This is a genomic window from Parcubacteria group bacterium, assembly GCA_016186325.1.
Taxonomy (GTDB): domain Bacteria; phylum Patescibacteriota; class Minisyncoccia; order UBA10092; family UBA10092; genus JACPHB01.
In genome coordinates this window covers 1-57,671 of the sequence record JACPLW010000006.1, presented here as the reverse complement: position 1 = coordinate 57,671, position 57,671 = coordinate 1, and the positions used below count along the sequence as shown (strand labels likewise).

49 protein-coding genes are annotated in these 57,671 nt (G+C 40.9%); 6 read left to right on the top strand and 43 right to left on the bottom strand.

The genetic code is table 11. The annotated features are described in order from the left end of the window. Positions 1-119: 119 nt before the first annotated feature. Genes HYW79_02455 through HYW79_02440 form a run of 4 tightly spaced genes read right to left on the bottom strand, consistent with a single transcriptional unit; the run spans position 120 to position 4,359 of the window. Positions 120-881: an SDR family oxidoreductase gene (locus HYW79_02455; GenBank protein ID MBI2635383.1), complete on the bottom strand. Its 762-nt coding sequence runs from the start codon at positions 879-881 to the stop codon at positions 120-122. Positions 882-924: 43 nt separating this feature from the next. Then, positions 925-1,500, bottom strand: a complete 576-nt coding sequence (locus HYW79_02450) for an HAD hydrolase family protein (GenBank protein MBI2635382.1) — start codon at positions 1,498-1,500, stop codon at positions 925-927. Continuing rightward, positions 1,497-3,479 carry a 1-deoxy-D-xylulose-5-phosphate synthase gene (locus HYW79_02445; GenBank protein ID MBI2635381.1) on the bottom strand — a complete coding sequence of 661 codons (1,983 nt, stop codon included), beginning with the start codon at positions 3,477-3,479 and terminating at the stop codon, positions 1,497-1,499. Before HYW79_02445 ends, HYW79_02450 begins: the two co-directional genes overlap by 4 nt. Then, complete coding sequence (locus HYW79_02440) at positions 3,472-4,359, bottom strand: NAD(P)-dependent oxidoreductase (GenBank protein MBI2635380.1); 888 nt, start codon at positions 4,357-4,359, stop codon at positions 3,472-3,474. The genes HYW79_02445 and HYW79_02440 overlap by 8 nt, the downstream gene beginning before the upstream one ends. 168 nt (positions 4,360-4,527) lie before the next feature. Here HYW79_02440 and HYW79_02435 point away from each other — a divergent pair, with 168 nt between their 5' ends. The 5 genes from HYW79_02435 to HYW79_02415 all read left to right on the top strand — a co-directional run bounded on the left by HYW79_02435 (position 4,528) and on the right by HYW79_02415 (position 10,426). Beyond that, positions 4,528-6,252, top strand: coding sequence for a radical SAM protein (locus HYW79_02435; protein ID MBI2635379.1), 1,725 nt, complete (start codon positions 4,528-4,530; stop codon positions 6,250-6,252). 191 nt (positions 6,253-6,443) lie between these two features. Continuing rightward, positions 6,444-7,310, top strand: a complete 867-nt coding sequence (locus tag HYW79_02430) for a hypothetical protein (protein ID MBI2635378.1) — start codon at positions 6,444-6,446, stop codon at positions 7,308-7,310. A 91-nt stretch (positions 7,311-7,401) separates the two neighbouring features. After that, positions 7,402-7,731 (top strand): hypothetical protein, encoded by a 330-nt coding sequence (locus HYW79_02425; GenBank protein MBI2635377.1) that lies wholly within the window; start codon positions 7,402-7,404, stop codon positions 7,729-7,731. Positions 7,732-8,087: 356 nt separating this feature from the next. Further along, complete coding sequence (locus tag HYW79_02420) at positions 8,088-8,840, top strand: acylneuraminate cytidylyltransferase family protein (GenBank protein MBI2635376.1); 753 nt, start codon at positions 8,088-8,090, stop codon at positions 8,838-8,840. A 62-nt stretch (positions 8,841-8,902) separates the two neighbouring features. After that, positions 8,903-10,426: a B12-binding domain-containing radical SAM protein gene (locus HYW79_02415; protein MBI2635375.1), complete on the top strand. Its 1,524-nt coding sequence runs from the start codon at positions 8,903-8,905 to the stop codon at positions 10,424-10,426. A 4-nt stretch (positions 10,427-10,430) separates the two neighbouring features. Here the strand turns inward: HYW79_02415 and HYW79_02410 are convergent, their stop codons facing one another. The 33 genes from HYW79_02410 to HYW79_02250 all read right to left on the bottom strand — a co-directional run bounded on the left by HYW79_02410 (position 10,431) and on the right by HYW79_02250 (position 44,819). Continuing rightward, positions 10,431-11,804, bottom strand: a complete 1,374-nt coding sequence (locus HYW79_02410) for a CDP-glycerol glycerophosphotransferase family protein (protein MBI2635374.1) — start codon at positions 11,802-11,804, stop codon at positions 10,431-10,433. Continuing rightward, positions 11,801-13,036 (bottom strand): glycosyltransferase family 4 protein, encoded by a 1,236-nt coding sequence (locus HYW79_02405; GenBank protein MBI2635373.1) that lies wholly within the window; start codon positions 13,034-13,036, stop codon positions 11,801-11,803. Before HYW79_02405 ends, HYW79_02410 begins: the two co-directional genes overlap by 4 nt. Positions 13,037-13,038: 2 nt before the next feature. After that, positions 13,039-13,776 (bottom strand): polysaccharide deacetylase family protein, encoded by a 738-nt coding sequence (locus HYW79_02400; protein ID MBI2635372.1) that lies wholly within the window; start codon positions 13,774-13,776, stop codon positions 13,039-13,041. Continuing rightward, positions 13,773-15,098, bottom strand: a complete 1,326-nt coding sequence (locus tag HYW79_02395) for a hypothetical protein (protein MBI2635371.1) — start codon at positions 15,096-15,098, stop codon at positions 13,773-13,775. Before HYW79_02395 ends, HYW79_02400 begins: the two co-directional genes overlap by 4 nt. Beyond that, on the bottom strand, positions 15,095-17,305 hold the full coding sequence (aepY, locus tag HYW79_02390; GenBank protein ID MBI2635370.1) for a phosphonopyruvate decarboxylase: 2,211 nt from the start codon (positions 17,303-17,305) through the stop codon (positions 15,095-15,097). The genes HYW79_02395 and aepY overlap by 4 nt, the downstream gene beginning before the upstream one ends. Then, positions 17,302-18,615 (bottom strand): phosphoenolpyruvate mutase, encoded by a 1,314-nt coding sequence (aepX, locus tag HYW79_02385; GenBank protein MBI2635369.1) that lies wholly within the window; start codon positions 18,613-18,615, stop codon positions 17,302-17,304. Before aepX ends, aepY begins: the two co-directional genes overlap by 4 nt. A gap of 140 nt (positions 18,616-18,755) precedes the next feature. After that, positions 18,756-19,289 (bottom strand): NUDIX hydrolase, encoded by a 534-nt coding sequence (locus HYW79_02380; protein MBI2635368.1) that lies wholly within the window; start codon positions 19,287-19,289, stop codon positions 18,756-18,758. Between the two features lie 93 nt (positions 19,290-19,382). After that, positions 19,383-20,039, bottom strand: a complete 657-nt coding sequence (locus HYW79_02375) for a class I SAM-dependent methyltransferase (GenBank protein MBI2635367.1) — start codon at positions 20,037-20,039, stop codon at positions 19,383-19,385. Beyond that, complete coding sequence (locus tag HYW79_02370) at positions 20,036-21,100, bottom strand: glycosyltransferase family 4 protein (GenBank protein MBI2635366.1); 1,065 nt, start codon at positions 21,098-21,100, stop codon at positions 20,036-20,038. The genes HYW79_02375 and HYW79_02370 overlap by 4 nt, the downstream gene beginning before the upstream one ends. Next, positions 21,097-22,104 (bottom strand): GDP-mannose 4,6-dehydratase, encoded by a 1,008-nt coding sequence (gene gmd / locus HYW79_02365; protein ID MBI2635365.1) that lies wholly within the window; start codon positions 22,102-22,104, stop codon positions 21,097-21,099. Before gmd ends, HYW79_02370 begins: the two co-directional genes overlap by 4 nt. Further along, entirely contained in the window at positions 22,085-23,443 is a 1,359-nt protein-coding gene (locus HYW79_02360) for a glycosyltransferase family 39 protein (GenBank protein ID MBI2635364.1), read from the bottom strand. The genes gmd and HYW79_02360 overlap by 20 nt, the downstream gene beginning before the upstream one ends. Further along, the gene (locus tag HYW79_02355) at positions 23,440-25,140 is read right to left on the bottom strand and encodes a hypothetical protein (GenBank protein ID MBI2635363.1); all 1,701 of its coding nucleotides are present in this window, start codon (positions 25,138-25,140) and stop codon (positions 23,440-23,442) included. The genes HYW79_02360 and HYW79_02355 overlap by 4 nt, the downstream gene beginning before the upstream one ends. Further along, positions 25,116-25,817 carry a polyprenol monophosphomannose synthase gene (locus HYW79_02350; protein ID MBI2635362.1) on the bottom strand — a complete coding sequence of 234 codons (702 nt, stop codon included), beginning with the start codon at positions 25,815-25,817 and terminating at the stop codon, positions 25,116-25,118. Before HYW79_02350 ends, HYW79_02355 begins: the two co-directional genes overlap by 25 nt. Further along, the gene (locus HYW79_02345) at positions 25,814-26,962 is read right to left on the bottom strand and encodes a glycosyltransferase family 4 protein (protein ID MBI2635361.1); all 1,149 of its coding nucleotides are present in this window, start codon (positions 26,960-26,962) and stop codon (positions 25,814-25,816) included. The genes HYW79_02350 and HYW79_02345 overlap by 4 nt, the downstream gene beginning before the upstream one ends. After that, the gene (locus HYW79_02340) at positions 26,959-27,555 is read right to left on the bottom strand and encodes a class I SAM-dependent methyltransferase (GenBank protein MBI2635360.1); all 597 of its coding nucleotides are present in this window, start codon (positions 27,553-27,555) and stop codon (positions 26,959-26,961) included. The genes HYW79_02345 and HYW79_02340 overlap by 4 nt, the downstream gene beginning before the upstream one ends. Continuing rightward, a complete protein-coding gene (locus tag HYW79_02335) occupies positions 27,552-28,610 on the bottom strand; it encodes a glycosyltransferase family 4 protein (protein ID MBI2635359.1) in 1,059 nt (352 codons plus the stop codon). The genes HYW79_02340 and HYW79_02335 overlap by 4 nt, the downstream gene beginning before the upstream one ends. Then, positions 28,607-30,193 (bottom strand): glycosyltransferase family 39 protein, encoded by a 1,587-nt coding sequence (locus HYW79_02330; protein ID MBI2635358.1) that lies wholly within the window; start codon positions 30,191-30,193, stop codon positions 28,607-28,609. The genes HYW79_02335 and HYW79_02330 overlap by 4 nt, the downstream gene beginning before the upstream one ends. Then, on the bottom strand, positions 30,186-30,581 hold the full coding sequence (locus HYW79_02325; protein MBI2635357.1) for a WxcM-like domain-containing protein: 396 nt from the start codon (positions 30,579-30,581) through the stop codon (positions 30,186-30,188). Before HYW79_02325 ends, HYW79_02330 begins: the two co-directional genes overlap by 8 nt. A 165-nt stretch (positions 30,582-30,746) precedes the next feature. After that, positions 30,747-31,313, bottom strand: coding sequence for a hypothetical protein (locus HYW79_02320; GenBank protein MBI2635356.1), 567 nt, complete (start codon positions 31,311-31,313; stop codon positions 30,747-30,749). Between the two features lie 10 nt (positions 31,314-31,323). Next, positions 31,324-32,241: a dTDP-4-dehydrorhamnose reductase gene (gene rfbD / locus HYW79_02315; protein MBI2635355.1), complete on the bottom strand. Its 918-nt coding sequence runs from the start codon at positions 32,239-32,241 to the stop codon at positions 31,324-31,326. Continuing rightward, positions 32,238-33,281, bottom strand: coding sequence for an SDR family oxidoreductase (locus HYW79_02310; GenBank protein MBI2635354.1), 1,044 nt, complete (start codon positions 33,279-33,281; stop codon positions 32,238-32,240). The genes rfbD and HYW79_02310 overlap by 4 nt, the downstream gene beginning before the upstream one ends. Positions 33,282-33,285: 4 nt before the next feature. After that, positions 33,286-34,341, bottom strand: coding sequence for a dTDP-glucose 4,6-dehydratase (gene rfbB / locus HYW79_02305; GenBank protein ID MBI2635353.1), 1,056 nt, complete (start codon positions 34,339-34,341; stop codon positions 33,286-33,288). 4 nt (positions 34,342-34,345) lie between these two features. Next, positions 34,346-35,587 carry a class I SAM-dependent methyltransferase gene (locus HYW79_02300; protein ID MBI2635352.1) on the bottom strand — a complete coding sequence of 414 codons (1,242 nt, stop codon included), beginning with the start codon at positions 35,585-35,587 and terminating at the stop codon, positions 34,346-34,348. A 20-nt stretch (positions 35,588-35,607) separates the two neighbouring features. Next, positions 35,608-36,531, bottom strand: a complete 924-nt coding sequence (locus HYW79_02295) for a class I SAM-dependent methyltransferase (protein ID MBI2635351.1) — start codon at positions 36,529-36,531, stop codon at positions 35,608-35,610. Continuing rightward, on the bottom strand, positions 36,531-37,301 hold the full coding sequence (locus HYW79_02290) for a glycosyltransferase family 2 protein (protein ID MBI2635350.1): 771 nt from the start codon (positions 37,299-37,301) through the stop codon (positions 36,531-36,533). Before HYW79_02290 ends, HYW79_02295 begins: the two co-directional genes overlap by 1 nt. Continuing rightward, a complete protein-coding gene (locus HYW79_02285; protein MBI2635349.1) occupies positions 37,294-38,466 on the bottom strand; it encodes a hypothetical protein in 1,173 nt (390 codons plus the stop codon). The genes HYW79_02290 and HYW79_02285 overlap by 8 nt, the downstream gene beginning before the upstream one ends. Then, positions 38,459-39,727 (bottom strand): glycosyltransferase family 39 protein, encoded by a 1,269-nt coding sequence (locus HYW79_02280; protein ID MBI2635348.1) that lies wholly within the window; start codon positions 39,725-39,727, stop codon positions 38,459-38,461. Before HYW79_02280 ends, HYW79_02285 begins: the two co-directional genes overlap by 8 nt. Next, positions 39,702-40,868: a glycosyltransferase family 4 protein gene (locus HYW79_02275; GenBank protein ID MBI2635347.1), complete on the bottom strand. Its 1,167-nt coding sequence runs from the start codon at positions 40,866-40,868 to the stop codon at positions 39,702-39,704. The genes HYW79_02280 and HYW79_02275 overlap by 26 nt, the downstream gene beginning before the upstream one ends. 1 nt (position 40,869) lies before the next feature. Next, positions 40,870-41,994, bottom strand: coding sequence for a glycosyltransferase family 4 protein (locus tag HYW79_02270; protein MBI2635346.1), 1,125 nt, complete (start codon positions 41,992-41,994; stop codon positions 40,870-40,872). 100 nt (positions 41,995-42,094) lie between these two features. Then, positions 42,095-42,793: a class I SAM-dependent methyltransferase gene (locus tag HYW79_02265; protein MBI2635345.1), complete on the bottom strand. Its 699-nt coding sequence runs from the start codon at positions 42,791-42,793 to the stop codon at positions 42,095-42,097. Positions 42,794-42,811: 18 nt separating this feature from the next. After that, positions 42,812-43,561 carry a DUF2334 domain-containing protein gene (locus HYW79_02260; protein ID MBI2635344.1) on the bottom strand — a complete coding sequence of 250 codons (750 nt, stop codon included), beginning with the start codon at positions 43,559-43,561 and terminating at the stop codon, positions 42,812-42,814. Position 43,562: 1 nt separating this feature from the next. After that, entirely contained in the window at positions 43,563-43,826 is a 264-nt protein-coding gene (locus HYW79_02255; protein MBI2635343.1) for a GIY-YIG nuclease family protein, read from the bottom strand. Between the two features lie 27 nt (positions 43,827-43,853). Then, positions 43,854-44,819, bottom strand: a complete 966-nt coding sequence (locus HYW79_02250) for a glycosyltransferase family 4 protein (GenBank protein ID MBI2635342.1) — start codon at positions 44,817-44,819, stop codon at positions 43,854-43,856. 66 nt (positions 44,820-44,885) lie between these two features. Here HYW79_02250 and HYW79_02245 point away from each other — a divergent pair, with 66 nt between their 5' ends. Further along, positions 44,886-46,097 carry a glycosyltransferase gene (locus HYW79_02245; GenBank protein ID MBI2635341.1) on the top strand — a complete coding sequence of 404 codons (1,212 nt, stop codon included), beginning with the start codon at positions 44,886-44,888 and terminating at the stop codon, positions 46,095-46,097. On the opposite strand, the gene HYW79_02240 is transcribed toward HYW79_02245, so the two are convergent. The 6 genes from HYW79_02240 to HYW79_02215 form a co-directional block, all read right to left on the bottom strand. Then, complete coding sequence (locus HYW79_02240) at positions 46,094-48,310, bottom strand: O-antigen ligase family protein (protein MBI2635340.1); 2,217 nt, start codon at positions 48,308-48,310, stop codon at positions 46,094-46,096. The two genes, HYW79_02245 and HYW79_02240, sit on opposite strands and share 4 nt — an antisense overlap. 153 nt (positions 48,311-48,463) lie before the next feature. Then, positions 48,464-50,563 carry a hypothetical protein gene (locus HYW79_02235; protein ID MBI2635339.1) on the bottom strand — a complete coding sequence of 700 codons (2,100 nt, stop codon included), beginning with the start codon at positions 50,561-50,563 and terminating at the stop codon, positions 48,464-48,466. A gap of 31 nt (positions 50,564-50,594) precedes the next feature. Next, on the bottom strand, positions 50,595-51,788 hold the full coding sequence (locus HYW79_02230; protein MBI2635338.1) for a peptidoglycan-binding protein: 1,194 nt from the start codon (positions 51,786-51,788) through the stop codon (positions 50,595-50,597). Between the two features lie 895 nt (positions 51,789-52,683). Next, positions 52,684-53,307: a hypothetical protein gene (locus HYW79_02225; protein MBI2635337.1), complete on the bottom strand. Its 624-nt coding sequence runs from the start codon at positions 53,305-53,307 to the stop codon at positions 52,684-52,686. 78 nt (positions 53,308-53,385) lie between these two features. Further along, positions 53,386-57,045: a lamin tail domain-containing protein gene (locus HYW79_02220; GenBank protein ID MBI2635336.1), complete on the bottom strand. Its 3,660-nt coding sequence runs from the start codon at positions 57,043-57,045 to the stop codon at positions 53,386-53,388. 14 nt (positions 57,046-57,059) lie between these two features. Beyond that, positions 57,060-57,617, bottom strand: coding sequence for a hypothetical protein (locus HYW79_02215; GenBank protein ID MBI2635335.1), 558 nt, complete (start codon positions 57,615-57,617; stop codon positions 57,060-57,062). Positions 57,618-57,671: the final 54 nt, after the last annotated feature.

The window sequence follows — 57,671 nt, the reverse complement described above, 5'->3', positions numbered from 1 at the left end:
CTATTAAAAAACTTTCCGAGATTATATCCCATATAACAGCACAAAGTCAAGAAAAGTTTACATATAAAAGTTTAAGATTTTATCAAATCAAAAACCCCGCGACTGCGGGGCTAAAAAATTTACCAAGCGCTTTTTCCGGCATCCATGATAAGCTGGCTACCGGTCATAAAAGACGAAGCATCGGAACAAAGGAATAAAATCGCGCCATTGTATTCGCCAACTCCCGCCATCCGGCCAAGCATATTCAGAGATGAATAACGCTTTCTGAAATCTTCCGGAACTTCCGCTTTCGGCATCCCGCCGGGAGTAAAAGTGTTGACGCGAATGCCATACTTGCCTAGATAAGAGGCCCAAGCGCGGGTCAAACCCAGCACGCCGGACTTTGCAGTAATGTAAGCAATTGATTTGAATTTGCCTTCACCATAAATCCGATTGTCAACGGCGATATTGGCGACTTCAGAAGCGATATTTACAATCACTCCCGAGCCCTGTTTCATCATCTGTTTTGCCGCCGCTTGGGTGCAAATCATCATTCCCGTAAGGTCAGCATCAATCTCTTTCTTCCATAGGTCAATGGGATATTCCTCGTAGGGTGCAAACATTTGCTTCGCCTCATCGCTTCCGACCGCCGGATTCATCGCGGCGTTATTAATCAAAACATCAATTTTGCCGAAGAAATTTGCAGCGGCTTGTGCCGCTTTCTGAACGGCTTTTTCATCAGTGATGTCAACTTCATTGTGAAAAAGGCTTCCGAAATAAGCGCCTGGCTTATCCCATAAAACTACTGTCGCGCCGGCATCATCCAGTGCTTTGGCGAATTGCATTCCGAGAAATCCCGCTCCGCCAGTGATAACTATCACCCTATCTTTAACGGAAAACATTTTATACGCTTCTAAACTCATCTTCAACTCTCCTTTTTGCGCATTAACTGGTAGAAAGAATTGTTGGATCAATCCCACGAGCTTCAAAAATTAAATTAACGAAATCACGCACGGCGCCCGCGCCGCCCGGCCTTTCCGTGATAAATAACGCTATTTCTTTCACAACCTTTTCGGCTTGGGCCGGGGCTACCGGAAACCCGACCCGGCGAAGCAACGGCACATCAACAAGATCGTCCCCCATTGCCGCACATTCTTCAAAAGAAACACCAATACTTACAATAAATTGTTCAGCAGCTTCAATTTTACGCGCACCGCCCATTCCGGTAAAAAACGCGACTTCGGCCCAACCGCCATTCTCCGGTGGCTTTTTAGCCGAAGGCAAATTGTTCCATTTTTCAACAAGCCCAGCGGCGGGCTCAGCGTGAATACCAGTTTCATTGGTAATCACCGCTACCCGTATGCCAACCGCTCGTAGTAAAGAAACTCCTTGTCCATCGTAGTGACTGCGCCATTTGCCTTTATAGGGCGCCCCTTCAAGCACGCTATTGTCCGTAAATACGCCGTCAAAATCAAAAATTACAGCTTTAATTCGTCTCGCTAATTCATATGTGCTTTTCATGCACAGCCTCCATTGTTTATGATGCTTTCTGCAAGTGTCACGCCGTCAAGGCCGTGGAATTTAAGCACCTCATCCGGCCGTCCGCATTCCGGCAAACCGGTTATTCCGAATTTCTTGAATGTTTTTCCTTCCAAAAGTTTATTGGCAACAAATTGGTTTAACAGAAAATCACCTAAGCCGCCGATCGTACTATGGTCTTCCAGCGCGAATATTTCTGCAGTCACGCCTAAAACCTCTCTTAACCATTCAATATCCGCCGAATTCAGCCACGGCATATTAACTACTTTTAATCCGAATCCTTTTTTCGCCAGTATTTCAGAAGCTAAAAGAGCTTCATGAAGCATCACCGGCCCATACGCGAAAATAATCGCGTCATCCCCCTCCGTCAGAACAGCGCCTTTTCCTTTAACGAATACATAATTTTCCGGCAATTGAATTATCCTCGGAGAAGGACCGATGTTAAGCCGCAACATACAACTGCGCTTCGCTACACTCACGCAATAATTTAGGGCTTGATGCATCTCCCAAGAATTACATGGCTGAACAATTGTTATGTCTGGAAGAGCGCCAAAAAGTGAAATGTCCCGCAAACACTGGTGTGATTTTCCCGGTCCGGCTGGAATTAAGCCGGCGTAATGGCAGATATAAATAATTTTAGAACCCTCGCAAGCATTCGTATAAATCTGTTCATTGGCCCGCGACGCCAGAAACGCGCCGAAAGAGTTGACTATCGGAAGTATCCCCTGCCGCGCCAAACCGCCAGCCATGGAAACCATGTCCTGCTCAGCAATTCCGACTTCAATAAATCTTTCAGGAAATCTGTTTTCAAACTCGCGCAACCGGCAATCCGCCGCAAGATCGGCGTCAAGCACCACAAAATCGCCGCGCTTCTTGCCCAATTCAACAAGAGCTTTGCCATAAGCGTTGGCAACAAATTCATCGGCTACCTTAATTTGTTTCTGAATTTCTGCTTGGCTTAATTGTTCGCCGACTAAAGATCCCTTCGTTGCCAATTGCTTATCATCGCAAACTTCTTTAACAACTAACGGCTCAAGCGAGAGTTTAATAAACTGACTGTTAATCTCCCCCAATAGTTCGTTAAGAGCAGCCTCATACGAAACATCGTCCGGCGCGCCGGCGTGCCACTTATACAAGCCTTCTTCTTCTAAAGCACGAGGATGTTCCATAAAAGAAACCCCGCAACCTTTGACTGTATCGGCAATAATTATTTTTGGTTTGCCTGAAATTTTTTTGATATTACCAAAAGTTTTTTCTAGAGCCCAAAAATCATTACCTTTGCAGCGTTCAACGTGCCAGCCGAATGACAAAAATTTTTCTTCAAGATTACCAAGATCGCCAATGTCCTTCACCAATTTGTCACTTTGGACTTTATTATGGTCCATAATCACAATTAGCCGATCTTGGCCGAGATGAGCCGCTCCCCGCAATGCCTCATAGTTTTGGCCTTCCTGAAATTCTCCGTCACCGGTCATAACGAAAACTCGTCCGAACAGACTCAAATGCTTTTTGGCCCATGCCATACCACGACCCTTAGAAATTCCCATCCCAAGCGATCCAGAATTGGCTTCAATGCCTTGATTTATTACATCCGGATGGCCATTAAGACCACCAAGACGCCGCAGTTTTAAGAAAAGATTTTCGGAAATCTCTCCGAGCGAAAAAAGCACCGAATATAAACCGGGCACATCATGGCCTTTAGACGAAAAATAGATGTCTCGATCCGGATTATCGAAGTCAGCTTGATCAATATTCATCTCACGATAGTAGAGCCAAACAACAATATCCATAGCACTAAAGCTTGAACCGAGATGGCCGGAACCGGCACGTTTTACCGTCGAAAGCGTATTTAAGCGGCACATATCGGCAATCACGTAAAGTTTTTCATATAAACCGCCAACCGATTGCCAAACGCGGCTAAACTCTGATTGAGGGATAATTCTGATCACGGCATCAGTCATGCGCGACTCCTTTCGCCAAAATCTCAAGCGCCTTAATGACTGCGGATGAATCCAACCCACCAAAACCATAGGCTTTTGCTATCGCGTAAAGCCATTCGGTATCGGAAAGTACCGGAAGCATTAGCCCGAATTCTTTGGCGGCATTACGCGCCAACATCAAATCTTTTCCCATCATTGCCAGCGCGAAAGCCGGCTCAAAGTTATTTTGTTCAAGTTTGGCGGCCTTAGCTTTCAAAAGAGGGCTTGCCACTCCTCCGTTCAAAAGAGTTTCCAATACTTGTTTTCTGGTCAAACCGAATTTTTCGCCAAGCATGATTGCTTCGCTAAAAACTGCCAGCGACACGCCACAGGTCAGATTATGAACAATTTTAGCGGCTTGGCCCATGCCATTTTCACCCATCCAAACAACTCTTTTGCCAAGAACGTTAAAAATATCAGCATTCAGCTCTAAAATATTTTGGGATCCGCCAACAACAAAAGGCAATTCGCCGGCTTCGGCCGCCGCGGGACCGCCAAGCACCGGCGCGTCCAGCCAATTAAATCCAAAATCTTGGGCCTGCCGAGCTAAATTTTTAGTTGTCTTAACCGAAATCGTGCTGCAGTCAATAAAAACCGTATTAAGCCGAGCGCCGGCAAACGCGCCTGATCCACCTTCCGTAACCGCGCAAAGGGCGGGATCATCGCTTACCATTGTAATAATCACATCAGAATTCTCGGCAAGTTGCCGCGGATTTGCGGCAAACTGCGCTCCGAGACTGATTAATTTATCGGTTTTTTCTATCGTGCGATTATAAACTGTCAAATCGTAACCGGCGGCGATCAACCGCTTTGCCATACGAGAACCCATAATCCCCAAACCAGCGAATCCGATTTTTTTCATTTTTTGTTCCTCCGATTTTTAGTTTTCAAAGGTCAAAGCTGTTTTAGCATTAAATATCTAACACAAAATTTAAATCTTGTCAAAATTAAATTTAAATGTTATTATCCGAACCAATCGGCGTTTAATTATAAACGCGTTTAAAGTTCATTAATAAAACGGAGGAAAACCATGAATAGTATCCACCCCGCGGATGTTGTTAAAGATATTAAACCGGCTGATTTGAGAAATCTTAATGCCGTATTTATTAATATGCCGCTTCGTGAAACGGCGGTGCCAAATAATACTCCCCAGGGCCCCCTTCTTCTCGCGACTAATCTGCGCAAAAACTATGGCATCAACGCCACCGTAATTGATTTAAACGGCTATCGCGTAAAAGACGAACTGGCGCAAAAACGCGGTCTTGTAAACGGCCGCCATCTTACAGAACCGGAAGTGTTTGAGCTTATTAAAAAACACTTTGAAGTCCACGGAGAACCTGACCTTGTCGGCTTTTCAGGAAAAATCACCACTCTGCGCTGGCAGGAAAAAGTCGCAAAAATGATTCGCGAGCTTCTGCCTAATGTCTTTTTGGTTTCTGGAAACGGTCTGGCAACCGAGCTAAAAGCGGGATTATTTAATTATATTCCCGAACTTGACGGCGTTGCCCGTTCCGAAGGCGATGATGTGATTATAAAAATCGCTTACGACGCCAAAATCATCAAAGAAATGGGATTTGCGAATGCCATCAACTCCGGAAAATTGGCGCCTTATTACGTCGGTGAAATTCACGGATGCTACCGCTTTCTTTATGAAGGCGACCGGCCGAGAGATTTGGACGCCATACCCTTTGCCGATTTAGACCTGCTCAAAGAAGATGTTTTCGGATATGAAATGCTTGAATACTATCTTGGCAATGCCATTTGGGGGACTTCGGCCAACAATAGTTCGGCAACATCTTTCGAGATGCGAAGAAGCACTAATTTTGTTTCTTCCCGCGGCTGTCCCTACGCTTGCGCTTTCTGCTTTCGCGGAGCGCAGGGTGAAAGGAATTACGGAATGCGTTCGGCGAAAAACCTCGCCGAGGAATTCAAACTCCATATTGAAAAATACGGCGTGGACTTTATTGGAATGCCCGACGATAATTTTGGAGTTGATTACCATAGAATTGTTGAGCTTGTCCCATATCTTAAACCGCTGGGTGTCCGCTGGGGCACGCACACGCGGCTTGACGAATCAGCCGGCTTGCGGCCGAAAGCCGGAAAGCCGGGCGAATATATTTTCGAAGACCCAAAACGCGTTGACCTGATGGCCGAAGCCGGATGTGTCTACATTGGCTTTGGCGCCGAGAGCGCTTCTCCGTCGGTCCTTAAAGCAATGAATAAGGGCGGCTTTATCCTTAAAAACGGGTTAACGCCAATAAGGGTTGACGGAAAAACCTACGAATTCCCCCGCACCATGATTGAGGGAATCAAAAACTGCGATTTGGCCGGAATCCACGCCAACTGCACCTGGATTATGGCGTATCCGACCGAAACCCTTGAAGACCTTAAAATCAGCGTCGCTTTCATAAAATGGCAGGAAGATTTCTACACTTCCCGCGGCAAACTGCCCGATTCGGTAAACAGGAGAATGTTTACCGCCACCTGGTATCCGGGAACGGAAATGCTTAACCATCCGAAGGTCAAAAAAATGCTTAATGAAGTTTTCGGAATTAACTTTAACCCGGTAACGCGTGAGCCGATTTGCGACGAGAATTTCCATCAGTATGTTTTGGAACTCGATGACGCTACAAAACTGCTTCATAATCCTCAAACTGGTGAGCCGCTTAATTTCGGCGACATGCCAATGGACACATTCCTTAGGGCTCGCGAATGCGTTGATAGCGACGAGACCTTCAAAATTCTGGAAATGTAAAATTTCAATTAACCTCTCAAATCAAATTGGGAGGTTTTAAAAATTACAACATTCCGAGACAATCGTTAGATTTTGCCGTAATTTTTGAATTTACGTGAAAGTAAACCAGCGCTCCACTTGCCAATTTTGACAACCGTAATGAATAATGGTATTATATTTTAAACGATCTTTATAAATAAGGAGGGCCTGGCATGATAAATATTCAATATCCATTGAGTGTTCTTGAGATGGGTTGCGGAGATTATCCATGGTTTGGTTTAGATTTTCTGCTGCTTAACAAGCATGTCAATAGAATTGAAGAAGTCAAGTATAAAAAAAATCTAACAGAATACGAAAGTGATCTGAGTAAATACCAGATAAAAGAAAGCGTCAGAGAAATTGAAAGAATAGAAAGGCTTATGCAAGAATGGAATAATGCCGGTTACAATCTGGCTGATCTAAACAAAAGAATTTCTCGATATGTTTGTGTTGATTATGATTTCCGACTTTGTAGTGGGATAGGGTTTAAGGATCCGAAAGACTTGAGAAATAAAATCAAAAGATTAGAGGATTTAGGACACTTTAATGGTCACTTTGATATCTTGAAATCAAATGGATGTGCTCTGCCTTTTCCAAATGAAACATTCAATATAGTGGCGTTAGCCAACGTGCTAAGTATTCCGCGTTTTAACGAGTGCCATTGCGACAAAGGTACTTGTGAAATGGGTTCTGATAGAAAATGCGTCAGTAACGCTGATTACGAAGGTAGACCGTGCAACTGCACCTTCTATTCACTCGGAATATCTGACGAGGATAAGGTTCAGATTGTTACAGAGGCAATTCGGGTTCTTCGTAAAGACGGCCTTCTTATCAACGGAGATACTTCCACTACCTTCAATGGTGGCGCTGGCTATAATGAGCTGAGAAAGTTGCACAAAAACGGGGTGGTTCAGCTAAAGTTCTTTGATAGCTGGCGACATCGAGCTGTCTTTGAAAAATCAACCGTCCAAGAAGTTAACCAACAGCTTATCTCGCAGTGGAGACCAGAAAAAATGACTTCGGCGTGGATAGATGGTTGATAACATAAAATTTCAAAGCGAAACCCGACAGCAACTTGTCGGGTTTTATAATTGGACTTTTTAATAACTTTATTGTATTTTTTGTAAAGTTATGAATATCATAGCAATAATACCGGCTCGGGGCGGTTCAAAGGGCGTCCCGGGCAAAAACATAAGAAACTTTTGCGGCAAGCCCCTGATTGCCTGGGCAATTGAAACGGCTCTCAAAAGCCGCTTAATTTCGGCGACATGCCAATGGACACATTCCTTAGGGCTCGCGAATGCGTTGACAGCGACGAGACCTTCAAAATTCTGGAAATGTAAAATCTCTTCCCGTTCTCCGAGGGTTAATCTGATATATACGTATATATTGACAGATATCTTATTTTATGGTAGATTTAAATTATCGATTATAGCGCCCGTCATAGCGACGAGTGACTAAACCGAAGCGTTGGGTTTAACAAGGAGGACGAGGACAATGGCTGCTCCTTATTGCACAAATTGCGGGAAAAGAATGATCGTCGTCCCGACTGGGAAGTTTGATTCCCTGACGGGGAAACCAACGAGTATATTTGTTTGTGGTGATGTAAAGAAATGTCATAGTGCGTGTTTTAATAATGGTGGTCATTTTTATAAAGGTTTTTTTACAAGAATATGTCAACGATGTGGTGAACCTGCAAATGATTAGTAAAATTTTGGAAATGTAATAAATTTTTCCAAAAAGCCCCAATGCTTGCATTGGGGCTTTATTATTGCGAACTTGATTTTTTAAGAAATTAACGTATAATATTAAAACATATGAATATCATAGCAATAATACCGGCTCGGGGCGGTTCAAAGGGCGTCCCGGGCAAAAACATAAGAAACTTTTGCGGCAAGCCCCTGATTGCCTGGGCAATTGAAACGGCTCTCAAAAGCCGCTTAATAGACCGGGTAATCGTCACCACCGACGATCCCGAAATAGCCAAGGTAGCAAAAAAATACGGCGCTGAAGCGCCATTTTTGCGCCCAAAAAACTTGGCTCAAAGCACAACACAGATGGAACCTGTTTTAAAACATGCGATAGAATGGCTTAAAAAAAATGAGAATTATAAAACTGATGCTATAGTTTTACTGATGCCGCCCAATCCTCTAAGGAGCGTTAAACAGGTTGATGAAGCGATAGAACTATTTTTGAAAAAAGACCCGGATGTGGTCGTGCCTCTTTGCGAATTGTCAGCCGCCCACCACCATCCTTATTGGATTGTCCGGCCGGTTAAAAAAGGCAAAAGCTACGAATTGCTCAACGCCATAAACCAGAACGTGAAATACGCTCCGGCGCGCCGTCAGCTTCTGCCTAAATATTATGTCAAAAATGACCTGGTGTTCGTTATGAAGCCTAAGATTTTATACGGAAAAAACGCTTGCTACTTCGGCGGTTCAAAACAAGAGCCCTATATCGTGAGCGATTTTTACGACGAAGACATAAACATCCCTTCGGACTGGGAAAAAATGGAAGCAAAATTCCGCCAGCTTAAGCGGAATTTGACTTCACATAAAAAAATTGCTTAAATTATACCGCTAACTTAGCGGCTGGCTCGTTAACAAAACAAACACATACCAAGGAGAGGAAAATGTCTGGATTTCGCGTTTTGATGCTCTATCCAAGCCTACAGACCGAATCAATAGTGTCGCCAACTCTAGCACTTTTTTCCGCGCTACTGAAGCGCGAAGGCTTTACAGTTTCATTATTTGATAGTTCGGGTTATCAAACGGAAACCGATTTAAAGAGTTCCGGAAAAGTTAAAATGGCAAATTTAAATGTCAGGCCGTTTGAGATAGAACCCACTTCAAAGGAAGTTGATGTCTATGAGGCCTTCAGGAAACAGATTGAGTCATTTTGTCCGGATTTGATTTTAGTCACAGCAACCGAGAGCATGTTTCTGACGGCGATTAATCTGCTTAGTTACGTGAACAATTTAAAAGTGCCTGTAATTTTGGGTGGCGTCTTTGCGACTTTCGCCCCCGAAGTGTGCATGAGATATAAAGAAATAGACATTCTTTGTGTCGGCGAAGGTGAATACGCCCTGGTTGACCTATGCCATCGAATGAGCAGAAATAAAGATTACTCCGATGTACCAGGTCTTTGGGTACGAATGAAAGACGGCTCCGTTAGAAAAAATCCAATGGGGTCGATAGTAAATATGGACGCAAATCCTTTGTCGGATTTTTCCATTTTCGAGGAATCCAAATTCCGTCGTCCAATGACCGGAAAAATTTATCGATTATTTCCTATTGAAACACACCGCGGTTGTCCGTACACTTGCCGATTTTGCAACTCTCCGGCACAGAATTCTCTTTTTGAATCCGCAATAGGAGAACCGTTTTTCCGCAAAAAATCTTTAACAGAAGTTAGAAAAGAACTGCTCAATTGCCGCGATGTTTACGGGGCAGAATACTTTTTCTTTTGGGCCGATACTTTTTTCGCATGGTCTGAAAAAGAGTTTGATGAATTTTGCGAGGTGTACCAAGACATTAAAGTACCATTTTGGTGCCAAACCCGACCGGAGACGGTAGTTGAACGGCGCATTAAAAAACTAAAAGAACTGGGCATCAATCAACTGGTGTTCGGCATTGAACACGGCAATGAAAAGTTTCGTAAAGAAGTTATCGATCGTGCTTATACGAATAAAGTACTTACCGAAAAGCTGATAATTCCACATGAATGCGGAGTTCTATTCAGTGTAAATAACATCATAGGTTTTCCCGACGAGACCCGCGATTTGGTCTTTGATACGATTGAGCTTAATCGCCAGGTGTATAGTGATACAATGAGTTGTTCTATTTTTACTCCATACCATGGAACAAATCTTAGAAACATGGCTGTAAAAAAAGGATACATAAGTCCGAATATGATTTGTCCCGGAAATTCCGATGACTCCGTGCTTAATATGCCACCGCCCTATCTTAATAAAGAGCAAATCAGCGCGTTGCGCCGGGTTTTCGCGATGTACGTAAAATTTCCGAAAGAACGCTGGCCAGAAATTGCCAAAGCAGAAGCTCTAACACCCGAAGGCAATGCGATTTGGGAAAATCTTCGCAAAGAGTTTATAGAAACATTCTTTGATAATCCCGATGGAAATATTGAAGATAGTTAAAATATTAAAAAATAAAAGATAGGATAAAATCGGCTATCCTCGCGCCCGATTTGCCGTCTACTTTCCAAAGCTGCTCTCTAGCAGCTTTTTTTCTGCCTTCTTCGCCTAGTCGCGGATTTTTCAAATACTCACCAATCCATAAAATTAAATCTTCAATACTCCCGGCCCTTTTAACTTTACTTGTTTTAAAAAAACTTATCAGGTGATCATAATCATTCATACTTTTAACACTAGACCAGTATGGTTTAGATTTAAAGCCGTCAAAATCAACCGCGATTTGCGGTTTATCAAACACCAAAGAATCCAAACCGATTGAAGTTACGATCCAAACCACCACGTCCGAATAATAAACGGTATCAATTAAATGAATACTGTCTTGCATTGAGAATTCAAGAAATTTTCCGCTACCCTTCATCGTACCGGGCATTTCAACAATAAAATCCGGGTCGTTTTTGAATTTTTCTAATACTTTGTCCGGCCTTGTAGGATGGTTTCTGACAAAAAATTGAACATCCTTTGGTAAAATGCCTCTTTCTTTTGCGGTTTTAAACGCTTCGCAAATAACGATATTGGCATCCGCGGAAATTTCCCGGCTACCGGGAGAAAATAAAATCGTCATTTTATCGGGATCTCCGCCAACTGATTTAAAAAATTCCTCCCGACTTTTAAAAGGCGCCTTAAGATAATCGTCAAACTGGGGAAGGCCGCCGATAAAAATGTTTTCTTCGGGAAAATTATGAATTTTTATCGCTTCTTTTTTTATCACTTCATTATTGACAATCAATCTGTCGGGCAGACACCTCATCAGTCCCTTGCTGATATTATTGTCCCAGGAACGAACCATTCCAACGACAAAAACCTTCCTTATTTTCGCCTCTTTAATCAGCGCCTGATCAAAATCATCGTATACGTCGGTTGAAAAAATAATATCAGGCTTATATTTTTCAAACTGATTTTCATAAAAACTGCCGGGCGAAAAATGCCAATCAAAAAACCTAAAAGTCTTATTTATGACTTTATAGCCTGACAAAAACCATGTCAGAACCATAAAGACATGAAATTTTACAAAATTATAGAAGCTTGGATGGGCGCTTAAATATTCGTGCCTTTTATGTCGAATCCAATGATTATAGATAAAGAAAAAAGCGACTTTTGAAAAAAAATTGTTTGAACTGGAATTTTTAAACGGCATTAAGTCAACGCCTTCAACAATTACATTATCCGAACGATAATTATTTTCAAAAAAATCTTTTAAAATTACTGGTACCAAAAGAATAATTTTTAAATCATTGCGAGCTTTCAAAATCTTAAACACGTCCGTATTCAGGATGTTTTTGGAAATAAAAGGATGAAATGCGGTTATAAAAATCGTCTTCATTTTTTATACCATTCTAAATAGTTATCAATCATTTTTTCTAAACTAAATCTCGTCTTAACTTGTTCATACCCCGCTTGGCCAAACTGTATTGTTTCTTCTTGATTTTGAAGCAAATCAATTATTTTTCCGGCCATCGCTTCAATATTAAACGGATTTACGATATAGCCGGTTTCGCCGTCTATAACCGCTTCCCGGCTTCCGCCAAAACAAGTGGCGATAACCGGTTTTTTGCAAGCCATAGCTTCTAAATTTACGGTCGGAAAAGAATCAAAACAGACGGATGGCGTTGCCACAATATCAGCGGCGCGGTAAACAGCTTTAAGTTCGTCTCCGGAAAGCCAGCCGACAGCAATAATATTTTCGCTAATTTCTAAATCGGCGGCAAAATCCAAGATTTCTTTCGCCTCTCCGTCTGTTTTTCCGACGAGTAAAAGAGCCGCGTTGGGTATTGTTTCAATCACCTTTTTTATCGCCAAGCAAATTTCCCGCCCTCCTTTCAGCCAGCTTAAGCGTCCGCCAAAAAAAATAATCCGTTTTCCCGCTAAGCCATGTTTCTTTTTGAATTCCTCAACACTGCCATCATCTAATCGCCATTCTTCAATTTCAATGCCGTTGTGGACAATAGCGACATTGGATATGCCGTTTTGGACAAGCGTTTCTTTTAAAGCGCTTGAAACGGCGATTATTTTATCAACGTATTTAAGACAATGGCGGATAATTATATTTCTTAAAGGATTATATGTTTTGCCCGCTCTTTTAATTTGTTGCCAAACACTGATTTTATAATTGAACTTTTCGGGACAAGATAAATCATCGGGGTTTATGAATTCCGCCAGTTTCCCGTAATAGAAGGGCATCACGTCATGCGCCGTCAAAAAAACTTTGGCACCTGATTTTTTGGCAAGCTTCAGTGCGTGATATGAAAGATGAACATGGATATTGTTGGCGTGAACAACATCCGGTTTTACTTCTTCAATAATTTTAGCGATGTGTTTTACGGTCTGGGGATTGTATAAGCTGCGATAAGCGCGCCAAAAAAGATTATAATTGGAATAAATAGACCACACTTTAATGCCTTCAACCATTTTTTGGCCCGCAAGCGCTTTGTCTTGGACGGAAGCGATAACGCAAACATCGTGAAGCGCGCGCTTAAAACCCAGCGCCATTGAGCGCGCCATACGGGCCGCTCCTCCGCCATCTTCAAAAGAATCCGATAGAATTAAAATTTTCATAATCAGCCCGATTTTCTCTTTAATAAATCACAGTTGGTCAAATAAATGCAGTTATCTCTATGTGAAATATACTTAAAAAAATTTTCCAATTCGGGCCACATTCCGTATTTTTCTATTTCCCAGGAATGCCCCCAGATGTGGAAAACGCCGCCGTTTTTATAAACGTAATCAAACAGACCTCGCGCCAGCGATTGCCACGAAAACAGTGCTTTTGGCGAAATTCTATATTTAATAATGCCCCCGATATTATCAAAAAATGGCCGCAGGCCGGCACGGATACTGCCGGTATTCGGGCGCAACGGATGCGGATAAACATGAAGGGTCGTTTTCATTTCAAAAGAATCACCGGGCGTTTCAATAGTCCAATCGCGAACCGTCCGCGCGCCGGCAAATCCAAGGGAGCCGACAATCCGCTTAATTTCTTCATTATAATCCCCGAAAGGATAGGCGAACATCTCAACCGGCTTACTGATAATTTTTTCTAAAATTATTTTGGAGTTTTTAATTTCCTCCGTGGCCTCGTCAATTCTGATAACGCTTAAGTGTGGATGATTTACGGTGTGAGCGCCAATTTCATGATTTTTAGAAATTTCTCTGATATCATCATCGCTAAGGCGGTTGTCCTGATTTATTGCAACATAAAAAGTTCCCGCAAGACCGTATTTTGTAAGAAGTTCAGACACCCTTAAATCGAGCTTATGCCCGTCGTCCCAGCTTGTCGTTATAAAAATTTTTTTCATAATTCAGAATTTTTTACCGCCAAACTAACGGCGCGCCAAAACTTGCGTTTCAGCCAAAAAACCGCGAGTTTTTTCTTTAGCTTTTTGTGTTCAAAAGAATTTTGAAAACTGCTGTTTCCAAAATGCCATCCCTTTCCACCGGCGTTCGCGGCTCGTTTGTTATTATAAACTTCCGTAATTTCATTTATCATTTTTACTTTTTCCTGAAAGATTTCAGACCGAAAAACCGGCACTTCTTTTAAGTTGCTAAAAGTGTTCTTCCGAATATTATCGCTTAGCGAGCCATGCTCGGAAATAAGACACGAAAAAAAGGCGGCTAATTCCAGCGGCTGGAAAACAATATAAAAATCAATAGTTCTGGAATAACGGCCGAATCCTATTTTAAATTCTTGGCAAGAATCAATTGATAGTTTCAGGGCTTGCGACGGAGTTTTGATAAAATCGGTAAAAACACGGCTGTCGCCAAAAGAATTATAATAAACATTCTTTGATTTTTTATCCAAAAAAGAGCCGCTCCAAAAATTGGTTTTTCCTATCCCCAAATTCTTAATGTCTTCTAAGTGGGAATATTTGCGAGCCCAATCATTCAAGGAAAAAGCGGCTTCAAAACTAAGAAGTAAGCCGTCGTAAAATAATTTTATCAATCTCCGGGCGGCTTGCCGCTGGTCAATCTTAAACCAGTTGTCTCTTAAGTCCTTAAGATCTTCGGAAAAGGAAGAGCTAATTTTTCTATCGGTAATATTATTTATTTCGCGAACGAGATAAACGCAGGTTTTAATTGTTTCTAAAATATGTCTCGCCGGCAGCTCCTTTTTTGCATAATGGGAAATAGTTGAACTTATTACCGCCAAGTCTTCTTCGACGCGAGCCAAACTTAGAATATCCTTTTCTTCTTTAGAAAAACTTATATTTTCAAAATTTAAATCTCTTTCAATACCATCGGCCTTGTACAATAATCGTTGGCCATTTGGCCATATATTAGTAGTCCAAGGATCAAAATAAAGCATTTTGCGGTAATGTTTTTCCGTAAAAAGCGTGATTTGATGACTCATCAGGTATTTAGTCTTTTGGGAAAGCGCCGGATGTAAAGTAAGGCCCATTTTTTCCGCGTCATCCGAAAAAACCGCCCAAAAATCCATGTCCGATATTCCGGGATATGGAATCCAGCCATATTCAAACAGGGCGACAAGCCCGGGAGTATTGCGGATTTGGTTGATTATTTCAATCCGAGCTTCTTCATAATCCGATTCATTATATTCAATGGGCCAATCGTAAGCGCGCCATCCATCTACTTCTATTGTTTCTTGATTCTTAAAATTCATAGTATTGATAATAGTATTTCTCTAATATTGTTCTCTGTCATTTTTCTTGGATTATTTTTAAGGCGTTCAGCATTTACGCTTTTTACCGCCGAATCAATATCGTTTTGGCGAACACCCAATTTACTAAGCCGAGTTTCAAGGCCGATTTGCTCCATAATATTATTAATTTTCCGCGCCGTCGTGCCGGCATTGGCAACTCCCAAAAGACGCGATAATTCAGCCATTGTCTTGCTATTGATATGGCTATTATAAACAAATATTTTCCCCAGAGTAAGGGCTACGGCATGTCCGTGCGGAATGCCAAATCGAGAAGTAAAAAAGTAAGAAATGGCGTGAGGCGCGGTTGTTTTGGTTATATTAATAGCTTTGCCGGCCAAATGCGAGGCTAACGCCATTGCAGAACGCGACTCAAGATTCGGATTTTTTACGGACTGTACAAGGTTGCCGAGTATCAATCGAATCGCCCTTTCGGCAAGATGTTTGGAAACATCGGTGGCGTTGACGCACCAGTATGATTCTATCGCCTGTGATAAAGCATCCATGCCCGATGCGGCCGCAAGGCGAACCGGCATATTCATGGTTAACAGTGGTTCAATTATCACGGCAGCCGGAAGTATAGATTCATGGGCAATAGAATATTTTTTTCCCTCGGCGTAAACAACGGCAAAATGAGTCGCCTCGCTTCCCGAACCAGCTGTCGTTGGAATGGCTATCAATAATTTTCCATTTTTGGTAATTTTTTTACGGCCGGAAATATAATCGATAGGCAACCCGTCTTGAACTGAAAGAATATTTATAAGCTTGGCCATATCAATGACGCTACCGCCGCCAATCGCCACGACAACATCATATTTTTTCTTCCGAAAAATATTTATCCCGCGCTCCGCGTCTTCTAACTTTGGGCTAGAACTAAAATCGCTGAATTTCGTAATTTCATAAGACAATAACACTTTGTGAAACATTCGTTCCGCTCCCGATGTAATATATGATTTTCCCCCGGTAACCAAAAATACCCGCCTGGCCCCGTTCTTTTCAAAAAACTTTTTTAACCCTTCCGCCGCTAAAAGATTCTGCGAGCCACGACTTACAAAATCCATAAATAAATTTTTATTTTCTTTTTGGTTTAAAGTTGGGCGGCCAAGATTATCCCGCGAACCCGTCTTTACCGCCACTTCAAGTAATGCCGGACCCGGCATTCTTTTAAAATCAGCAATGACATCTCTTAATTTTCCGGCTTCTGAAACTCGAAACACATTTTTATAACCGCAAGCGCGAGCGACTTGAGGAATATCCATTGAAAAAGCGGCGGTTGGCTGGCCGCCCACCGATTCATACGCGTAATTATTTAAAACTATATGCTTAAAATTTTCCGGCGCCGCGTTTCCTATAACTGCGAGCGCGCCCATATGCATAATAAGAGCGCCGTCGCCGTCAAGACAATAAACTTGGCTTTCCGGCTTGGCCAGCGCCATGCCAAGCGCAATCTGGGAAGAATGCCCCATTGACCCGACCGTCAAAAAATCTTTTTGATGGCTCTGGCCGGAATTTTCCCGCACTTCGAAAAGTTCGCGCGAAGTTTTACCCGTCGTAGATATAAAAATTTCATCGCCCCGCAATTCATCAGTAATAATTTCTATAGCCTCTTCCCGCGAAAGCGGCAAATTCAGCGGCTGAACCGGCTTCTTAGGCGCATACGGCGCGAACGTGCCGCTTCTTACAACAAGCGCATATGGAGCGCGAAATTTATTCATATAGACAATAGCTTTCTTCACGGCTTTTCTTGCGTCATCCAAAGAGCTTGGCAATATTTCAAAAGAAATGCCTAACGCCTTTAAAATTTCCGGAGTTATCCGCCCTTGCTTGATGTGCTGCGGTTCATCTTTAACACCGGGTTCGCCTCTCCATCCTATCAGTAAAAGCATGGGGATGCCGTAGACCTCCGGATCGGCAAGCGAAACCAAAGGATTAACGGCATTACCCTGGCCGGAATTCTGCATATAAATAAGGCCGATTTTTTTGGTGGCCAAATGGTATCCGGTTGCTAAAGCGACGGCTCCGCCTTCGTTAGCGGCAATAATGTGAGAATTTGATTTCGCGTTATCCGTGATATAAGCGGAAAAATCTTTTAACAGCGAATCGGGAACTCCCGAAAAAAAACCAATCCCGTTTTTAACCAGCAGGTCATAAAATATTTTTGGCGAAATCATAAATTCAAATCCAGCAGTTCCTTTACGGGCATGCAAAATTCCTCCGATTCCAGACACCTTTTATTTTCCAAAATTGATTTTGCCGTTTTTTCCATAGCCGGATAGGAACTTCTTAAAAGATGATTGGCGTAAATAACCATTTGCACTCCGGCCTTAGTCAATTCTTCTTCAGTAATTGAATTGTAGGTTGTCGGAACGACTATTAACGGAGCCTTATTATCAAATTTTTTATAATTTTCACAAAAAGCCAAAATTTCCGATGGGTCTTTCTCTTTACTGTGAATCATAATGCCGTCGGCTCCGGCGCTTATATACGCCCTAGCTCTTACCAGAGCATCTTTAAGCCCCTTTTTTAATATTAAGCTTTCAATTCTGGCGATTATCATAAAATCATCCGTCACTTGCGCTTTTTTGCCCGCCGATATTTTTTCGCAAAAATTTTCGATACCATCTTGGTCTTGAACAACATCGGTTCCATATAATGAATTGCGTTTTAAACCCGTTTTATCTTCAATAATAATACCGGAGACGCCAAGACGCTCCAGGGTCCTCACCGTGGATTCAAAATGTTCTATTGAGCCGCCATTATCACCATCCATTATGAGTGGCTTGGTAGTGACATCAAAGACCTCGTTTATGGTATTAAGACGGGATGTAAAATCAACTATCCCAGTATCGGGTTTGCCCTTCGCTACGGAATCGGTCAAACTGCTTAACCACATTCCATCAAATTCCTGGGTTTTTCCATCCTTGCTGATCTTTGTTCTTTCCACGATTTTGCCGGTAAGTCCGTTATGGACTTCTAAAATCCTGACTAGCGGCTTGGTATTGAGCGTTCGTCTGATCATTCGCATCCGTTTTTCGGGAGTAGTTCCAACGCGGGTTATTGCCTCTATGAGTTTGGTAGAAGACACGCCGGGGGTATATTTCGGCTCAACAAGTTTGCCTCCCCACTCTTTGAGTGTCTGAATCACCCGCTCTCTCACTTCTTTTTGGACCCCCGTTTTCCAATCATCGCCATGGACTACATAATCGGGCTTAAGTCGGCGTAAATTCGGCACGTAATCAAGAGTTGTTTGTGGTATAACGGCGCTGACACTTTTAACACTTTCTATTACGGTTTTGCGTTGTTCATAAGTTAAAAGCGGAACGCGCTTGTAGCTTGCTATCGCCTCATCGGTCAGAAGGCCAATTACGACTTTTCCAAGTTTTTGAGCTCTGTTGATAATATTAAGATGGCCCGGATGCAAGAGATCGGCAGACATCGCCACATAAGTAATCTTGTTGTTTTTATTTTTCGAATTCTTCATGTTTTTTCTAATCGCCGCCATCTTTATCGTTCATTATGATAGGCGCAAGATACCATTTTTTATAACGAATTGCAATACTAAATTGTTTTATATTTATAAAACCCCTGTGGCAGCGCCATAGGGGTTTTTCATGTTTCTGTTCAAGAAACGTGAATCTTCCCTTCCATAAAATCCTGGCAAACTTTTATTAAAATCGGATAATGAAGGCCCATGAAATTATCGGGTTTTTCCTGCAAATTTTTTAATAACTCTATTGGTCTCCACCAACGATGAGCCGATACTTCACCATCATTATCGAGATGAAATTCAATATCGGGAGAGATAACAACTATAAAGCCCAACCCCATCCAAGGTTGGGGACCCTTGAGTTGTTGTACCAGATAATATGGTTTTAGCCCTAAAATTTTATCTTCCGATCTTGTTGAAAAAAATTCTCCATCGGCGCCGATAACTTTTTCCGGAATTAAATCCGGACAGCCAAGTTCTTCACGACAGCCACGGATTGCCGCCGTGATAATGTCTTCATAGTCATAAACGGTTTCTCCGCAGGTTTCTTGAGTCCCATGATACATGGGATCATAATCTTTATTGATAACCCGACGAGTTTGGGTGTGAACCCACGTAACGCCATCGTTGTCTACCTTAACAACAACAGGAATGGCAACCGACTTCATTTCTTTATCTCCTCCTGTTTTATCCTTTTATTTTGTCAGAGAACCGACGATTAACACGTTAACAGCTTGACATAATAGTTATTATTTGTCAACTTATTTTCCAAATATCGCCCACAGTTCCTTTTCATTTGTTTTGTAAATTTTCAAAGGTTTTAGGCCGTTTTTTATCAGAACATCGCTTAATTCATTTTCCGAAAAAAACACGCCGTAATACCACTTAAATATTCTGAATATGCCTCCGGTAGAAACTCTGCCGCGAAATTGAATTTTGGCTATGCCGCCATTTCTTAGAACTCTTTTTATCTCTTTTAAGTTTTCTTCAACCATCCCGATACTCGGAAAGTGCTGGAAAACAATATATGAAAAAACAAAATCAACGGCATTATTTTGAATCGGCAGTTTGCCGCCGCCGGTAACTAAAAATTCTATATTGTTAAAACTTGTAAGCCTTTGCCGCGCCAAATCAATCATGCGGGGGGAAATATCAACCGCGTACACTTTTTTAAAGTTTTCGGCGATAAATTGGGTCATTCGGCCGTTGCCGCATCCTATTTCAACTGCCAAGGCGCCGCTAAAATTCATTTTTGATTTTAAAATATCGTCACAGATTATAAGTCTTTGAACATCTTCGCGGCCGCTCTTTATATATCCGTCTTCATCATTATTTTTTATGCCGGAATAAATAAAATAGTTGGGCTTAATCCTAGCCAGAATATCCCATTTTATTTTTTGAAAATACTTCGCAATCATAAAATGTTGGAAGCTCGGTTTCTAACATTTCTATCTTCATAAACTCTAAAGTATTGTAAAATAACCTTATCCCAATCATGATCCTTCGCCCAGGAAAACGAATTCAGCGACATTTCTCTGCGCAGTTGTTCGTCTTTTAATATTTTTAATAGCGCTTCGGCTGCCGCCTTGATGTCGTTTTGGGGGACCAAAATTCCGTTAAAATTATTTTTCACGGCATCTTCAATGCCGCTACCTGTCGTTCCGACAACCGATAGTCCCGCCGCCGCCGCTTCGAGAAACACCAGGCCAAATCCCTCAAAATGATGACCTTCGTTGACCGATGTTAAAATAAAAAGCCTCGCCCGCCGGTATAATTCGGAAAGCGCCTCATCGCCCAGTCCACTTAAAAATTCTATATCTCTATCAACTCCAAGTTGCGTAGCTAAATTTTTCAGTTCATCAAAATAATTGGCATCTTTTTGACTGCCTATTATTTTATATTTCAAATCGGGAAATTCTTTTTTCGCCTGCGCGAAAGACGGAATGGAAATATGGTAGCCCTTGCGGTATTTCAAAGCACCGACGCTTAAAATGAATTCATCCCCGGATTCAATCGGTTCTCTATAAAACTTGTCAAAATGAATGCCATGGTTAACGACCTCAATATTTTGAACGTTAACCTTTTTTAAAATCTCTTTTTTAGTATATCGGCTTATGGCAATAATTTTATCGGCTCTTTTATAGGCCCATTTGACGAGTGTCCCGGCAATAAAATTATAAAGCGGCGCGACCGCGTAGGTGCCCTGAACAGTTATAATTAATTTTTTGTTCAGCCCAATATTGGCAACCGCAGCGACAATAGCATACGGATAACCGTCTATCGCATGAATAATGTCGCAATTTTTTAAATGCTTTCTGATTTTTATGGCATCCAAAATTAAGCCGCCAAACCATTTGTTTTTTTGCTCCGAAACAACAACCTCATAGCCGGCATTTTTAACTGCTGAAACTAAATCTCCGGCATATCTTCCTCCACCGTGCTTTGAATCCGCGTTTTCGATTAGATAATAAATCCTCATGACTGTTTGCTCGTATTTTCTAAATCCGCCGACGTCATAATTTCAACTAATTCTTTGAATGTTACTTTGGGTTTCCAGCCGAGAATTTTTCTTGCCTTTGAGGCATCGCCTAAAAGTAGGTTAACTTCGTTCGGCCGATAATAGCGCTTATTAATACCGATGTGTTTCTTCCAATCTTTTATACCGGCGTATTTAAAAGACGTCTCTGCGAGTTCCCCCACCGTATGAGTTTCGCCGGTAGCAATTACAAAATCGTCCGGTTTTTTCTGGCTTAGCATAAGCCACATCGCTTCGCAATACTCTGGAGAGTAGCCCCAATCACGCCTGGCATCTAAATTGCCCAGATATATTTTATCCTGTAGCCCCGCTTTAATTCTGGCGACACCTTTGGTTATTTTTCTGGTTACAAAATTTTCGCCTCGTCTGGGACTTTCATGATTGAACAAAATACCGCAAGCAATAAACATGCCGTAAGCATCTCGATAACGGCAAGCCGTTTCATGAGCAAATACCTTGGCGATACCATACGGGCTTTGGGCATTGAAAGGAGTCAATTCGTTTTGCGGAGTTTCTTTTACCTTTCCAAACATTTCAGAAGACGATGCCTGATAAAATCTGGCCTTCGGACAATAAATTCTCATTGCCTCAAGCAATCGTAAAGTTCCAAGCCCGGTTATACTAGCCGTATATTCGGGAATATCAAAACTAATCTTCACGTGCGATTGGGCGCCGAGATTATAAATTTCATCCGGTTTTACTTTGGCCAAGATACTATTAAGAGAATTAGCGTCGGCTAAATCGCCGTAATGTAAAAATAATTTTGCATTCTTACCCTCTCGATACTTAGAAAGATGATCAATCCTTTGGGTATTAAAAGTACTCGCACGGCGAACCAAGCCGTGAATCTCATATTCTTTTTTAAGCAAAAACTCGGTCAAATACGAGCCGTCTTGTCCGGTAATACCGGTTATAAAAGCAATTTTTTTACGTTTGTCTTTTGGCATATTTATTAAAAAAATGTAGCAATCCAGCGACTGCTAAAATAACATAAAACGGATAAATCGGCAGGGCGTAACGGTTGAGGCCTAAGGACACGCTATATATAATATTAAAATAAATGATTATTAAAACAAGCCAGCTAATTTTTTTCCAGTCGCAGAGATTTTTTATTATTGACGTTATTACAAAAAAGAAAAATAAAAACCACAACAGGCGCGGAGTCAAAACGATGGTCAGCTTAAGATAATTAGGAATTTCCGGGTGGCGTCCATCGGCAAATTGGAAAGAGAGATCGGCCCCGTTTTGCCAAAACGGCCCGCGCATCAAAATAGGGCCGTTGAAACCGAAAAAATTCAGCACCGATACCGATAAAAATTGTACTGGGTGCTTAGCAATTTGAGGCAGGGCTTCTTTGGTAAAAATGTTGCTGATATCGCCATAATCGTAGCCCGCGGCAATAAGTCGCGCTGTTCTTGACTGAATCGGGCCTTCAAAATAAGAAAAATATTTATTATCGTCGGGGCCAGTATCAAAATTTAACCGCTCCGAAACATAATAACCCAGAAAATAACCTACAAAGTGGCTTGCGTAGCGGGGATATAATTCTTTCATTCGCTCGGTTTGCAGTAATAGATAATAGCCGGTAAACGACGAGATGGAAATACCGTTTTTGAATTTATTTTTTACAAGCCAAGGCATTAAAACTATGAAAAAACAAACCGTAAAAATAGCGATTTTGTAAAAAACCTTCTTATACGAAATTTTGTTTTTATAAATTATAAAAAGATTGATAACAACCAAAAAAAACAAAAATTCGGCTACGCCCCGAATCAGAGTCGCGCCCCCCAAAGTCAGCGCGGAAAAAACCAGCCATTTATTGCCGTCTTCCTCCGACGCTTTATAAATAGAGTATGTAAAAAGACTAAGCAAAAACGCGAATAAAAGTTCTGTCGTAATTAAGCCGGCCTGATTGGCAAGACCGTAAAAAAGCGCTGCGCCCAAGCTTGAAAGAAGTGCGATTTTTTGACCGAAAATATTTTCGGCAAAAAGATAGATAATAACCGCCAATAACCCAAAAATTATAATCTGAATATATCTGACAACATCAAAATTATGGCCAAAAATTTTATAAACTGCCGCTAAAAACAAAGGATAACCCGGTTCTCTAAAAGTCGGCTGGCCCTGTTCGGTAAACCGGCCGCCGCTTAATATGTCCATGGCAATGCCGTCGTAGCCCAATTGATCGGAACTTATCGGCTGGCCAAATATTTTTTGGTTCCAAAAAATTCCCGATAAAACGGCGACAAAAAATATTAAAACAATAATCCATTTATTTTGGCTCATGGGTTCAAAGACACAAATTTAAAAATAATCAAATCGCCGCTTGAAAAAACGGGGTTAAAGTTTTTGGAATTCATTTTCCATTCTGGATTTTTATTTTTATCCCAAATCAAGTAATCAACGCGAAATCTTTTTAATTCTTCAATAAAATCGCGTTTTTGAAGTTCTTTGGCCCGTGTTATAACTTTTTGAATCGCTTCTTCGGGAAGATAAATTTCCGATTCTGATTTCAGGCCTAAAATTTTTCTAAGTTTATTGCCTTGGACAGCATGGCCATAGGCATCTACATATCTAACGCCGTAAACCGAGCGGTCGTTTTCAATCACAAAATCTCTACCAAAGTCTTTAAAAAAATTATTCAGAATAAATCTATTCAAAACTTCTTCATCGGAAATAAAAAATAAATTGGCCTCGCGGATGTAAAACACGTTGTTAGCGGTATAAACCGGAATCAGCCCCGAAACGTCAACATTGGCGTACACCACCGAATCTTTTTCAGTGTTTTTATTCAGCCACTCAAAAATTGGCATATAGTTTTGCCGATACGCCGCGTTTTCATCAATAATAAAAACTCTTTTTGAATAATTAATTAAACCAAAAACTGTAATGCCGGAAGCAATAATTAACAAAATAATAGATAGATACCGACAATCTCGACGCTTACTCCATAAATAAATTGCCGTAAAAACTAAGAAAAACATCGCGGCCATATCATAATGGCTGGAAAATTCAATATTTTTGCCGGTTATTAAATGCTGGTTGACCGCGATAACGCTTGCCAAAATGCCGGAAATGAAAAAGAGCGATTTAATATCCAAATTTATAATTTTTTTCCATAAAAACCATCCAAAAAAACCAAATCCTAAAAGACTCCAGAAAATTATTCTGGCGCCGGAAGGAAATCTGGAATAAATTAATCCAAGCCGCGTTAAAGTTTCCTCATAATATAGTAGTTGGGTAGCTAAATAATTAAAATAAAAGTAAGGAATTGCCGAAACCAATCCACCGCCAGCAATTATTAAAATTTTTAATGCCAATTTTTTATCCGCAAAAAAATACGCGGCCGCAAGTAAACAGAAAAATATTAAATAAAATGTCCAATAATAAGGGTAAATATAAAAAAGCAATCCAAAGTTAACTGCCGAGAACCAAATCCATTTTTGTTTCTGTTCCGTTATAAGCAGCCAGAGGAAAATAAACTGCGAGAGCCAGAAAATGAAATTAAATTGAGGGCTGACCGGGCGGATAAAGGCCAATGAATACATTCCGAAAAATAAAAATGTGGAAGAAATAATTGATTGAGATCGTGATTTTGAAATCAGAAAAAGCACCCAGTAAGTAAGAATGAACGCGACGGCCGGCAATAAAAAATTATAAGCAAGGCGCGCCGCGTTAACACTGACGTTTAAAAACTTCATCGGCTGGGCCAAAAGCCATTCGGCCAAGAATAGCTGTTGTGGCAATCCCTCTTTATGTTCAGCTAAATAGGCATTGCTTAAAAACGGGTGACCGTCAACCACATCTTTAATCCGCGCGTAATAAAACAACTCATCATTAACCACCGTCGGCAAAACACCGTGAAAATCAGAGCCTACTTTCATGTAAAAATAAAAAAACGGTAAAACCATCAAAATACCAAGGACCGGTGCTAATGCGATCGTCGCCCAATGATATTTTATTTTGTGAATAAAAGTTTCCATGGCGTTAAGATTCCTTCTCTTATAATATGACCCGACATTTTTGATTCGCCGCCGCGGCGGGCTTCAAAAATAATCGGAACTTCCTTTACGCTAGCACCGGCTTCAATCAAAAAATATTTTACGCCCATAATAAACGCGTAACCGGATAAATCAATTTTATCCAGATTGATTTTCCTTAGAACGTAAGCGTTAATGCAGTTATAACCCGTGGTCCAGTCTGACACGTTTTTTCTTAACAAAATTCGGACGTATAAATTGCCGAACCAGCTCAATAGTCTGCGCCATAATTCCCATTTTTCTATTCCGCCGCCCTTTATATAACGCGAGCCGATAACCAAATCATAATTTTCAGACTCTCTTAAAAGTTCGGTGAGGTATTTTGGATTGTGGGAAAAATCGGCATCCATCATTATTATATTCCTCACGTCGGGTCCCATAAGCAATTTTTTAAATGCCGCGATATAGGCTCCGCCCAGGCCGTTTTTTTCTGGTCTTTTTAAAAGCGAGAGGTTTGGATATTTCATCGTTAAATTTTCGACTTCGCCGGCCGTGCCATCTGGAGAGTTGTCGTCAACAACTAAAATACTTATTTCCGGCAGTAATGAATAAATCTCTCCGATAAGAGGTCCGATATTTTCTCGTTCATTGTAGGTTGGTAAAACAACAACGCTTTTCATTGCTCTATAAAATTAAGAATATTTTTCGCGCGGTTGTCCCATGTGTATTCTTTCACATCGGCCAGCGCCTGCTGGCTTAAGTGAAGCCCCAGCATTTTGCTATTTTTTAACATTTTTATTGCTCGCGCTAAATCAGCGGCATCTTCGGGCTTAAAAAACAAAGCGTTTTTATCGTTTAATATCTCCCTTAAAGCAGGCAAGTCCGAAGCAATAATCGGCCGTCCACTTGCCATATATTCAAAAAGTTTGAGTGGCGAAGCGTAAAAAGCGTAATGTGGCTTGTTGGGAAAAGGGATTACTACGGCGTCCATTGCTTTGGTATATTTTATAATTTTTGAATACGGCTGATAACTGATAAATACGCATTGGGACAAAACATTAAACCGCCCGGCAAATGTTTTGTATTCTTTAATCTCCTGTTCTTCTCCGCCGACAAAAATCATTTTTACGTCTTTATCAAGAATTGGAAGCGACTCAATCATTGTGGCAATCCCCTTTTCCATCCCCAAAGTTTTAAATCTACCGACATAGCCCACCAAAAAATTATCCCCGAATAATCCGAGTTCTGATCTTAACTCCTCCTTTGACTTATTAACGGCATTAAAAACCCCGAGATCAACAGCATCCGGCGCGACGATAATCTTACTATCATCAATGCCTTTTTTGATTAATATATTTTTTATTCCGTTAGTTATGACGACAACTTTAATAGCTCCGCGCCAAATCCTGCCGTGGAGTCCGGTCCTCCTGGGTATGGAATGAATCTCATAGATGAATGGGTATTTAAAAAAACTTAAAAGCCAAAGTGTAAATTGATCGCGTGAATAAAGCAGGTTAAATTCGGCAGCCGGCAAAGCCAGCCTGACGGCAATAGCAAATGAAACCGATTCAACAAAATTAGCCAGACGGCCCAGATATTTTGAAAATGGGATCAAATCAATAACAAAATATTTCCGAATCTTAAATGTTTCGCGAATATTGTAATAGGCGAATGGACTTTCTTTAATAGGATTAAATCGCCCGGGAAGCCACAGTTCAACCTCAATTCCGGCGTTAGAAAACGCTTCGCACATTTTCATAACCTGAAAGCCGTTGGCTTTTTCGGTTGGAATTCTTGAATTAGCAATGTAAATAATTTTTGTCATTTTTTAAGTACAAAGAAATGATGTAATGGATTTTCAAAAAAAATATAATCTTTAATACCATTGAATCCGCATTTTTCAATATCTTTTTTGATTTTTTGTGCAGAATAACCGCGCTTTCCAATTTCCCAATAGTGTTCGCCTTTAAACAGATGCTTTTTTGGATAAGGCAATTTAACCATGAATTTTATTTCCGGAAAAAACGGGAATTTAAATAAAAATCTTATTGCCGGTCCAAAGTGAGGCAAAGAAATAACCGCGCTCTTATTTGCCACTCTTTTTATTTCAAAAATCGCCTTAGTAAAATCCTCATAAGGCAAATGCTCCAAAACTTGAGCGCACAAAACCGCGTCAAATTCGCTATCTTTAAACGGCATATCTAAAACAGAAGCAACAACATCGGGGCTTAGCGACTCATCAATATCTAGGGTAGTCGTTTTTATACCGCTTAACTTCAAGTATTCGGAAACTAAACCGCTGCCTTTGCCGATAATTAAAACGCTTTCCGAATGAAAATTGGAAATTTCTTTTATTTGATGCCAATAACTCATCCATCGATTTTTATCTTCATAATCGAAGGCAAAGTAGTTAATCATTTTTTAATCTCTCCTGCGATTTTTTCAATTAGATTATTCAGATTGTGATTTTTTACCACAATATTTCTTAATTCCGAGCGAAGCTGTTCGTCTTCGTAAAACTTTTTATCTAAAATATTTTTTAATTTCATCTTTAAATCTTCGGCATCGCCTACTTTAAAAATTAAATCATCGGCCATATTCGGAGGAAAAACGTCAGAGAATGCCGAATTTGAAGCTAGAGGAATAACACCCGAAGCCATCGCTTCTAAAACAACTTTATCCAAACCACCAAAAGGCACGGCATTAATAAGGATTTCCGCTTTACTGAAATATTCCGGGATTTTGTCATAAGAAACGGGACCGGAAAATTCTACCGATTCACCTATTTTAAAATCGCTAACTAATTTTTTCAGAGATTCTAAATATTTCCCGTGATAATCTTGAATAACGCCGCCGATTATTTTTAATCTTAAATTATAGCCGGAATGTACTAAATCTGAAACTGCATTAATAATTAAATCATGCCCCTTGCTCAGAGTAATTCTCCCCACAGACAAAATATTAATTTTGTCTTGTATTTGGTATTTAGTATTTGGTATTTGGAACTTATTGGTATCGATTCCGTGGCCAGTAATGATTCGCTTCGAAGTATTTACTCTCATTGCCGCTTTGTGGGCGGTAAATACCTTCCGACAAAATAAAACCGCGAGCCGCAGATCGAAGTTTGCCGAGACGCCGGTGTACCACATATAAATCGGTTTCCTAAAAATAAAAGCAATCGGCGCCGCCAAAATAACATATTTAGGAACCATAGAAACCAATATAGCGTCAACTTTACCGACAGTTCTAAAAAGACCGGCGCAGAAACCAACAATTTTCCGCAAAAATCCTGCGCCCTTTTCTTTGCCCATGCCGATGACTTTAATATTTGGCAATATCGGCTCGGATTTTTTTTCAAGCGCTAAAATATATACCCTATCTAGTTTCCCGGCCAATTTATTCCACCAATCATTAAAGACCCCCAAGACCGAGTCGTTGATATTGTATTTTTGGGTAATGATTAAAAGTTTCACCTATTCACTTTATAGATTTTAATTTTGTCCGGTTCCGCCGCCGGCCATTTGGTTGGAAGCCTGGGAACCCACACTTCCGCCCTTACCGGCGAAAATTTGCCTATCGGGTTGTCAAAGGTTGCCAATAACTTTCCTTGGCTGATTATATTGAAATCATAAGTATCAACGGATTTATTTTCGTGATACTCGGCCACATAATAAATTGTCCGATGACTGCGATTGTAAATCTGGGTTTTTTTATTCAGATAAAATGAAAAAATGGGCCAGGTCTCGGTATAAATATCTTCCGAGGGGATGCCTTCTTTAGACAAAAATTCGGCCGCTTCTTTGTAGCCGCTTTTAAGATTCACAATTTCCCAATTTATCCGCATTTGAACAACGAGGAGTATTATAAAAAGAAAATAACCAAAACCTCTATAATTCTTTTTCATAAGGTGAAAAATTTCCCAAAAAACCAAAGCCGCCGCTAAACTGACGAATCCGTTTATCTGGACCATTGCTCTTGGAACCGCAAACCCGTTTAAACTCGCGAATAGAAACATCCCCATCGCGGCAAAAAAAACAAAGATTAAAGATAAATTCTGCCGATATTTTCTCCAAAAAAATACGATGGGGCTGATTAAAAACAAAATAAGGTACGGCAAGCCGTTCAAAATGTTAATCATCCGGCCGTAAAACCAAAAATCCTGCGGATTAACATTATACATATCGCTGATCAAGTCGCCTTTAAAAAACCTCCAAAGTTCGTAAAAGTACGAAGCAACGCGATGATGCGGATAGCCCGCTTTCGTTAAAAGATAGGATATTAATTGGAGCAGAATTTCAATAAAAAATATAACGCTTAGAAACGAAATGGCTAAAAACGCGAGACGCTTGAAAAAAACCTTCCAAGATACCGGCGCTGAAAGATAAAACATAAAAATTTCAAAAAGACCGACCGACATCAAAAAGAAAAGACTGCTATAATGAGACGCAAACATAAGGCCCCAGAAAAATCCGGCGAGCATGAGATCGGATTTCAAGTTCAGGCTTTCTTCATAACTTTTACCGTATATATTCCGGATGTAAAAAAATGAGCCGCAAAGCGCGAAAAAACCGGCCAATATTGTTGAGAAAGCGCCTCTCGCGGCATAAATCTGATAACCGGAAATTCCGAATAAAAATACGGCAAAAAGCGCGAATTTATAACTCTTGGTTATTTTTTTGGCGATAAAATATAAAACAACAATCGACAAAAGACCTAAAATGCCGTCCATTATGAATATTGAATAATCATGATAGCCAAAAATCGTTATACCAAGAGCGTTTAAAAAAGCGAATGTCGGCCGCGAACTCATTTGGAAAAATACATTTCCCGGCAAGTATTTCGCGGTTAAATCCTCAAGAGTGCCATTTCCGAGTAAATAATTAACGCCTATTTTAGGTATTTGGGCGTAAGAATTGCCCGTTAACATCTGAAACGCTTCATCGTATCCAAAGAGCCCTTTTTGGGTAATATTGTAAAAGTAGAAAAAACCGGCCATTAATAGAATGGCTATAAGGCCGAAAATTTCTATTTTATGCGCCTTTATTTTTTCAATCATTTTTGGGCAATTCCCATTCCGATGGGTTAGTTTTCCTTTTAAATTCATCAGACGCATCATATTTATGACTTAAGTAAAAAGCCATTATTGACGGCTCAAGCGCCGTATAACCATGCCAAATGCCGGGCGAGATGATTAAAGTTTTATTATCTTTATCGGTAACTATGAATTTTTCTTCTTCCCCGTCTTCTGAAACGAGTCGAAACATTACCTTTCCGGAAATCACGGCGAAATGGTCTGTCTGCCTTTTGTGCATGTGGAGTTCTTCCGGAATGACGCCGGCCGGATGTTTGGTAAAATTAAAATCTCCCTCCACTCCGGGAATAATATCATAGGAACCGCTCCTCCTATGGTCGCTATGTGTCCTGTATTCGTAAAATTGAGGCATAAACTAAGAATACGCTTTTTTAAGTCGAGGTTCAATAGGTTAAAATTCAAGATTCAAGCAAAATTAATCAGCCGCAAATTATACTATTTATACGATCGTATAAATAATAGCAAAAATAAAAAATTCTGTAACAAAGCGTTACAGAATTCGGTTGTGAGTTGTTTGTTAAATATTGCCCTGCAAAAGAAATAATATTCTTACAAAAAAATCTCGGAATCGGAATCTAAAACTCCCGCCACGGCAACTTGGAAGAGCCAGATTTTTGTGAAAGTACTGACCCTTGGATGGCATTGAAGCCGCAAAAGCTTTTAGACCGCGCTTTTCAGCGCACCAGACACATCGAGGCATATGATCTGGAATTGAAACTATAATCAGCTTATTCCAATTATTTCGGTAACAAAACGCCGCTACATAATCCATAATTATAGCAGTATTCCAATGTAAATACGATTTACCATCTTGAGTTCCAATGCTTATATATTGAACTTTTGCTCCGAATTGAGCCGCCGATACAGCTGCTTCTTCCTGAGCCATTACTGGTAGATTATAGAAGGTTTGATATTTTTCCGTAACTTGCCCTATTATTTCATTTCCCGGTCCCAACGAACCATCTATCATCTTAGAATCAGAAAAGGATACAATAACATCGGCACTTTTTAATTCTTCCTCATTTGCGGGTTTAATTTTCCATACCGTACAAATTTTCCAAAACATTTTAAAAAAATGCATCATTATTTCCTCCTTATGTTATTCCGCATTTAGATGTAAAGGTGCTTTCCCCAGTTTCATTATAATAGGTTATTTTATCGGTTTTGTCAAGATGATCTGCGAGGGCTTCCTGCCACGGCCTTAAATTATCAATCCCCAATTTCCTTAGATTTTCACTTATTAAAACAGAATATTTTGGCCTTTTGATTTTTGACGCGCCATCGCTTGATTTTATTTTTTCAATTTTAGGATTTAATTTCGCCAGTTTAAAAATCCTTTCGGCAAATTCATACCAAGAACAACTGCCGTTGTTAGTGATGTGGTAAATACCGCTTGGCGCTTTTTTATTTATAAGTTCTTTTATTTTTACCGCCAAATCATACGCATATGTCGGCGAACCAAACTGATCATTAATCACTTTTATATTTTCGCCATTTTTTGCTTTTCCAAGCATTAAAGAAACAAAGTTATGGCCCTTCCCCGACCGATGCCCGCCGAATAACCAGCTTGTTCTTATTATATAATGATTTTCGTTAGCGATTTTTGTTAGATTTTCTCCGGCAAGTTTTGACGCGCCGTAAACGTTAAGAGGATTCGGATTATTATTTTCCGTAAAAAATTCTTTTGATCCGTCAAAAACATAATCAGTATTTATAAAAATTATTTTGGCGCCAACTTTTTTTGCCGCTTTAGCGATATTAAAAGCGCCGATAGCATTAACGGCAAAACTCTTTTCGGGATTTAATTCGCATTCTTCGGTTTTATGGTAAGCCGCGGTGTTTATCACGACATCGGGCGTGTGATTTTTTATAAAGCTTAGAGCCGCCGATTTGTCCGTAACGTCAAAATCGGCGCGGCTGGCGCCGATTACTTCATAATCATCCTCAAAAGTCCTCAATAAATCAAAAGCCAGCATCCCCGCGGAACCGACTATTAGGACCTTCTTTTTCATGCGTGTTGCATGAATTTTTTACCTTCATCGGTTTCAAAATATTGCTTGTACCACTTATCGCCGTAATGTCTTATATTGTGGGGGTCGTGATTTTTGTCGTTTTCCAGATGATCCCAAATTTCAAAAACCGCCTCTTCAAAACTTCGACTTGGTTTGAAATTAAATGCTTCATTAAAGGCAGATGCGTCGGCTTTGTAATTTCTCGTTAAACTGATTGGTTTAATATCAAGTTCGATATCAACTCTTTTTTTTTCTTTTAAAATTTTCTGGATTTCTCTCGCCAGATTGCCGATGCTCCAATTTTGGTCTGCGACATTAAAAATCCTGCCGCCAACTTTTTCAAGCGGCAATTCTATGGCATTGATATAAGCATCTGTGGCATCTTGTATGTCAATCATCGGCCGCCATATTTCGCCGCCGGCATCAACAGTCAGAATTTTTTTATGATACGCGTCTTTTACAAAAGCGTTAAAAACCAAGTCATAGCGCATTCTGGGCGACCAGCCATAGAGAGTACCTTTGCGAAACATCGTCGGCTGAAAATCTTCATTAGTCATCCCCAAAAGAATCTGCTCGGAACAGCGCTTGCTTAAAGAGTATGCCGAAATAGGATTAACCGTGTCGTTTTCATTATAAAGCGGCGGCTCAAGCGGAGTGTTTAAAGTAAAATAAATTGAACAGCTTGAAGCGTATACGAATCTTTTTATTCCTTTAGCGCGCGCTAATTTCGCCAAGTGTTCAGTGGCAATATGATTGACCGTGTCGGTAAGACGCGGGTCATATTGCGAAGTGGGATCGGTGGAAAATCCGGCTAAGTGGATTACGGAATCAATTCCATCCATAATTTCTGGCCCAGCGTATCGAGAATCATTGACTACTAATTCAACTCTGTATTTAAAATCTTTAATAGGCGCCTCGCCGAATATCATTTTATCCAGAACTCTGACTTCATAGCCCATGCTAAGCAATTTCGGCACCAAAACCGCGCCGATATAACCAGCGCCGCCCGTAACCAATATTTTTTTGGCTGTTTGAGACATAAAACTAATAATATTCCGCTTTAGCCTGGCGTTCGTAATGGTCTAAATATTCTTTTTTTGATTTAATCTTCCTCCACCAATCTTGATTATCGGAATACCAGGCGATTACCTCTCCTATATTATCTTCCAGCGAACACGCTCTTTTCCAGCCTAATTCGGCGCTTATTTTTGACGAATCGGGAGCATAGCGGATATCAGCCCCGGGACGATCTTGGGTGTGTTCTTTATAACTTTCCGGATTTTCTTTAAGATGCCGAGATAAAATTTCAATAATTTCCAGGTTTGTTTTTTCTTCACCGGAAATATTATAAATACTGTAATCGGCGGCTTTATGCAGCACAAGATCAATCGCGGAACAAAAATCGTTTACGTGTATCCAACTCCGCCTCTGCTCTCCGGAACCGTGAATCGGCACTTTTTTACCCTCAATAATATTTGATACTGCCAGAGGAATTAATTTTTCGGGATACTGGTAGGGGCCAAAATTATTAGAACTTCTGATTATGAGCGCCGGCACCCGATGCGTTCTTATATAGGATTGGACGAGCAAATCAGCGGCGGCTTTAGAAGCGGCATACGGGTTAGACGGCCTAAACGGCGCCTCTTCGGTTGAAAATCCCTCCGGTACAGAACCATAAATTTCATCGGTAGAAATCTGGATAAATCTCGGGATTTTAGACTTTCGGCAAATTTCGATTAAAGAACGGACACCCTCGATATTGGTCCTTATGAAATCAAAAACGTTTATAAACGAACGGTCAACGTGGCTCTCGGCGGCAAAATTAATTACGGCGCTAAAATTATATTGACCAAAAATATTGCCGAGCAGCGCTCCGTCGCAAATATCGCCGCGAATAAACTGATAACGGCGTTTCTCCGGCATGGCAATAGCTTCGTGATTTTCAATATCAAAAAGATTTTCGGAATTGCCGGCGTATGTAAGCAAGTCCAGATTAAAAATCTTATAATCGGGATATTTATTATAAAAATAACGGATAAAATTTGACCCTATAAATCCGCTACCGCCGCAAATTAAGATGTTTTCATACGAACGATTCATTGTTTTATTTTATTAATCCTAAGTTTTCGCCGACCGGCATTATAAACTTTACGCCATTTTTTATCATTGATTCTTCTTTTTTTAGAATAACATCTTTATAATTCCAAGCTAAAAGAAGAAAATAATCCGGCGGATTTTTCCGCGCGTCCTCGATATTTACCACCGGAATATGGGTTCCCGGAGTATAAAACCCGATTTTAGAAGGCAGGGCTTCAGTGGTATAGTCCAAAATATCCGGCCCGATTCCAAAATAATTCAAAAGAGTGTTTCCCTTGGCGGGAGCGCCATAGCCGGCAATTCTTTTGCCCTCCGCCCTAAATTCATCCAAAGTGGCGCGTACTTTTTGTTTCATTTCATTTACGTCGCTCGCAAGCTTCAAATAAGTTTCCAATTTATCGAGCTTCATTGATTTTTCTTTTTGGAGCAGTTCCGCGACCCGCGGTGAAATTTCATGCTGTCCCAATTTACCCGCATACCCCCTTATTGAATTGCCCTGGACCGGAAAAACCTTAACGTCAAAAAGCTCCATTCCGAATTGCTTAAACAGATTGACGAGAGGCCGAACTGACAAATAAGAAAGATGCTCGTGATAAATGGTGTCAAAAGTATAATTTTCAAACATGTCCGCAATATAAGGAGCTTCAAACATAAAAACGCCGTCATCGGCAAGCAGCGCAGAAACTCCTTTTACCAGATCGTGATGATTGTCTATGTGCGCCACCACATTATTGCCGATTATAACCTTGGCTTTCCCGTATTTCGCGGCGATTTTTCCGGCCAATTTTTCGCTGAAAAATTCCGGCAATGTTTCTACCCCTCTTTCGTTGGCAACCTTGGCAATATTTTCCGCCGGGTCGACGCCTAAAACTTTCGCGCCAAGATTTTTAATCGCGCCCAAAAGCAACCCGTCATTGCTCCCGATTTCCACCACTAAATCGTCTTTTGCCTGCCCGCCAAAGCCTTGGCGTCGGCGGGACGACACAAAATTATTAACCGCTTCTTCGGCGTATTTCTGGAAGTGCTCCGGCAAAGCCGGCATCCCACTAGAAAAATAAACGTAATTTTTAAACAGAATTTCCGGCTCAACAACATGGACAAGCTGGCTTAACCCGCAATCTTCGCAGAAAAATACTTTAAGAGGATACTTCGGCTCCGGCTTGTCAAGCGCTTCTTTTGACAGAAAAGAGTTGGCTAAAGCTGTTTCGCCCAAATCAAAAAATTGGCTTAAACGCCCGCTTTTACACATTCGACACTTATTACTTATTTTCATAAATTTGCGTCCCTTCCCGCGACAATAACAATAGCACCGGTTTTTTTAAAAATCAATTCTCCAAACCAAAATAAAACGATAAAAGGCGAGAAAATTAAAAGCGCAAAAACCGACAAAATGGAAAGCGAAATCGTTTTAATTTTTGAACCCGACTGCCTTCGATGGCTGATAACGCTGTAAAAAACGTCTTTCGGTAAAAAAAGATTAAGAAATGTCTGGATTATTCCGGAAGCCGTGTATTCGGGATTGAAATAGTCAATATTCAAAATCTTAAAACCGGCTTCGTCAAGCATTGTCTTCGCGGCGTCGGGAGTAAATTGAATCACGTGGAGCGGATAAGAAAAATGAAACCACTTGTCTTTGAAAATTCGCGCCTCCCAGCCACCGGCGTTTGGAACAGCTATTAACAATTTGCCGTCTTTTTTAAGATATCCTGCGGCATTCCGGATTACTTCAAGCGGATTGTCGGTGTGCTCCAAGCTCTGCCAGAACATTATTAAATCATAGCCGTCTTTTACTGTTTTTACTTCGCCATAAACCGGCAGATTATTTCTTGCGGTTATTTGCCGCGCTCCAACCGACGGTTCAAAACCGATCGCGTCAATACCTTTTTTAATCAATGCATCAACTAATTTCCCCGCGCCGCAGCCGTAATCTAAAACCGCCGCCCCTTTCTTTCCTTTAATAATTTTCTTAACACGCCTTACTTTGCCGGCAAGAAAAACGTTTAAAACCGGAATAGCTAACCGCGCGATTATAGAAGGTTTTTCTTTTTGTTCGAAATACTCTTCAGGATAATCAACCGCGATTTTTTCTTTGATAAAATGACCGCCGCACTTGCCGCAATTAAAAAATTCGGGAAACAGCGACTGTTTTATTGACGCCTCATCCGAATTGTCGCAAATTGGGCATTTAATCATCAGACAATTTTATTTTCCTCTTTAAGATTTTCCTTATTAATCCGACTGCCGCGCGTTATCCAGCGCAGCCAAAATCTAAAAATAAAGAATTGAATTTTTATTGCCCACTTAGCTTGTTTGAGGAAAGTGCCCACAAAAGTTGAAATGCCGACCCGTTTCTTAAAAGTTACCGGGATTTCAATAAAGCGAAAATTTTCGCTGATTACCAGAAGAACTAATTCGGTGGCAAAAAGCGAATTTCTTGTCCGCCAAAACGGCGCAATTTTTCTAATCGCCTCTTTTGTAAAAAGCTTGTAAGTACAGCCGACGTCGGTCAAAGCGTTGGTATTAAACAATACCTCCATCGATTTGGCTTCAACCACATTGGCAAATTTTCTGACAAGAGTCATATCGGCCCCGCTTAGCGGGGTATTTTGGCCGGTGCGAGAACCTAAAACAATGTCAAAACCGTCGGTTTTAGCGTAAACCAAAAACTTTTCAACGTCCTTCCCTTTATAGGTACCGTCAGGTTCGCAGAGAAGAATGTAATCACCTCTCGCCTCTTTAAGCCCACGCTGGAAAGCATAGCCATATCCCTGCCTTTTTTCATAAACCATTCTGGCTTTTGTTTTTTGAATTTCTTCAACCGTTCCCGGCTCGGCATTGTTGTTTACAACAACTATCTCATCAACAAAGGGCGTAGCGTTAAAAAAATCTTCAATCACTTCCCTTACCGAATTTTTCTCTCTGTAGGTTGCAAAAACCACCGAAACCAATTTACCATTATACATAAATTTTTCCCTTGAATTTACCCGCTAAATATATCATCGCGGCAACAAAAAAGTAAATAAAAATCGGAACCATTGGTAAAAAATAACGAAGCTGGCTCAACGATTCATCAAATATCCAATAAAAAATTAAATAAGACCAAAACCATGCTCCCGTTACCAGGGCAAATTTTCCATTCATTTTTGAAAAATATTTATAACCGAAACAAAAAATCAGAATAAAAAATGCGGCGGCAATTAAAAATAGTAAAAAATAATGCTGCGGTGAAAACTTTGAAAAATTAAGCCACAAATTTTCGGGGTTAAACCATTGCGCGAGCGGAGTAGACGATGTTGACGCGCCGACTTTTGGATCTCTGTAACCAAAAATCCATGGCGCTCCGAATGCTATAGCATTGAAAACAAGTTGCGGTAAGTAAGCTATACTAAGAAAAAAGCCATAAAAAATGAGTTTTTTAAAATTCCGATAATACAAGAATGTGGAAAAAATGATTAAAATGAGCCAAAAATTGCCCATCCGCGTTAAAATCGCCGCCCCGCTAACAACTGCGAGAATTATTAATTCTTTCCAATTTATTGTCGAACTTTCAAAAATATTATTAAACCATTTAAAAATCAGGAAAAAGCCGAGATAGACCCAAAAAGCCGAGAGATAATCCGATAAAATGAAAATCCACAACTGATAATGAAATGCCGGAACTGCATTTTTATATCCTAAAAGATTGAAAATCAGGAGTAACACCCATGGATAGACAACAAACGATGCGGCGCTTACAACTGCCAATTTTCGCGAATTAAACAATTTTTCAGCAATCAGAACAACCAATATTAATGCGAGAGAAAACAACACAAATGCCTCAAAAACAAAAACGGATTTTGCGAGTTCATCCGGCGAAGAAGCGCCAGTGAAATAAATAAACGGAGCAAAAATAATCGAAGTGCCGATGTTTGGAACTAATTTTTCCGCGCGGCTAGCTATCAGCCCTTCAGTTAATTTAAAATATTGCAATTCATCCGGTTGATAAGATTCCGTAAAAGTCGGCCTGAATCCACCGGCTGTCATTCCAGTAAACGGAATATTGTTCATCATAAGAATCATCAAAACAACTCTTAGAATAATCAATCCGGTTATTGCCCAAATAAATGTTTTTTTACTTATGTCAGACATTTTTTCTAATTAATTGTTTTAAATATAGAAAGCCGCTGACGGCAAAAATTAAAATAAACGGATTAAGCGGCAAACGATAGCGCGACGTTACAATCGGTGAAGCAATAAACGCGAAATATAAAATCAAAAGCGCCACAAAGGCCACTTGTGCTTTTCGGGCCGATATAAGTAAGCGCCGCAGGCCGACTAAACCAAGGAAACTCATTACCGCCCAAATTAGCGCTCCAATCAAAAAAATAAAATTCTCCGGCCGACCGGTTAAACGGTTAAACATATTATTATAACCATTGGTTAGAAAAAAAACGGGCAGATAACTAAATTTGACCTCTAAATATGTCCATTTATCCTTAATCAATTCTTTTAGCGCGGCCTTGCCCAGATTGTTGTTGTATTCTGTGGAAAAATTATTTGATTCATACGCGAAATACGGTAGGTCAAAACTGCTTTTTTTCAATTTCCTTGCCACCATTCCATAATGAGACACTAAAATCGCCCCTTGATTGCTCGAAATCTGCCAAGTATCCAGAACAATTTTATTGCGAATTATCCAGACCCCTGTTGTCGAATACGCCAAAATTGCCGATGCCAGCCCCGTAATCAACGCCCCGCGCCAGGAAATTCTCGCTTCTTTAAAAATATTAATTAAAATTAAAACAGGTAAAAAATAAAAAATGATCGGACGAATCAGAACCGAAACGGAAAATAATAATAGCGAAGCCGCTAAAAACTTTTTACTGCCACGTCTGATATAGGCTATAAAAAAATAGGCGGCCGATAAAAATATCGGCACAAACAATTGCTCGGTAAACATCAGGTCGGAATGATAAACCGATAACGGTTCTATCATAAAGATGAGAGCTGCCCAAAAAGCGATTTTTTCACTTCCGGCAATTTCTTTGGCCAGAAAATATGTCAGAGGAACGGAAAAGGCGAAAATTAAAACGCCTATAAAAATTGCGGGTAAAAAAGATTTGAAAATAATATAAATAAATGCCAGCCAGAAAGCATACCCGGGAGTCAAAAAATTAGTCGGCCGCGGCGGTATTATAGAATGTTGGCCATCAAGACCATCCAAAGAAAAAACACCGTAATCAATAAGGTTTTTTGCCAACCGAATGTGGTGTCCTGTGTCGTCATTAAGAGGCATTAAAAATCCGGTACCATAGAAATATGTGACGATGCCTGCGAATATCAGGTACAAGAACGCCGCCGCTAGCCACCACCGCCAAAACACATTAATTTTTAATTTTGGAATAAACATCAGTAATTTGTTTTGCTATAAGCGGCCAATCCTTTTGTTTAATATCTTCCAAGTTTCTGTCACTCATTTTTTGCCTTAAATTCTCATCTCTTATTAATTTTATCATAGCTTCGGCCAACGCCTCATTATTTTTTTCTTCAACCAATAATCCGTTTTCACTTTCTTTTATTAAATACGGATTACCGCCGACTTTTGTGGCAACAATCGGCAGCCCCGCCGCCATCGCCTCCATTATTGATGTCGGGGTACCCTCGCGATCGCCCTCGGTTGAAACCGATGCCAGTGCGAAAATATCGGCGACCTTAAGATATTCTATAACTTTATTATGGTCTTGTCTGCTCAAAAATTTAATTTGGCCAAATCCTTGCGCTTGTTTCATCAGATTATTTTTTTCCAGGCCGTCGCCGATTATCAAAAGCGTAGCCGAATTGAATATTTTTAAAACTTCCTTGAAAGCATCGATTAAATGATTAAAACCCTTATTAATTCTCAAGACGCCGACGGAAATTATAATCGGTTTGGAATATTTGCTTTTTAAATCGATGGTTTCGCTGTTTTTATTATTAAATTCATCCAAATAAATTCCGCTTGAAATTACAGTCAGTTTATTTTCCGAAACGCCAATGTTCTTTAAATCACTGGCGATTTCTTCGCTGACACAGATTATCTTACTGATATTTTTAAAATAATTCGCATTTTTTGGTTTTAAAAACTTCTTATTTAAACCAGCATGTATGGTTATCACCGCCGGAATGCCTAATTTTTTAGCAAGTTTCCCGCCAAAAAACGCTTCAATAAAATCGCCGTGCAGATGAATTATATTGTAAGGATTTTTACTATGGTGTTTTTTAAAGGTAAAATATGCCCATATATTAAACCAAAAACGCCGTATCCGGCTATAAATCGGCAGAAAACCGAGCGGCGCTTTGTAGATTTCGAAGTCCGACTTCGGTATTTGAAGTCCGACTTCTGGGGATCTCAAAGTCGGACTTCGTAAGTCGGACTTCAGATTATCACTGTAACCAATGAAGATATCAACTTCATGACCTAATTTAACCTGTTCTTGCGAAAGGATTAACCCGTGCCGCTCCATCCCTCCGATGTGAGGCGGAAAATATTCAATTATTCTTGCTATACGCATATTATTTAAGCTCTAAGAAGAGCTGAGCGAATTTTTTTATGCCGTCGTTCCACTCATAATTTTTACTAACATGCTCTCTTCCCGCTTTACCGAATTTTTCTCTTAATTCTTTATTTTCTATTAATTCTTTTATTTTTTGCGCCAACGCAGAAGAATTATGCGATTCAACCAAAAATCCGTTTTCTCCGTCTTTTACCAAATCCGGAATACCGCCGACCCGCGTTGCCACAACCGCTTTTTCCATAGCCAGCGCTTCCATAATAGAACGGCCAAAACCCTCGTGCCACGACGGATAAACAAAAATATCTATTTGCATCAGCGCTTCCGGCACTTTGCCATACGGCACAAACCCCCGCCATTCTATTTTATCGGCAATTTCTAAATCGTCGGCCATTTTTTTTAGTTTTGCTTCCAGCGGCCCCGTTCCAAAAATTAAACAATTAAACTTTAAATCTTGTGATTTTAAAATCGCGATTACTTTAAATAAATCCTCCAATCCTTTCCCATCCACTAACCTCCCTAAATACCCTATCTTAGTTATCCCCACTTTATCCCCAAAACTATCGATGTCCGACATCGATAATGGGTTGAAAAGGTTGAGATCAACGCGGAGAGAGACGAGGCGGATTTTTGATTCCGGAATTCCCTGTTCCAAAACCTGATTGTATATTGCTTGGCTTATAACCCGCACTCGCGCCGCTTTTCTCATGACATAGCGACCAATTTTTTTAAGAAGCCAGCTTTTTAGATTTTCTCTTTTGACTTTACGAAAAATTTCGCCTTGAACTTCAATTACTGTCGGTTTTCCGGTAAAAAATTTTAACACCGAAACAGTGGCGCCTCCGCCGGCGACTTCCGAGGCGTCAAAAACGTCTACGCCATAATGCCAATTTAAGTAAAGTCCCAAAAATACCGATTGCTTAATAAAACCTAGGTAGCCAAGACGCGGCAAAAGATATACCGAAATATTTTTTTCGCGGGCTTTACGAAAAAATAAATCCGGCGATTCAGCGATCACAAAAAGCCTGTCAAAGTAAGCGCCCAAAGATCGCCAGGTTTTCATATCCAGTTCGTTAGAAAAAATATCTTTAGGATATTTATGTTTTCCTACAAAACAAACGTTCATCCCGTTAGAAACCTACTTTAATTTTATTAATTACTAAAATAAACATAATTGCTGATTATAATCTTTGTTTATATAAGTTAATATAAATTTCTAACGGGATTCATTTGCGTTCGAATAAATAATAAACATTAATTCCAAGCGGCAGGAATTTTTGGAACGGCCTCCATAACCAGTCGCAGAATTTCCATACGGGCAGGGCTAAAAACTGCATTCGCTTTGGCGTAAAAGAAACATTTCCAAAACTTGCCGATTCAACCAGCGTAAAATCACTTCTAAAAAGATTTTTTATAAAACCTGGCCGAAGAGCGACTTTTTTTAGTTTAACAATACTTCTTACCCAATTTAAGTCATTGTAAATATTCGGAAAAACCACTAATACCAAACCTCCTCGCTCGGTTAATCTTTTAATCTCTTTAAAAAGTTTTATCGGATCAACATACTCCCATACGCCAATCGTTAAAACTAATTCTCCAATGCCGCCGGGGATTTCATCCTTAAACCCGGAACCGTGGATGAACTCAACATTATTAAAAGATTTTAGTTTTTCTCTAGCGTTCGCCAGCATAACATTAGAAATGTCTATACAATAAATCTTTTTAGCCATTTCGGCCGCCAAAGCGTATTCGCCTGTACCGCAGCCCCAATCAATAACAATCTTGCCGTTGCTCAACTCGCTAATTTTTTTCTTTAAAAACGGCTGCCAAAGTCCCAGAACATAATTTTCTAAAATCGATAAATCTCCCCGCTTATCATAAGCAGTCGCGTTAATATATTTAAAATTTTTATCTTGGTAAGCCATTAAAAAAGTATTTAGTATTTAGTATTTTACTATTTTGAATTTAAAATAAAACATCAAATACCAAAAAATTTTAAAAATTCGATTGGCAATTAAGATAACCGGCGCGTTAAATCCCGCTTTCCATTTTATTAATTCTTCAAAATTACCGACTCGTTCGCGGTTTTCTTTAATAAATTTTTCCAAATTATTTAAATCTTCCGGCAACATAGTATTGGGATGGAGCGCAACTGTCGCCATGCCAAATAAAATTTTTCTCGGCCGCCACATTATTTGCGGCAGCCATCTCAACTCCCACTTTTTGAATGGATAAAGCGCGATACCATCGCTTAAATATTTAAAACCATTTTCTTTAAGCGCTAAAATAGTGTTTTTATCAAAAGAATGGCCGGGGGCGGAAAAAATTTCCGGGCTTAAGCCATTGATTTGCATTATGCCCCTCCCTTCGGCAATTATTTTACTCTGTTCTTTATAACCAACTCCGGCAAATTCGCTTTTTTTGTTGATATTTAAAATCCCCCCCTCTTTGATTTTATAAAGATGCTGATAGCCGTGTTGACCAAAAGACCAGCCGTCATTTACCAATTCTTTTACCGTTTGCCAAAAATCTCCTCTGGCCGGATATTTTAACAGCCCCGCGTCTTTGTTATCCGGAATTATCAAAATCAGTGGCCTCACGCTATATTTTTTAAATATCGCGACAAGAGAATTAAAGTTATCCCAATTCATATTGGGTGCTATATCGTCTAATCTAAAAAAAATTCTTGCCATTTTATCTACCTAAATTTTTGAAATAATTAGATAACATTTTTCTAATCCGATTACGACCCCAACCGGTTTTTAGCCATTGTTCTCTAGTAAAAGCGTCATGTTTATCGATAAATGATTTATAATGAATCAATTTTAAAGGTTGCTTATTTTTAGTAGACACCACTTTTCCCGAGTTGTGCATAATAAAACGCTTTTTAAGGTCGTTGGTACAACCGATACATATATCACCGTTTTTTTCGCTTTGTAAAATATAAACGTAATGCATGATTTTCAAAAATTTTGGTAGATCAATTTACTTCATTACTTTTTTATATAATTCAATCCACTTAGGCAAAACAACTCCCCAACTAAATTGAATTTTAATCTTTTGCCTTGCTGCTAAGCCGATACCCTGCCTTAAAGTAAAACTGTTCATTAATTTTAATAATATATTTTGATAATCCTGGCTGTCTTTAGCTATAAAGCCATCACTATTAGAATCAATTATTTCATCAACCGCGCCGACCTTATTTGTTACTACCGGAAGGCCGGATGCCATGGCTTCCATTAACGCAATCGGCATATTATCTTCATAAGAAAAATAGGCGAATATATCTGAATCGGAAAAATATTTTTTAGGAATGTCTTGGCCGAACCATTGGACGCTTAAATTTTTTGGCCGCTCAAGTGACGCAACTGATTTCTTAATATCTTCTAAAAGCGGCCCATAACCGATAATCCGCCAATTTATTCTTTTATCGAAATCTCTGGCTAAATTAAAAATAATTCTTGCCAGTTCAAACAATCCCCTGGCTTTATCGGGAAACCACAGTTTAGTGACGGTTAAAATATTAAAATAATCCCGTTCCTCCAATTTAACTTCAATAAAATTTGAAATATCAATAGCGTTTGGTATAACTATGGCATTTTTAATATTAAGTGAGTTTTTTAAAAACTCCGAAGGCACCGTCACGATTGAGGCGCGATGATAACCAAGCCAATAAAAAAATTTCCAAAAACTTCCATGAATTTTACCGTGAATCGTTAAGATTAGAGGCCGCATCAAAAACGAAAAAGCCAACGGATTCGTTGTATGTATTAGTTTGATATTCCACCTGAAAGGGCTGAGTAATTTATCTTTAACCAAATAAATCTGTTTGGCGCAAAATTCTTTTTCGGCCTTATTAATTTCACTCACTAAATCGGCGCCCCACTGCCACGGCCCGCCTTTAATATGAGGTGTGATTATTAAAATTAATTTTTTTGTAGTTTTTATCAACGTGATTTATAATATAATAAAATACTTTCCAAGTCAAACTGAATTTTTGGCTTAAATAAGCCGTTTATGAAAAAATTACTATTTATTATAACTAAATCGGAAATGGGTGGCGCCCAGAGGTTTCTCTATGAACTTACAACGCATTTAGACGTCCAAAAGTACGATATTTTGGTTGCTGCCGGCGGTCATGGAGAACTACTGGAAAAGCTGGCCGCCGCCCCTAAAGAGGGCGCCCGCTCCGACTCGGAGACGAGGCGAGAGCCTCGCCCAGATTCATCTGGACGGGAAAAGAACATAAAAACGGCTAAAATCAGGAATTTTTCAAATATTTTCGGCATAAAAAATATTCTCGCTTTCGCGGAAATTTTCGGGTTAATCAGAAAATTTAAGCCCGACATTCTTTATCTCTTAAGTTCGGAGGCTGGCTTTTCCGGTTCTATTGCCGGAAATTTTTATCGCATGCTATTTTGGCAGGGAAAACCGAAAATAATTTATCGTATCGGCGGTTGGGCGTTTAAAGAACCGCGCAATATTATATTTAAAAAATTATACCTTTGGGCAGAAAAGATATCCGCTCCATTTAAAGATATTATCATTGTAAATTCAGAATTTGACCGGCAACTAGCGATAAAAAATAAAATCGCCAAACCAGAAAAAATAATAACAATTTATAATAGCTTAAACGTTGATGAACTAAAATTTTTCTCTAGAGATAAAGCGCGTCAATTTTTATTCCGACAAACTCACCCAACAACAGAATCCCTGATCGGCACAGTTGCCAACTTCTACAAAAATAAAGGTCTGGAATTTTTGGTTCTTGCCGCCAAAAAATTAAAAGATGAAAAAATTGACCGCCATTTTATGATTATCGGCGATGGTCCGGAGCGACAAAAAATTGAAAAATTGATACAAAAAAACGAACTTGAAAACATGTTTTATCTTGCCGGTTCAATTCCCGACGCATATAAATATTTAAAAGCATTCGATTTGTTTGTTCTTCCCTCGGTAAAAGAAGGCCAGCCATGGGCAATTTTAGAAGCTATGGCCGCCGAGATACCTATTGTGGCAACCAATATCGCTGGTATTGCTGAAATGATTGAAAACGAAAAATCAGGACTCTTAGTTGAGCCGGCTGATTCCGATGCTTTGGCGGCGGCAATAGAAAAAATATTAACCCACCCGAGCTTGGCGCAAGAATGCGTTAAGAATACCTCTACTATTGTTAAAGAAAAATTTGGGATTGAAGAAATGCTCCGCAAAAACGAAGAGCTGTTTTAAAATCCTAATTGCTTAATAAAATTTCTTTCTATCTCATTTTGCGGTTTGTAGCCCAATTCAAAAGCTTTTTTAATTTCAACCACTCCTTTTTCTTGTTGGCCATCCGCAATCAAAGCCAACCCATAATACCAATGACTTAAGTTAATTGATGGGTCGGCTTCAGTTGCTTTAATCGCATAAGCGACAGCCGCCTTGGTATTATTTTCAAGCAATGAATTTTTAGTTAAATAAAATAAAGTTTCCTGGCGATTTGGACTTAATTCCAAAGATTTTTCGCCATAAGATCGCGCCACTTCAAGAATCTGGGAATCGCGGCCTTTTTCTCCCAAAATATCGTAAAGTTTTACCAGACTGGTATAATAAGCCGCATCTTTTGGATGATCAACAATCATTTTATCCGATTCGGCCAAGACAAAATTTATAGTTTCTTCCAGATTGGGCATCGGATAATTGACTTGTATGGCATTGCCAACGGTCATAAATAAATCAAGTCTGTATTCCGATTTATAAGGCGTAAAATAGTTTAGCGTTTTTTTAAACAAGGCAATCCCCCGTTCCGTGTTTCTTGGAAAAGTACGCAAAGCGTCGGCATCGGCAGTATTGGCTCGCCATATTCCATAATTTGCGGATAATAATGCTAGTAAACCCCCGGCTATTGCCAATGATGCTAATTGCGAATATTTATTAGCAATTCGCGATATTTGCACGTTTCCAATATTGAAGTCCGACTTCAAAAATCCCCGAAGTCGGACTTCTTGCGAAGCAAGAAACGCTAAAAATAAAAACAATCCGAACCACGAACCGAAGCTGTCAAACGAAAAAAATACCGTTACAAGATAAGATAAAAACGCGCTCGCCAGTACAATTGATAATAATTTTTCATTTCGCTTGAAAAGTTTATACAAAGACAGTCCGGCCGCGATCCAGACTAAAATATAAGCCAGGATTCCTATAATCCCCGTCTCAGCTAAAACTTCCAAGAACGCGTTATGCGGCTTGTCAAACCAGGTCTCGCCGAATCCCCCACCGCCGAATTTCAGAAATTTGGGATTGTAATGAGCGTTAAAAAGATAATTGAAATTTTCCGGCCCCGTGCCCAATAGCAATTTATCTTTAGCGCCATTGATGGCTACTTGCCAAGCTAAAAACCGAGTTTGAACAGTGGTTTCCTGCAGGGAGATGCCGGTTACGCGCTTTATCGGACTGAATTTTAAAACGGCCGGATTATCGCGTAAATACCAAAAGCCGGCAACACCGACAATCAGAAAAATATAAATTGCCGAGAGAACAACTCTAAAGCGCCGCTTAAAGATATCGCTAAAAATCAGGCCGATGCCAAGGGCAAAAATTCCGACGAGAAGACCTAAAACAGCGCCGCGGATTTGGGCGAATATAATTACAAACAAAAGAAGCAATGCGCCGGCGCCAAAAAACCATTTCTTGAAGTCCGACCTCGGTACTTGAAGTCCGACTTCTGGGGATCTCGAAGTCGGACTTCGGAGGTCGGACTTCGAAAACATAAACGTTTGATAAATGCCCCAAAAAAAATGAAAGATTAAATAAGGTGCGACAAAAGTCGGATTATTAAAAATACCATAACCTAACGATAGTCCCCACGTAAGATTTTGATAGAAAGCCGTTGCCGCTACTGCTAAGGCAACAAAAAAAGAAAAATCTATATAAGAGTTGAAGTCCGACTTTAGAATTTGAAGTCCGACTTCTGGGGATCTCGAAGTCGGACTTCGGGGAAAGTCGGACTTCATTCGGAAAAAGCTTACTAAAACTAAAAACCAAGCGAAAAAATGCAGTTCGGCAAATAGTCCGGTCATCCGCGCGCCGATGCCCCAAAAACTTCTTGAAAAATCAACACCAAAAAGCGCGGAAATAAATGAAACGGCTAAAAATCCTAATAACGATAAAAATAAATAATTCCTGAAGTCCGACTTCGGCGTTTGTCTCCCTTCGAGAGATCTCCTGAAGGGAGAAAGTCCGACCTCTGGGGATCTCGAGGTCGGACTTCGAGAAAAATCAGATTTCAATAATCGCAATATCAACCAGGCGGCAAAAACAATTTCAACAAGTATCTGAAACAAAATAAACTTTGGCGTTAAAAACGGAAAAAGCGCCTTCGGCCAGAAAGCCAATGGCATCAGCAAAATCGCGTAAAGACCGTATTTTATTATTCTGTTTAAGTAATATTCAACGTTCAACATGGCTTAGATATTATCATAAAAATCCCCTTTTATACAAACCAAAACCCCGTCCCGCAATTGCGGGACGGGGTTGGTTTTACACGAACTTCCTATCACAAGCCCGTCCTCCGTAGCTCTGAAAGAGCGAAGGACGGATAGGAAATCCGAGAAAGATTAGTAGCGAACTGCCGGAGCGTAGATCGGCAAGACCTTGGCCTCAAGGTTGAGACCGGTGGTGTCGCCATCGTTCCAGCCAATCGCGTTACAAGTGACTATTGAACATTGAATGATATTGCCGTCGTTGCCAGCTTCCGCGCTACCGCTCGTGGTGTTATCCAGATAGAACTGGACCAATGAACCATTCGCGGTGCCCGCGGTAGGAGTCAAACCGGTCGAGTCAACCTGAACACGGACTTTCTTGGTCGCGCCACCAGACAAGGTGTAGGCCGGCCTGAAGATAACCGTGGAAGTACCGGCAGCGGTTGAAATCTCGCCGACATTAGTCGGAATACCGTGCTGCAAACCGGCAGCGGGAGTTGAACCCCATGCCGAACCGGTTTCATCATCAATAAGTTTAACCGTCAAAGTAACGAGAGTTGAACCGGCAAGTTTCAGAGAAACGGTGTTAATCACGACATCGTTAGCCGAATCAGCGGTGAACACAAACGCCGCAACAACATCTGCCGCGCTCGGCGCGTGGCCGGATGTAGCGATAGTGTTACTGCCACCATAAGTGTTAGACGAAGCTACGGACAACTTTGTCCTTACAACCGTAATCGCGTTGACATCCATGCCGGAGCCGCCATTAGGACCAGAAACAGTCACTGAAAGCGAACCGCCTGTAGATAGCGCGGTCACGTCATCCGGGCTTTCAATCCTGAATTTATACTGTCCGTTTGAAGTGGAGCCACCCGAAAGGAACGAAGCAACACCGCCGCGCAGTTCAAGAGAAACACCGGTATTCATCGGAATAACAATCGGGTCGGTGAAGTGGTAGGTGTAGGAGTAACCAGTTTCCGCGCCGGCGGTGCCGGAAGCGGTACCGGAAACTACAACCGGACCTACAGCTACGCCGCCCTTGTACCATTGTACGTTCTCAAATGAAGATTCAGCGCCGGATACCGAGGTGCTGGCCGTAACTGTCATATCGGTAATATTAGTGTCTGAAACCGAGCTGCCGGTGAACCTCCAGATACCAAGCGACTGGCCGGTCTTGCCCATAACCGCTTGATAAGAGGCCGGGGAAGCGGCGTCTTTGGCAATCGTCATTGTGCCGCCGGTTGTATTAACCGTGAAACTCTGGCCGGCAATGTCGTTGCTGTCATCAACATTGGAACCGCCGGTTGTCTTTAAGGTCTGTGAAGAAGCGGTAAGAGCGCCGACAGCTGAAGCGCTGTCCAACTTAATATAAGTTGAAGAACCAAGAGCGGTGGCGCTGGTCAAAACGTCAACATACGCGTCAACCGTAACACTGCCGCCTGCCGGAATTAGGACCGGAGAAGAGCCGGCAAAGGTGTAGTCGGTTGAGGCCAACAGCGAACCCTTGTTGTCGCCAAACTGGACGCCGTTTACCTTAATCATAAGGTTGGCAAACGGGAAAGTCGTTGACGAGGTAAGAGTGATGGTTGAAACATTAATCCCTTCGGCCGAAGAAGCGGACAAAACGAACGAAGCGATTTTCGCGGCCGTCTGGCCTTTCACTATATTGCCCGCGCCAAATGCGCTGTTCTGCTTGGCCTGGAACGGACTGGAAGTGACGGTTAGTTGGTTGCCGCCAACCGCGGTCGTATCGCCGGTTGAAACGTTGGAAATCTGGCCCTGGTAGTTGTCGGTGCCGGCCACTAAGCTGGTGGTCATCGTGCTGGAAGCCGTTGACACAACGTCAAGTTTCAAACTCCAGATTCTGGTCGTGTTGGCCGGAATTAGGTAGTTGATGTTTGAAGACGAGGTGCCGAAAGTGGCGGGCGTGGAGTCATTATTGTCCCACGTTCCGCCCGCGGCCACCGAGCTGTCGGCAGCGGTGATTGTGGTGCCAATCTGATTTCCGACATCGTCAACCATATAGATGTTGTCAACCTGATTGGTGAAGTCGGTTGTGCCGCCGCCGGTCACAATCTTAAACGGGATGTAGAGAACTTTAACCTGTTCGCCGTAAGCAACCACTTTTACCTTTAATACGGTAACGTTGGTCTGGCTCGGGGCGATATTGCCGGTCGGGCTTGACGGGTCAAGAGTCAAGGTTAAAGTACCGGCTTCAATGGTGGTTGTCGTCATAGCAAGAGTGGCCGATGGGCTGACGCCTACATTATAGGTCTTGTCGCGCGCCCGTGCCTTTGCCGTCAGAGCTTAAGTTTGGCAAAACACTGCCGAGCTGCTGGCCGCCGGTGGTTACCAATTTAACGTTGGTAACGTCGGTGCCCGAAATAGATGAACCGTTCTGGGTAAGAACAATTCTATCAAGATAGACAGCGCTATTTGCCGCCACTAAAGTGAATGAACCGGAAAGATATCCTGTGGTGCCGGCGTTAACTGAGCCGCCGGTTGTAACGACAGCAGAGGTCAAAGTGGCAATCGCCGGGTCGGTAACCGAAACGAAGGTCATCGCGTTTGAAGTTGCCGGAAATACGCCAGAAACGCTTGTCGCGTTTGAAACCACATCGGCCGCCGCGTTCAAACCCCAAGCCATCGTGTGGTTATTAGAACCGGAGTTCTTGATGCGCATTTCAACTTCCTTACTTGTGCCTGCGTTAACTGTGAACACGCCGGATGAATTAGAGAACGACAAAACGCCGGAACCTAAGCCGGTATATTGAGCGATATAATCGCCGGTAGCCACATCATAAAGTTCGGCGTTGCTAACTTCCGCGTCGGATGAAATGCCCGAGCGGGTGAATTTCAAAGAGGTAACGGTCACATTGCCGGAACCGGCAGTGAAAGTCCATCGGCCGAACGGCATGTTAGCCGCACCAACGACATGGGCTCTTGAGGCCGGAGTCATTGCTGAAAGACTAACGCTAAGACCGCCGGCTGTTGGCGTAGGACCGGGGGGCGGTATAACACCACCAGCTAATGCAGAATACTTGGCCCGTGAAATTGGGCCGAAGTAACCAACGGCTGGGGCTACGTTATTTCCAGCTTGCCACCTGGCAACAGCTGAACGAGTCAACGAACCAAAAAACATTGTTTCGTTACCCACTGAACCGGCGCCGCTTGAAGATACTGGATAACCGGCGCTATTAAGATACTGTTGCAAACATTTTACATCTGCGCCACTGCTAACTCCAAGATAGAGCGAGCGGGTGAAGGTGCAAGCCGTTGCAGCAGGCGAGCTAGATCCGCCTTGCAACGCAACAAGCTGTGCTTGCAATTGCTGAATCTGGAGCAGTAACTCTTCTATGGTTACAGCGCCGGCCTTCGGCACTGAAAAACTAAGAACCACAGCCAATGCCGCGCCCAAGAGGACGAGACCAATAGGCAATGAAACTCGTTTATTTGTCATCTCATTAAACATAATTTTTTCTCCTTAATTTTAAATTTCTAATTAACTTTTAATTATAATAATTTTATATGGAAATTATTACCCGATTGGGAAAAAATTTCCATTTCCGATTAGCTTAGTAAATACTTTCTCGCCAAATGTAATTGATGAGATTTCCGATTTCTAACTTCCGAACTATACTGAAGAAAACTTACGCGGATTCCGCGTGAGAATTTCTACAATTTAGTTTATAGAAATCACCGGCATCTCTAGCCTTGGTGTTTCTATAATTTCTCAAGTGCGAACTTTCGTTCGCTTCATAAAATTTAATTTGTCAAAGTTCAATCCCAAAAGGTTATAATAACAAAACCGTCATCAGCAGTCAATGAAGAATTATATCATCGGTTTTTCACGATTGCAACCATATATTACATTGTTTTGTCACGCTTTCATAATATCACCAAATTCTACCTTAGGCAAGTACCTGCATTGGGTGTTAAAATATCCTTAATTTAAGGCAAAAATAGATGTTTTAAAACATCTGAATGTGGATAACTAAAGTTCTTAAATAAATTATAATAATGATTGAATATTGAGTGAAATTGTGGATAACTTTAGTGGAAAAAATCAAATAGATTGTTTTCCTCGTGCTCTCGGTCGCCCAGTCCCGCCATGGCGGGATCCGATGAAAGTGTTTTACCCCGCCATGGCGAGGACCATGCTAAAACGCTTTCATAAACTTCACTTCAGAAAACAATTTATTTGATTTTTAGAGAAGAGAAAAGAGATGAAAAAATGGTGAAAATAATTGCCAAAGTGGGGTAAATAATTCAGAATAGTTCGGAAGCCTGTTTTCCGAGTTCGGAATAGTTCGGAAACTTCCGAACTATTCCGAACTTCCGAACTAAAAAGCCCGTTATTTTTCCAAAAGCCGGTAATGACTGCCGCTTCCCGTGCCTTGTCTTGATATTTTTCCAATTTTGATAAGAAATATAAGATCGTTTCGAACCGTCTTTTCATTAACATCAGGAAAAATCGTTAGCAAATCAGCGAGTTTGAGAACATCTTTACCTTCCTTAAAATACTTTAAAATCTTCTCTTGCCTGTCGCTAAGCTCATTGTCTTTTTGTAGAGATAAAGCCGTTCTTTTTTCCTCGATTTCCAAAGCTCTGGTGAAAGAGGGTTTTTCCGGTTTTCGCTCCGTTGCTTGTGGAAAATCAGTGGCAGAAAATTTAGATCGCGGATGCATTTCTATAATGATTTGGGACTTAAAAACCAAAAGGCCGTTTCTTAGCGTTTTTACATGCTCTTCTTTTGCCAAATTCAAATGACCGGCCAAAAAGAAAAAACCGTCCAAGACATCAAGTTCTTTTAATAATTCGGGGTATTTTTTCTCAAAAAAAATTTTATAAACAGCTAAAATCTGGTGTTTTATCTTTTCCCGCAAAGCCATATCTGGAATCAAATCAGAAACCTTAAAACCGGCCTTCGTTAAAGCCAGAACCCTTCTTCCAAGTTCATTATCAAAAAAATCCTCCATGTAGATTATAGATTTATTAAACCCATAAAGTTATCCCCATCTTATCCCCAAAACTATTGATGTCGGACATCAATAATGCTATTGAACAATAACGGAGGCGCCGGCGTCAATGGAAAGAGCGGGATTAGCCGGAGCGCCGGGCACTAATTCATAAAAAGCAACAGCCAACATTCCCGATTCATCTATACCAATTGAGAATGAGTCCTCTTGACCAACCGAGGTTCCGTCGGGTTGGCTAATCTGTATTATTGCATAGTATCTTTCCCCTGCCATAAATTGTCCTTGCAGTGGAGCGGTTAGTTCAATTTCCTCTATATTTTGCAAGCCGCCTAATTCAGTTGAAGCAATAAAATTATTGCCGGAATCCTTAATACCCGCAAGATGACCGAGATTTTGGGGATTATTTGTAGAAAAATTATGAAAAATAACCTTATTAAAATTATAGCTGTTTTCGGCAATCCATTCACTGCTTGTTATTCCCGTATAGTTACCCGATGTTGTAACAGCGGGGAAATCTTTTGCCAAAGTATTTATTGGAGGAAGGTCGTAAGGAACAAAACCAGAGCCGCCATAACTAAAAATCGTATTTACAAAATTACCGATAGAACCGGCAAGAAATTTAACATTTGCCCAGTCGCTGTCTTGTGGTGAGCTTGTCGAACCGTCGCCATTGGTGTCGCCTCCCCTCGCGTCATCTTTTAGAGATGTAAAAACAATCGGGTTGTCGGGTGTAGTTGAAGCAATAAGCGAGCCATTTACGTTAAGAGCCGTAAAAGTGTGGCCGGTTTTAAAAATAACGCCGGGTTCTAAAGTCAGTGTTGCGTCGACATCAATATAAGGTGAAATATCCGGCCCATTTGTTTCTAGAATATATGGCAGTTGTGGATCATTTTTAAGCGTGTGATTTTGAGAAAAATGCGTATAGCCGGAAATGGCGATTCCGTTTAAGATATTTGGGCTTGTGGTTGAATTTGCTAATTGTGAATTAGTAACGCTTGGGTATGAGCTTTCAATTTTTATGGGGTAACCATTGTCAGTAAAAATATTATTATCCATGATCGGAGCTGCTCCGCTTCTAACCTCAACGCCAATTTGATTGCGTATAAATTGGTTGTTTTTTATTTGAGGCGCGGCAGATAAAACCTGGCCAGTTGTGTGAACTCCGTAACAACCAGCGTAGTTGGTATTAGCGATACCATTAGATGAATCAATGGATATTCCGCAATTATTGTCTAAGAAAGTGGAATTTTCCACCACTCCCAACGAATCCACCAGATGCAAGGCGGTGTTTTGAGAGTTTTCAAATTTTGAATTCTTTATATTAACCGTCGCGCCGACGATATTAACCATTTCGTAAAGCGGCAACGTATTCCCCTGGCCGCCATAGCGGAATTCAACATAATCCAAATTTGCTTGTGAGCCCTGACTAAATGCGATATTAAGCCAGTCGCCTTTTTGCGGTGTCGTTGAGGTACTGTTATCGGCATCGTTTATTGAAGTGAAAATTATTGGCGCGCCGGAGGTGGCAACAGCGTTAAGCGTTCCCTGAATTTCAAGCGCGGTGTAACCGCCGCCCTGGGGAATAACTTTTACGCCGGGCTCTATTGTGAGAACGGCACCAGCGGCGACCGTCGGACGGTTTACCGAATTAAAAATCAGCCGATAAGGGCTGCCGGCGAGTGTCCATGTTGTGTCTGTTGCGATTGTTGTCGTTGACGAAACATCGGTGCCTAAGCCCAAAATTGTTTCGGTTGAAGTGGCGGTATCGTCAAAAGCGACAGTCGTTGAAGCGGAATTATCGATGTCGGACATCGATAATTCCCAGTTATTGAGCGCGCCCGGCGTACCGCCGGGCGCAGACGACTGCGCCCAATTTGCCACTTCGTTTGAACCGCCGGGGGCCGACTTTCTTTCAAGCGTCTTGCTGTTGCCGTCAGCTCCCCATGAATTAGAATATAAAACCGAATCAATCACGGCGCCGTCAGGCGCGATTATTTTTATAGTTTTAATAGTTGAAGTGGAGTTTTTCAGATCCATTACCGTATCAATCACTGCGCCGTTAAAACCCTGATAATCAGTCAGAAAAGTTGCCGCGTTGTCAGCTAAAATAACATAGCCGCTGGCCGAAATCATCATTGATCCTTGCGAACTATTTGTCGGCGGTTCATTCAATCCGTGAAGCGACGTCGCCCCGTCATCAAATTTCCAACCGCCGGAACCGCCGGTTAATGTTATACTGTGCCCGGAGTTGTTATAAAGCTCTATCCATTCATGTTTATCATCAGCCCCTTCCGGGTTATACATAATCTCATTTATCACCAAATCGCCCACTTGAAATGTTGATATCTCGATATTTTCTTGTGTTGAATTTTGTTGAGTTGATTGCTGAGTATTTGAACCCGAACTTCCCCCTCCATTACCGCCACCTCCGCCGACATAAACTACCGGATTATTAGTCTGCGGCGCCGGCGTGGGCGCCGGCGCCGCCGATTCCGGCACCGGCGCTGAAACCGCCGGCGGAGGCGGTGTCGGAGCTACAACAACAGGAGCTGGAATCGGCTTTGGCGCTGGAACTGGCGTTTGCGCGACAAATTCAGTTTTTGGAATTAGTTTAACTATTTGCGGCTTAGCCGGAATCGGCTCGCTTGTTATAGTTAAAGCCGGCTCGCTCATCGGCGCGTCCGGACTCCTAAAAAAATTATAAATTTGGCTTATAAGAGAGCTTTTTTTCACAAGTTGTTGCGCCTCAACTTTTTGTTTTGCCAGTTCAACTTCTTTCGCTTTTTCCGCTTCGGTTAAAAATAATTGAATAACGCCAGCGCCGTTTATCACCGCCTGCCGAGATAACCGAAGCCAGTATTCTTGAAGGACTTGATTGTTGCTATCTTTAATTTCATAAGTCTTTCGATAAGAAGATTTTTTATTAACTACTGCCAAATCAAAATATTGTCCATTTTCGTCTAACCCATAAGCAAAATTCCCATCTTCGTAAACAATTTTTGGCTTTTGATACAATTTTGAATTGATTGTTCGCGGACTAAAAAAATGAGTGTTAGTATAGGTGGCCAAATTGTTAAAATAACTTTCTAAATCAGAATAAATTACCGGTTTATGCCCCTGATTAAATATTCTTTTACCCAAATCCTGCGTTAAACCGGAAGAATTTTCTTTAGTCCAATCCTCATAAAAACTTGCCATATCGCCTCCCGGATGCGCGTCATTTCTGGTGTGCTCCGGCACAGTAACATCTTCAATTAAATGTAAGATATGACCTAAAGAAACATACGCCTCTTTTTCTTTGTCTTTTGAATAATCTTTAATCGCCGCCTCATAAGAAAAATCTCCCCACCAGCTTCCGGAAATAACCGGCCCATTGCCAGCCCACAAATTGGCAATATTTCCCGGATTAATCGTCTGATAAGAAGAATACTGCGCCCAATTTTTGGCTAAATAACCGTTTATACCTACCATTTCAGTAGAAAGCCCTCTTTCATAGACCTGATCATAAAAATGATTAAGCCATCTCGGCGCCCTATCTTCATCAATTGACCCCTGAATAACCCATTGTTTTTGTTCTTCGGTAAATTTTTTACCGGTTGAAAGCTCATAAAAAGTGATAACCTCCCTTGTTAAATCCGGATGAGTCGTTGTATCGCTATAAGCCGCGCCATTTTGATAAAACAAAAAACCGGAGACTAAAATCAGGCCTCCGGTTATTGCTATTAAATTTTTGCTCATAGGTTTAAATTTCATTAAAATTCAACAATTTTCCAAGTCCCCCCATCACTTTTGTGCATTGTCAATACCGAATATTTTGTTTTGCCGCTTTCTTTAATTATTAAATCAACGTATTCACCAGCAAAACCCGGAGATTCCTCTAACATACCATTTTCTAAATCTTCTATGAGCAAGCCAATATTTCCATCATTTTTTATTTTTTCTAAAACAGGTTTAATATCCTCGGAACGCCCATATTTACTCGCCAACTCAAAATCGCCTTTTTTAACCGCTTCGGTGAATAATCTCACGGTTTCTTCGGGCGTTTTCCCGCCCCATTTATCTTGTTCTTTAAGATCTTTTTCAATTGTTTTAATCGCTTTCATCTGCTGATAATACGGGCTTTGGGTGTATCGCCAATACTGCCAGCCGATTACGGCTAAAATTAAAACGGCCAAAATTACGCCGCCCCAAATCAGCCTCTTATTCCTCGGCGCCTTCGGCGCCGCTTGATTATTTTCTTCCCCTTGGCTCGCCTCGTACCGAACTTGTTCTGATTCGGGGCCCACCTCATCAAACTTCATCGTTTCCATAATATTTTATTGTTTATGCCTCTCGCCCCGCACCGAACTTGTTCTGGTGCGGGG

Coding starts and splice junctions, on each gene's coding strand:
- HYW79_02455 (MBI2635383.1), bottom strand. CDS start 881: ATGTTTTCCGTTAAAGATAGGGTGATAGTTATCACTGGCGGAGCGGGA.
- HYW79_02450 (MBI2635382.1), bottom strand. CDS start 1,500: ATGAAAAGCACATATGAATTAGCGAGACGAATTAAAGCTGTAATTTTT.
- HYW79_02445 (MBI2635381.1), bottom strand. CDS start 3,479: ATGACTGATGCCGTGATCAGAATTATCCCTCAATCAGAGTTTAGCCGC.
- HYW79_02440 (MBI2635380.1), bottom strand. CDS start 4,359: ATGAAAAAAATCGGATTCGCTGGTTTGGGGATTATGGGTTCTCGTATG.
- HYW79_02435 (MBI2635379.1), top strand. CDS start 4,528: ATGAATAGTATCCACCCCGCGGATGTTGTTAAAGATATTAAACCGGCT.
- HYW79_02430 (MBI2635378.1), top strand. CDS start 6,444: ATGATAAATATTCAATATCCATTGAGTGTTCTTGAGATGGGTTGCGGA.
- HYW79_02425 (MBI2635377.1), top strand. CDS start 7,402: ATGAATATCATAGCAATAATACCGGCTCGGGGCGGTTCAAAGGGCGTC.
- HYW79_02420 (MBI2635376.1), top strand. CDS start 8,088: ATGAATATCATAGCAATAATACCGGCTCGGGGCGGTTCAAAGGGCGTC.
- HYW79_02415 (MBI2635375.1), top strand. CDS start 8,903: ATGTCTGGATTTCGCGTTTTGATGCTCTATCCAAGCCTACAGACCGAA.
- HYW79_02410 (MBI2635374.1), bottom strand. CDS start 11,804: ATGAAGACGATTTTTATAACCGCATTTCATCCTTTTATTTCCAAAAAC.
- HYW79_02405 (MBI2635373.1), bottom strand. CDS start 13,036: ATGAAAATTTTAATTCTATCGGATTCTTTTGAAGATGGCGGAGGAGCG.
- HYW79_02400 (MBI2635372.1), bottom strand. CDS start 13,776: ATGAAAAAAATTTTTATAACGACAAGCTGGGACGACGGGCATAAGCTC.
- HYW79_02395 (MBI2635371.1), bottom strand. CDS start 15,098: ATGAATTTTAAGAATCAAGAAACAATAGAAGTAGATGGATGGCGCGCT.
- aepY (MBI2635370.1), bottom strand. CDS start 17,305: ATGATTTCGCCAAAAATATTTTATGACCTGCTGGTTAAAAACGGGATT.
- aepX (MBI2635369.1), bottom strand. CDS start 18,615: ATGAAGAATTCGAAAAATAAAAACAACAAGATTACTTATGTGGCGATG.
- HYW79_02380 (MBI2635368.1), bottom strand. CDS start 19,289: ATGAAGTCGGTTGCCATTCCTGTTGTTGTTAAGGTAGACAACGATGGC.
- HYW79_02375 (MBI2635367.1), bottom strand. CDS start 20,039: ATGATTGCGAAGTATTTTCAAAAAATAAAATGGGATATTCTGGCTAGG.
- HYW79_02370 (MBI2635366.1), bottom strand. CDS start 21,100: ATGAGGATTTATTATCTAATCGAAAACGCGGATTCAAAGCACGGTGGA.
- gmd (MBI2635365.1), bottom strand. CDS start 22,104: ATGCCAAAAGACAAACGTAAAAAAATTGCTTTTATAACCGGTATTACC.
- HYW79_02360 (MBI2635364.1), bottom strand. CDS start 23,443: ATGAGCCAAAATAAATGGATTATTGTTTTAATATTTTTTGTCGCCGTT.
- HYW79_02355 (MBI2635363.1), bottom strand. CDS start 25,140: ATGGAAACTTTTATTCACAAAATAAAATATCATTGGGCGACGATCGCA.
- HYW79_02350 (MBI2635362.1), bottom strand. CDS start 25,817: ATGAAAAGCGTTGTTGTTTTACCAACCTACAATGAACGAGAAAATATC.
- HYW79_02345 (MBI2635361.1), bottom strand. CDS start 26,962: ATGACAAAAATTATTTACATTGCTAATTCAAGAATTCCAACCGAAAAA.
- HYW79_02340 (MBI2635360.1), bottom strand. CDS start 27,555: ATGATTAACTACTTTGCCTTCGATTATGAAGATAAAAATCGATGGATG.
- HYW79_02330 (MBI2635358.1), bottom strand. CDS start 30,193: ATGATTGAAAAAATAAAGGCGCATAAAATAGAAATTTTCGGCCTTATA.
- HYW79_02325 (MBI2635357.1), bottom strand. CDS start 30,581: ATGCCTCAATTTTACGAATACAGGACACATAGCGACCATAGGAGGAGC.
- HYW79_02320 (MBI2635356.1), bottom strand. CDS start 31,313: ATGATGCATTTTTTTAAAATGTTTTGGAAAATTTGTACGGTATGGAAA.
- rfbD (MBI2635355.1), bottom strand. CDS start 32,241: ATGAAAAAGAAGGTCCTAATAGTCGGTTCCGCGGGGATGCTGGCTTTT.
- HYW79_02310 (MBI2635354.1), bottom strand. CDS start 33,281: ATGTCTCAAACAGCCAAAAAAATATTGGTTACGGGCGGCGCTGGTTAT.
- rfbB (MBI2635353.1), bottom strand. CDS start 34,341: ATGAATCGTTCGTATGAAAACATCTTAATTTGCGGCGGTAGCGGATTT.
- HYW79_02300 (MBI2635352.1), bottom strand. CDS start 35,587: ATGTGTAAAAGCGGGCGTTTAAGCCAATTTTTTGATTTGGGCGAAACA.
- HYW79_02295 (MBI2635351.1), bottom strand. CDS start 36,531: ATGATTAAATGCCCAATTTGCGACAATTCGGATGAGGCGTCAATAAAA.
- HYW79_02290 (MBI2635350.1), bottom strand. CDS start 37,301: ATGTATAATGGTAAATTGGTTTCGGTGGTTTTTGCAACCTACAGAGAG.
- HYW79_02285 (MBI2635349.1), bottom strand. CDS start 38,466: ATGTCTGACATAAGTAAAAAAACATTTATTTGGGCAATAACCGGATTG.
- HYW79_02280 (MBI2635348.1), bottom strand. CDS start 39,727: ATGTTTATTCCAAAATTAAAAATTAATGTGTTTTGGCGGTGGTGGCTA.
- HYW79_02275 (MBI2635347.1), bottom strand. CDS start 40,868: ATGCGTATAGCAAGAATAATTGAATATTTTCCGCCTCACATCGGAGGG.
- HYW79_02270 (MBI2635346.1), bottom strand. CDS start 41,994: ATGAACGTTTGTTTTGTAGGAAAACATAAATATCCTAAAGATATTTTT.
- HYW79_02265 (MBI2635345.1), bottom strand. CDS start 42,793: ATGGCTTACCAAGATAAAAATTTTAAATATATTAACGCGACTGCTTAT.
- HYW79_02260 (MBI2635344.1), bottom strand. CDS start 43,561: ATGGCAAGAATTTTTTTTAGATTAGACGATATAGCACCCAATATGAAT.
- HYW79_02255 (MBI2635343.1), bottom strand. CDS start 43,826: ATGCATTACGTTTATATTTTACAAAGCGAAAAAAACGGTGATATATGT.
- HYW79_02245 (MBI2635341.1), top strand. CDS start 44,886: ATGAAAAAATTACTATTTATTATAACTAAATCGGAAATGGGTGGCGCC.
- HYW79_02240 (MBI2635340.1), bottom strand. CDS start 48,310: ATGTTGAACGTTGAATATTACTTAAACAGAATAATAAAATACGGTCTT.
- HYW79_02235 (MBI2635339.1), bottom strand. CDS start 50,563: ATGACGACAACCACCATTGAAGCCGGTACTTTAACCTTGACTCTTGAC.
- HYW79_02230 (MBI2635338.1), bottom strand. CDS start 51,788: ATGACAAATAAACGAGTTTCATTGCCTATTGGTCTCGTCCTCTTGGGC.
- HYW79_02225 (MBI2635337.1), bottom strand. CDS start 53,307: ATGGAGGATTTTTTTGATAATGAACTTGGAAGAAGGGTTCTGGCTTTA.
- HYW79_02220 (MBI2635336.1), bottom strand. CDS start 57,045: ATGAGCAAAAATTTAATAGCAATAACCGGAGGCCTGATTTTAGTCTCC.
- HYW79_02215 (MBI2635335.1), bottom strand. CDS start 57,617: ATGGAAACGATGAAGTTTGATGAGGTGGGCCCCGAATCAGAACAAGTT.